The 45,938-nt window shown below is 64.6% G+C and carries 43 protein-coding genes, 1 tRNA gene, 1 pseudogene and 1 riboswitch (1 of these 46 only partly in view); of the genes and pseudogenes, 17 read left to right on the top strand and 28 right to left on the bottom strand.

Annotated elements, in window-relative coordinates; genetic code table 11:
* Window positions 1-311, top strand: a pseudogene (locus EN818_RS15780) (succinate--CoA ligase subunit alpha); the annotation flags it as partial.
* A 111-nt stretch (window positions 312-422) separates the two neighbouring features.
* Here EN818_RS15780 and EN818_RS15775 read toward each other — a convergent pair.
* Both EN818_RS15775 and EN818_RS15770 read right to left on the bottom strand, forming a co-directional pair.
* On the bottom strand, window positions 423-1,406 hold the full coding sequence (locus tag EN818_RS15775; protein ID WP_165350017.1) for an acyltransferase: 984 nt from the start codon (window positions 1,404-1,406) through the stop codon (window positions 423-425).
* Window positions 1,407-1,719: 313 nt separating this feature from the next.
* A tRNA-Leu gene (locus EN818_RS15770) sits at window positions 1,720-1,804 on the bottom strand.
* Window positions 1,805-1,985: 181 nt separating this feature from the next.
* Between EN818_RS15770 and lipB the strand changes: the two genes are divergently transcribed.
* Window positions 1,986-2,729, top strand: coding sequence for a lipoyl(octanoyl) transferase LipB (gene lipB, locus EN818_RS15765; protein ID WP_095809405.1), 744 nt, complete (start codon window positions 1,986-1,988; stop codon window positions 2,727-2,729).
* 12 nt (window positions 2,730-2,741) lie between these two features.
* Here the strand turns inward: lipB and EN818_RS15760 are convergent, their stop codons facing one another.
* The 25 genes from EN818_RS15760 to EN818_RS15640 form a co-directional block, all read right to left on the bottom strand.
* Window positions 2,742-3,992 (bottom strand): site-2 protease family protein, encoded by a 1,251-nt coding sequence (locus EN818_RS15760; RefSeq protein WP_095809461.1) that lies wholly within the window; start codon window positions 3,990-3,992, stop codon window positions 2,742-2,744.
* A 477-nt stretch (window positions 3,993-4,469) separates the two neighbouring features.
* Window positions 4,470-5,153 (bottom strand): ABC transporter ATP-binding protein, encoded by a 684-nt coding sequence (locus EN818_RS15755; RefSeq protein ID WP_176478509.1) that lies wholly within the window; start codon window positions 5,151-5,153, stop codon window positions 4,470-4,472.
* Window positions 5,150-6,433 (bottom strand): lipoprotein-releasing ABC transporter permease subunit, encoded by a 1,284-nt coding sequence (locus tag EN818_RS15750; RefSeq protein WP_095809407.1) that lies wholly within the window; start codon window positions 6,431-6,433, stop codon window positions 5,150-5,152. Before EN818_RS15750 ends, EN818_RS15755 begins: the two co-directional genes overlap by 4 nt.
* A complete protein-coding gene (proS, locus tag EN818_RS15745; protein ID WP_095809462.1) occupies window positions 6,433-7,758 on the bottom strand; it encodes a proline--tRNA ligase in 1,326 nt (441 codons plus the stop codon). The genes EN818_RS15750 and proS overlap by 1 nt, the downstream gene beginning before the upstream one ends.
* Window positions 7,759-8,332: 574 nt before the next feature.
* Window positions 8,333-8,617, bottom strand: a complete 285-nt coding sequence (locus tag EN818_RS15740; protein ID WP_095809408.1) for a DUF1467 family protein — start codon at window positions 8,615-8,617, stop codon at window positions 8,333-8,335.
* Window positions 8,614-9,018: a methylmalonyl-CoA epimerase gene (gene mce, locus EN818_RS15735; RefSeq protein ID WP_095809409.1), complete on the bottom strand. Its 405-nt coding sequence runs from the start codon at window positions 9,016-9,018 to the stop codon at window positions 8,614-8,616. Before mce ends, EN818_RS15740 begins: the two co-directional genes overlap by 4 nt.
* Window positions 9,019-9,146: 128 nt before the next feature.
* Window positions 9,147-10,817 (bottom strand): ribonuclease J, encoded by a 1,671-nt coding sequence (locus EN818_RS15730; protein ID WP_095809410.1) that lies wholly within the window; start codon window positions 10,815-10,817, stop codon window positions 9,147-9,149.
* 94 nt (window positions 10,818-10,911) lie between these two features.
* On the bottom strand, window positions 10,912-11,733 hold the full coding sequence (locus tag EN818_RS15725; RefSeq protein ID WP_095809411.1) for a biotin--[acetyl-CoA-carboxylase] ligase: 822 nt from the start codon (window positions 11,731-11,733) through the stop codon (window positions 10,912-10,914).
* Between the two features lie 4 nt (window positions 11,734-11,737).
* Window positions 11,738-13,180, bottom strand: a complete 1,443-nt coding sequence (gene nuoN / locus EN818_RS15720) for an NADH-quinone oxidoreductase subunit NuoN (protein WP_095809412.1) — start codon at window positions 13,178-13,180, stop codon at window positions 11,738-11,740.
* A 13-nt stretch (window positions 13,181-13,193) separates the two neighbouring features.
* Window positions 13,194-14,699 (bottom strand): NADH-quinone oxidoreductase subunit M, encoded by a 1,506-nt coding sequence (locus EN818_RS15715; RefSeq protein WP_095809413.1) that lies wholly within the window; start codon window positions 14,697-14,699, stop codon window positions 13,194-13,196.
* Window positions 14,699-16,672: an NADH-quinone oxidoreductase subunit L gene (gene nuoL, locus EN818_RS15710; RefSeq protein WP_095809414.1), complete on the bottom strand. Its 1,974-nt coding sequence runs from the start codon at window positions 16,670-16,672 to the stop codon at window positions 14,699-14,701. The genes EN818_RS15715 and nuoL overlap by 1 nt, the downstream gene beginning before the upstream one ends.
* An 11-nt stretch (window positions 16,673-16,683) precedes the next feature.
* On the bottom strand, window positions 16,684-16,992 hold the full coding sequence (gene nuoK, locus EN818_RS15705) for an NADH-quinone oxidoreductase subunit NuoK (protein WP_095809415.1): 309 nt from the start codon (window positions 16,990-16,992) through the stop codon (window positions 16,684-16,686).
* Window position 16,993: 1 nt separating this feature from the next.
* Window positions 16,994-17,614, bottom strand: coding sequence for an NADH-quinone oxidoreductase subunit J (locus tag EN818_RS15700; protein WP_095809416.1), 621 nt, complete (start codon window positions 17,612-17,614; stop codon window positions 16,994-16,996).
* Window positions 17,615-17,745: 131 nt separating this feature from the next.
* Complete coding sequence (gene nuoI / locus EN818_RS15695) at window positions 17,746-18,237, bottom strand: NADH-quinone oxidoreductase subunit NuoI (RefSeq protein WP_095809417.1); 492 nt, start codon at window positions 18,235-18,237, stop codon at window positions 17,746-17,748.
* Window positions 18,237-19,280: an NADH-quinone oxidoreductase subunit NuoH gene (gene nuoH, locus EN818_RS15690; protein WP_095809418.1), complete on the bottom strand. Its 1,044-nt coding sequence runs from the start codon at window positions 19,278-19,280 to the stop codon at window positions 18,237-18,239. Before nuoH ends, nuoI begins: the two co-directional genes overlap by 1 nt.
* A 2-nt stretch (window positions 19,281-19,282) precedes the next feature.
* The gene (nuoG, locus tag EN818_RS15685; RefSeq protein ID WP_095809419.1) at window positions 19,283-21,364 is read right to left on the bottom strand and encodes an NADH-quinone oxidoreductase subunit NuoG; all 2,082 of its coding nucleotides are present in this window, start codon (window positions 21,362-21,364) and stop codon (window positions 19,283-19,285) included.
* A 74-nt stretch (window positions 21,365-21,438) separates the two neighbouring features.
* Window positions 21,439-22,125, bottom strand: a complete 687-nt coding sequence (locus EN818_RS15680; RefSeq protein ID WP_095809420.1) for an NADH-ubiquinone dehydrogenase — start codon at window positions 22,123-22,125, stop codon at window positions 21,439-21,441.
* Window positions 22,126-22,199: 74 nt separating this feature from the next.
* On the bottom strand, window positions 22,200-23,504 hold the full coding sequence (gene nuoF / locus EN818_RS15675) for an NADH-quinone oxidoreductase subunit NuoF (protein WP_095809421.1): 1,305 nt from the start codon (window positions 23,502-23,504) through the stop codon (window positions 22,200-22,202).
* Window positions 23,505-23,514: 10 nt separating this feature from the next.
* Window positions 23,515-24,792, bottom strand: coding sequence for an NADH-quinone oxidoreductase subunit E (locus tag EN818_RS15670; RefSeq protein ID WP_095809422.1), 1,278 nt, complete (start codon window positions 24,790-24,792; stop codon window positions 23,515-23,517).
* A 33-nt stretch (window positions 24,793-24,825) separates the two neighbouring features.
* Window positions 24,826-25,230, bottom strand: coding sequence for a hypothetical protein (locus EN818_RS15665; RefSeq protein WP_095809423.1), 405 nt, complete (start codon window positions 25,228-25,230; stop codon window positions 24,826-24,828).
* A complete protein-coding gene (locus EN818_RS15660) occupies window positions 25,230-26,420 on the bottom strand; it encodes an NADH-quinone oxidoreductase subunit D (protein WP_095809424.1) in 1,191 nt (396 codons plus the stop codon). The genes EN818_RS15665 and EN818_RS15660 overlap by 1 nt, the downstream gene beginning before the upstream one ends.
* A 48-nt stretch (window positions 26,421-26,468) precedes the next feature.
* Window positions 26,469-26,852 (bottom strand): four helix bundle protein, encoded by a 384-nt coding sequence (locus EN818_RS15655; RefSeq protein ID WP_095809425.1) that lies wholly within the window; start codon window positions 26,850-26,852, stop codon window positions 26,469-26,471.
* Between the two features lie 25 nt (window positions 26,853-26,877).
* A complete protein-coding gene (locus EN818_RS15650) occupies window positions 26,878-27,480 on the bottom strand; it encodes an NADH-quinone oxidoreductase subunit C (protein WP_095809426.1) in 603 nt (200 codons plus the stop codon).
* Window positions 27,481-27,484: 4 nt separating this feature from the next.
* Window positions 27,485-28,066: an NADH-quinone oxidoreductase subunit B gene (locus EN818_RS15645; protein WP_095809427.1), complete on the bottom strand. Its 582-nt coding sequence runs from the start codon at window positions 28,064-28,066 to the stop codon at window positions 27,485-27,487.
* A complete protein-coding gene (locus tag EN818_RS15640) occupies window positions 28,057-28,422 on the bottom strand; it encodes an NADH-quinone oxidoreductase subunit A (RefSeq protein ID WP_095809428.1) in 366 nt (121 codons plus the stop codon). The genes EN818_RS15645 and EN818_RS15640 overlap by 10 nt, the downstream gene beginning before the upstream one ends.
* 334 nt (window positions 28,423-28,756) lie before the next feature.
* Here EN818_RS15640 and EN818_RS15635 point away from each other — a divergent pair, with 334 nt between their 5' ends.
* The 8 genes from EN818_RS15635 (at window position 28,757) to EN818_RS15600 (ending at window position 38,912) form a co-directional block, all read left to right on the top strand.
* The gene (locus EN818_RS15635; protein ID WP_095809429.1) at window positions 28,757-29,956 is read left to right on the top strand and encodes a winged helix-turn-helix domain-containing protein; all 1,200 of its coding nucleotides are present in this window, start codon (window positions 28,757-28,759) and stop codon (window positions 29,954-29,956) included.
* A gap of 29 nt (window positions 29,957-29,985) precedes the next feature.
* Window positions 29,986-30,191: riboswitch (cobalamin riboswitch) on the top strand.
* A gap of 39 nt (window positions 30,192-30,230) precedes the next feature.
* A complete protein-coding gene (locus EN818_RS15630; RefSeq protein WP_095809430.1) occupies window positions 30,231-30,659 on the top strand; it encodes a DUF1636 family protein in 429 nt (142 codons plus the stop codon).
* Between the two features lie 3 nt (window positions 30,660-30,662).
* Complete coding sequence (gene cobW, locus EN818_RS15625) at window positions 30,663-31,712, top strand: cobalamin biosynthesis protein CobW (protein WP_095809431.1); 1,050 nt, start codon at window positions 30,663-30,665, stop codon at window positions 31,710-31,712.
* 30 nt (window positions 31,713-31,742) lie between these two features.
* A complete protein-coding gene (cobN, locus tag EN818_RS15620) occupies window positions 31,743-35,270 on the top strand; it encodes a cobaltochelatase subunit CobN (RefSeq protein WP_135904776.1) in 3,528 nt (1,175 codons plus the stop codon).
* Entirely contained in the window at window positions 35,267-36,760 is a 1,494-nt protein-coding gene (gene cobG / locus EN818_RS15615) for a precorrin-3B synthase (RefSeq protein ID WP_095809433.1), read from the top strand. Before cobN ends, cobG begins: the two co-directional genes overlap by 4 nt.
* 3 nt (window positions 36,761-36,763) lie before the next feature.
* The gene (locus EN818_RS15610) at window positions 36,764-37,396 is read left to right on the top strand and encodes a precorrin-8X methylmutase (RefSeq protein ID WP_095809434.1); all 633 of its coding nucleotides are present in this window, start codon (window positions 36,764-36,766) and stop codon (window positions 37,394-37,396) included.
* Window positions 37,393-38,151 (top strand): precorrin-2 C(20)-methyltransferase, encoded by a 759-nt coding sequence (locus EN818_RS15605; protein WP_135904774.1) that lies wholly within the window; start codon window positions 37,393-37,395, stop codon window positions 38,149-38,151. Before EN818_RS15610 ends, EN818_RS15605 begins: the two co-directional genes overlap by 4 nt.
* Window positions 38,148-38,912, top strand: coding sequence for a precorrin-3B C(17)-methyltransferase (locus EN818_RS15600; RefSeq protein WP_095809436.1), 765 nt, complete (start codon window positions 38,148-38,150; stop codon window positions 38,910-38,912). Before EN818_RS15605 ends, EN818_RS15600 begins: the two co-directional genes overlap by 4 nt.
* On the opposite strand, the gene EN818_RS15595 is transcribed toward EN818_RS15600, so the two are convergent.
* A complete protein-coding gene (locus tag EN818_RS15595; RefSeq protein WP_095809463.1) occupies window positions 38,876-39,643 on the bottom strand; it encodes a cobalt-precorrin-6A reductase in 768 nt (255 codons plus the stop codon). The genes EN818_RS15600 and EN818_RS15595 overlap by 37 nt on opposite strands.
* A gap of 1 nt (window position 39,644) precedes the next feature.
* Between EN818_RS15595 and cbiE the strand changes: the two genes are divergently transcribed.
* The 7 genes in view from cbiE to cobT are tightly spaced (at most 24 nt apart) and all read left to right on the top strand, a layout consistent with a single transcriptional unit that may run on beyond the window.
* Window positions 39,645-40,886, top strand: a complete 1,242-nt coding sequence (gene cbiE, locus EN818_RS15590; RefSeq protein ID WP_095809437.1) for a precorrin-6y C5,15-methyltransferase (decarboxylating) subunit CbiE — start codon at window positions 39,645-39,647, stop codon at window positions 40,884-40,886.
* Entirely contained in the window at window positions 40,883-41,269 is a 387-nt protein-coding gene (locus EN818_RS15585) for a cobalamin biosynthesis protein (protein ID WP_095809438.1), read from the top strand. The genes cbiE and EN818_RS15585 overlap by 4 nt, the downstream gene beginning before the upstream one ends.
* Entirely contained in the window at window positions 41,266-42,030 is a 765-nt protein-coding gene (gene cobM / locus EN818_RS15580) for a precorrin-4 C(11)-methyltransferase (protein WP_095809439.1), read from the top strand. The genes EN818_RS15585 and cobM overlap by 4 nt, the downstream gene beginning before the upstream one ends.
* The gene (cobA, locus tag EN818_RS15575) at window positions 42,027-42,842 is read left to right on the top strand and encodes a uroporphyrinogen-III C-methyltransferase (protein WP_095809440.1); all 816 of its coding nucleotides are present in this window, start codon (window positions 42,027-42,029) and stop codon (window positions 42,840-42,842) included. Before cobM ends, cobA begins: the two co-directional genes overlap by 4 nt.
* A complete protein-coding gene (locus EN818_RS15570; protein ID WP_129553877.1) occupies window positions 42,839-44,155 on the top strand; it encodes a cobyrinate a,c-diamide synthase in 1,317 nt (438 codons plus the stop codon). Before cobA ends, EN818_RS15570 begins: the two co-directional genes overlap by 4 nt.
* Window positions 44,152-44,922 (top strand): adenosylcobinamide-GDP ribazoletransferase, encoded by a 771-nt coding sequence (gene cobS, locus EN818_RS15565; protein ID WP_095809442.1) that lies wholly within the window; start codon window positions 44,152-44,154, stop codon window positions 44,920-44,922. The genes EN818_RS15570 and cobS overlap by 4 nt, the downstream gene beginning before the upstream one ends.
* Before the next feature lie 24 nt (window positions 44,923-44,946).
* On the top strand, window positions 44,947-45,938 hold the 5' portion of the coding sequence (gene cobT, locus EN818_RS15560; RefSeq protein WP_095809443.1) for a nicotinate-nucleotide--dimethylbenzimidazole phosphoribosyltransferase. 19 nt of this gene lie beyond the right edge of the window; only the first 992 of its 1,011 coding nucleotides appear in the window; its start codon is at window positions 44,947-44,949; its stop codon lies off the right edge, out of view.

Below are 45,938 nucleotides of genomic sequence, written 5' to 3'. Positions count from 1 at the left end.
AACTGTTCGAGCAGGACGAGGACACCGACGCCGTGGTGATGATCGGCGAGATCGGCGGCCCGCAGGAGGCCGAAGCCGCGCTCTGGGCGCGCGACAACATGCGCAAGCCGCTGATCGCCTACATCGCCGGGCTTTCGGCGCCGAAGGGCCGCCGCATGGGCCACGCCGGCGCGATCATCTCGGCCTTCGGCGAATCGGCGCAGGAAAAGGTCGAGATCCTGAAGGAAGCCGGCGTCGTCATCGTGCCGACCCCTGCCTCCTTCGGCGAGGTCGTGGCCGAGACGCTGGCGCGGTCGAAGAGGGCGGCCTGAAAGACGGTCAGGCGGCGGGCGGGCAACTGCCAAAGTGCAAGGCGGTGGGGGTCGGCTCGTCTGGCCTTCCACCAACGCTTCCCGCTGTCCGGATCTTGCGGTGCCGAAGGATCAACTTGCGACAACGCGCGACTGCATGCGCAGCGTTCTCATCGGCACTTCCACAAGGCTATGGGTCAAGATCGCGAGTACTGCCGACACAATGACCGTTATGAGCAAAGTCGGCACCCACTCGTAGGATTGCCGCAACAGATACGCGATCGGAAAGTGCCAAAGATAAATCGAGTAGGATAGAAGCCCCACGCGGACGAGGACGGGCCGCGACAGGAAGCGATGGATTTCGGTTCGCCTGTCGGTCGCGGCAACCAGCAGCGCGGCCGCGCAAACCTCCACCAGTGGCTGCGCAATCACCAGTGAAGCTGGCGTATATATTTGCGTGCCTGCCATCACCAGCAGGATTGAGCATGCGGCGGCTTTGCCGATGCTGTCCAGCAGGGAGATGTCGTTGACGCTCGGCTTTGCCAAAGCCACGATCGTCCCCGCCAACAAACCCGTCAGACGAGCGTCAGGACGATAGTAAACCCATTCGCTAGGCAAGTTTTGCAGCAGCAAGAATCGCCAGATAGTTGCACCGCAGAAGATCGCGATCACTGCTGCGGTCGGCCGAGGCAGGCGCAGGATGACGACCAACGGCAATGGCCATATCAGGTAGAACTGCTCCTCGACGGCCAATGACCACGTGTGCCGAAGGGCTCCGTACTCAGGTTCATAGGGCGCGAAGAAGTCGGTCAGATAGACAGCCGCGATCAGCGTCTTTCCGGATGTCGCCTGACCAGCAAGCAGGACGGCAGCCAACATCAAATAGAGAGGCGGAGTGAGGCGCACCAGCCGGTTCCAATAGAAGCGGCCGAGATCGATGCTCTTGGTTTCGTCAAGCTCGTTGCGCAGTATGGATGTGATCAGAAAGCCGCTCAGCACAAAGAACAGATCGACCCCAAAAAAACCTCCGGCCAAGAACGGCACCTGACAATGGAACGCCACCACAGCCAGTACGCTGACTGCACGCAATCCGTCCAGCGGAGGATTGTGGATCACCAAAGCCTCCCCCGAGAAGTCGGGCGAAGGTATTACGACATTCTTTAACTTAGGGTTTCCTTGATCAGCGCGATGCACCGCGTGAAACGGACTCAGGCGACGCGTTTCAAGTCTTTGCTTGATCCATCATAGGGCCCCAGACGACGGCGCAGTTCTGGGCGGCAGGCACCACGCGGCAACGCTTCTTTGTGCCGCCGGCATGCTGTGGTTGTGGAACCGGCTCAACTCCATCGGCCCGGGCGCCGGACAGACACAACGCCGATCTGTGCGACCGCCGAGAATCGGCAGCAAGTCTGGATCTCAACGATTGAAATGGTGCGGTCGAGAAGACTCGAACTTCCACGGGTTGCCCCACAGCGACCTCAACGCTGCGCGTCTACCAATTCCGCCACGACCGCACGTGGTAGGAGCCGGAACCGACCGGCCCGGGGCCTGTAGCAAATCGTTTCCGGCGAAACAAGTGCGCCGTGCGGAATATTCGCCGCCGATATGCACAACCCTGCAAGGCCGGGTCGCCAGCCACCGGAACTGGACGTTTTAGCGGATTGCCGCCATATAAGCGCGAGTCGAGATCATGCCATGACAGAACGCAGCCAGATCGCCACGTCGTTCCTGCCCCTCCCCGGTTCGGCGCCGGTCGAATGGGTGATCGAGCCCGGCCTCACCTCCTATCCAGACGCGCTCGCCTTCATGGAGGCACGGGCCGACGCGATCCGCAATGGCGCTGCCGGCGAGATGGTCTGGCTGGTCGAGCATCCGCCGCTCTACACCGCGGGAACCAGCGCCCGCGTCGATGATCTGATCGACCCCGACCGGTTCCCGGTCTTCGCTGCCGGCCGAGGCGGCGAATACACCTATCACGGCCCCGGCCAACGCGTGGCCTATGTGATGCTTGACCTCAAGCGCCGGCGCGAGGACGTCCGCGCCTTCGTCGCCGCGCTCGAGCAATGGATCATCGGCACACTTGCCGCCTTCAACGTGCGCGGCGAGCGGCGTGAGGACCGCGTCGGCGTCTGGGTGGTGCGGCCGGACCGCCCCGCCCCGCCGGACGGTACGCCGGCCGAGGACAAGATCGCGGCCATAGGCATCCGGCTGCGGCGCTGGGTGAGCTTCCATGGCATTGCCATCAATGTCGAGCCGGAGCTCGGCCATTTCAGCGGCATCGTGCCTTGCGGCGTCTCGGATCACGGCGTCACCAGCCTGGTCGACCTTGGCCTGCCCGTCACCATTGCCGATGTCGACCTGGCGCTGAAAGCCGCGTTCGAGGATGTGTTCGGGCCTGCCGCTGCGCCTTTGGCGGAGCCGGAGCGCAAGGCCGGCTGATTTGCCTCAGGCCTACATCAGCCGCGCCAACGCCCACAGCACGCCGTAGCCATGGATGGCAAACACCGCCAGCAGCGCGCCGGCCATGGCAAGCCTGTCGAAGGCATGGATCGGCTTCAGCTCGTGACGCGGCTTCACGCCGCTTCCCATGGTGAGCAGGCTGAGAATCGAGAACACCGCTCCCGCGATCAGCAGGAAACTGGGCGAAAAGCCGACATGCCAGCCGAGAGCAAGCAAAGCCGATAGCAGCAGGAACGACGCCAGCGCCAGCGCGATCGGCCCTGGGCAGATCTGGCGCAGCACCTGGCCGCCGTCGAACTTCCACACCGGCACCAGGTTGGCGATGTTGAACAGCGACGCGCAGCCGGCAAGCGTCGCCAGCAACGCGGCGGCCAGCCGATGGCCCTCGCTACCGGCAAGACCGCTAGCGGCGATCAGCACCGGCACCAGGAAAGCGGAGAAGCCTGCGCCCATCAGCGCCACGAAGGCGACTTCGAAGCGACTGTCATAAGGTCTTCCGCCGATGGCGACGCCGCCGAGCAGCGGAATGAAGATCATGCGCGCACGGCGATGCCCAGTCAGCCGGAACGCCGCCATGTGGCCGAGCTCGTGCAGCGCCACCACCGAGGTCAGGATAGCGGCGAGCGCCAGGCCACCAAGGTTGAGACCGAAGAAAGGCCACAGGATGAAGGCCGAGAGTACGGCAAAGCCGATCTGGCTCAGCGGATGCTCGAACCAGCCGCCCTTGCGATACTCACCGGTTCTTGCCCACACCTGCAGCTTGCCGAGCTCGCGGCGGAGCGCGAAGTAGCGGAAGATTAGGAAGGCAACGCCGCGATAGTGGTCGGTTTGCCTCAGCGTCACCCGCGTCGCATCGCCTTCGGATACGAGTTCGGCGGTCTCTCGATAGTTGGCCCAGAATGAGGGATCGAGCGCCGTGTCCTCAATGATACGCATCGAGAAACGGCTGCCCTCAACGACATCCTCGAACCGAGCCCTGCGCTCGATCGGCTGACCATCGCGGCCTTCCCAGGACAGTCTCAATCGCACAGCCCCTTCGCTATCCATGGCCTCGGCCGAGAGGATCTCGCCGGACCAGCCGGCGTCACGGCCGAGCGGCCACAGCGCCTGCCAGAGACGATGGCGGTCGGCCTGGACCAGGCGGCTGACGCGAACGGTGCACAGTCCCAGCGGCAGGCTCATCAAGAGAAAGATCAGTCCGAGATTTCCGGCCACGAGGATGACCGTCACAATGACCGACACTGCCTTTGCTCCCATGTCTGAAGCAGCAGCCTAGCGGGGGCAGGGCCAAGAAAAACTTAACAATGGGCGGGCTTGCCCGTCCCAAGGGCGGGCCTTTGCCCGCCCGCACAGCGGCGGTAACCGCCCCATCCTCACATGGCGCCGATCCAGAGCGCCATGGAAATGAGGAAGGTGCTCATGCAGACCAGCGAGATGACATCCTGAACCAGATCGGCCATAACTCTCTCCTGTTTGTGTAATGTTCATAATTTGTTCTAATTTTGTTCGAATGTCAACGATCGCCAATGGCGCGCCGGAACGAATCCGGCGATCCGTTCGGGCAAGGTTAAGGAAAGGTTGACGAAGCGTTAGGGCTCTATGGGAACGAGCCGAAGCCAAGTGCAGTCAAGATTGGGATCAGGCCGAGCCGAGGATGAAAGGGTCCGAAGCGCAGGAAACAGCCATACGGAAGCCGGCCGGCCCGAATATCGAACAGCCCTAAAGCGGCACTACCTTGCCGTCGGCCAGCGTCACGCGGCGGTCCATGCGGCCGGCCAGTTCGTGGTTATGGGTTGCGATCAGCGCGGCCAGACCGGACTGCCTTACCAGCGCCTCGAGCGCATCGAAAACGTAGGAGGCGGTGGTCGGATCGAGATTGCCGGTCGGCTCGTCGGCGAGAAGCACCAGCGGCGCATTGGCCACGGCACGCGCGATGGCGACGCGCTGCTGCTCGCCGCCCGAAAGCTCGGACGGCCGATGCTGCGCGCGCTTGCCAATCTGCATGTAGTCGAGAAGCTGGGCCGCCCGCTCGGCGGCGTCCTTGCGGCCGAGCCCTTTGATCAGCTGCGGCATCATGATGTTTTCAAGCGCGGAGAATTCCGGCAGCAGATGATGGAACTGGTAAACGAAGCCGACATCGTTGCGGCGGATCGCCGTGCGCTCCTCGTCCGACAGCCGGCCGCAGGCACGCCCGCTGAGGATCACGTCGCCGGCGTCCGGTCGCTCGAGCAGTCCCGCCGTATGCAGCAGGGTCGACTTGCCGGTTCCGGACGGCGCCACCAGTGCTACCATCTCGCCACGGTTGAGCGAAAAGTCCGCACCGTTGAGGATGGTGAGCTTGCGCGGCCCCTGGACATAGTGGCGCTCGACACCCTTCAGCTCGATTACGGCTTCGGCCATCACTCGTACCTCAAGGCTTCGACCGGATCGAGCCTGGCCGCCCGCCAGGCTGGAAACACCGTTGCCAGGAAGGACAGGCTCAGCGCCATGATGACGACATAGGTCGTCTCGCGCGCGTCCATTTTCGCCGGCAGCTGGCTGAGGAAATAGAGTTCCGGGTTGAACAGGATCCTGCCGGTCATCCAGGAGAAGAACTGCCGGATAGATTCGATGTTGAGGCAGATGACGACGCCGAGCAGCACGCCGGCTATGGTGCCGGTGACGCCGATCGCCGCCCCTGTCATCAGGAAGATGCGCAGGATCGCGCCCCGTGTGGCGCCCATGGTGCGCAGTATGGCGATGTCGTGTCCCTTGTCCTTCACCAGCATGATGAGGCCGGAAATGATGTTGAGCGCCGCCACCAGAACGATCAGCGTCAGGATCATGAACATGACGTTGCGCTCGACCTGCAGTGCCGAGAAGAAGGTCTCGTTGCGCTGGCGCCAGTCGACGAGGTCGATCGGCCGCTGCGCCGCCTGTTCGACCAGCGGCTTCAGCGCATCGACATTGTCGGGGTTGTCGACATAGATCTCGATGGTCTGCGCCCGCCCGTCCATGTTGAAGAAGAGCTGCGCTTCGGAAAACGGCATGTAGACGATCGAGCTGTCATACTCCGACATGCCGACCTCGAAAATCGCAGTGATCTTGTAGCCCTTCATGCGCGGCGTGGTGCCCAGCGGGGTGACGTCGCCGTCTGGCGAGATCAGCGTGATTGTGTCGCCGAGCACGAGGCCCAGATTCTCGGCCATCCGCTTGCCGATCGCCACGCCCTCGCCGGCGTCGAAGCCGTCGAGCGTGCCCTGCTTGATGTTGCCGGCGACAATCTGGATCTTGCCGAGGTCTTCGCCGCGAATGCCGCGCACCAGCGCGCCCACGCCGCCCCCGACATTGCCCTGCGCCAGCACCTGCCCGTCGATCAGCGGGATAGCGTATTTGACGCCGGCAACGCCATTGATGCGGCTCGCCACCTGGGCGTAGTCCTCCAGCGGCGAATCCAGCGGCTGCACGATCAGATGGCCATTGACGCCAAGGATGCGGGTGAGCAGCTCGGCGCGGAACCCATTCATCACCGCCATGACGACGATCAGCGTCGCGACGCCCAGCATGATGCCGAGGAAGGAGATCGAGGCGATGACCGAGATCACCGTCTCCTTGCGCCGCGAACGCAGATAGCGCCACGCCACCATGCGCTCAAAGCCCGAGAAGGCGCCTGCCGGAGATCGGACTGCAGCCGCCTCGCTCATCAGGCGATACCCAGGCGCTTCCCGGCGTCCGCGATCGGCAGCGTCTCGCGCTCACCGGTCCGGCGGTTCTTGATCTCGACTTCGCCGGCGGCCACGCCGCGCGGCCCGACAACCACCTGCCACGGCAGGCCGATAAGATCCGCGGTGGCGAACTTGCCGCCCGGCCGCTGGTCGCTATCGTCGTAGAGCACGTCCTTACCGGCCGCGGTGAGCGCCGCATAGAGTTCTTCGCAGACGCGGTCGCACTCTCCATCGCCCACCTTCATGTTGATCAGGCCGACGTCGAACGGCGCCACCGACTCCGGCCAGATGATGCCGTTCTCGTCGTGACTCGCCTCGATGATCGCCGCGATCAGCCGCGTCGGACCGATGCCGTAGGAGCCGCTCGAAACGAAATGGTCCTTGCCGTCCGGACCGGTCACCTTGGCGCCCATCGGCTTGGAGTATTTCTCGCCGAAATGGAAGATATGGCCGACCTCGATGCCGCGCGCGGAGAGCCGGTCGGCTTCCGGCACCTTCGTCCAGGCCTCCTCGTCATGCATTTCGTCGGTGGCGGCGTACGGGGTCGTCCACTGTTTCACGATGTCGCCGATCTCGGCGTCGTTGGAGAAATCGGTGTTCTCGCCCGGCACCGCAAGCGACAGATACTCGCGATCGCAGAACACCTGGCTTTCGCCGGTCTCGGCCAGGATGATGAACTCATGGCTGAGGTCGCCGCCGATCGGGCCGGTGTCGGCGCGCATCGGAATAGCCTGCAAGCCCATGCGCGTGAACGTCCTGAGATAGGAAACGAACATGCGGTTGTAGGCGGCCTTGGCGCCTTCATAGTCCAGGTCGAAGGAATACGCGTCCTTCATCAGGAATTCGCGACTGCGCATGACGCCGAAACGCGGCCTGACCTCGTCGCGGTATTTCCACTGGATGTGATAGAGGTTGAGCGGCAGGTCCTTGTAGGACTTGACATAGGCGCGGAAGATCTCGGTGACGACTTCCTCGTTGGTCGGCCCGTAGAGCATGTCACGGTCCTGGCGATCCTTGATGCGCAGCATCTCCTTGCCGTAATCGTCATAGCGGCCGCTTTCGCGCCACAGATCCGCCGACTGCACGGTCGGCATCAGAATCTCCAGCGCGCCAGCCCGGTTCTGCTCCTCGCGAACGATCTGGCAGACCTTGTCCAGCACCCGCTTGCCGATCGGCAGCCAGCTGAAGCTGCCCTGCCCCTGCTGGCGGATCATGCCGGCGCGCAGCATCAGCCGATGCGAGACGATCTCGGCCTCACGGGGGTTCTCTTTGAGAATGGGCAGGAAATAGCGCGACAAACGCATGGACTGGTCCGTGAGTGAGAATAGCGGCGCCGGAATCGGCGCAGCCGAGGCTGCTTGCCCGGGCTTCATAGCCATTTCATGACCGAATGGAAACCCGAGCGCCGCAAAGTGTTGCGGCCTTCTGGTACTCGCCGAAAAAGGGCTTCCGGGCCGCAAAATGCCGATTAAGCCAATTTGATCGATTCACAAGCAAGCCATGCCATACTATTGTGCAGTGCAGCACGATATTGCCCATTTGGAGGCAAAATTCTTCGTGACATTTTCACCTGCCTTGGTCTAGTGTGCGCCGATAACCGAGAGGGCGGAGAAAAATCTGCTCTCCTACGCGGTCAAAGTCTTGGGAGGATGCGATCTAGGCGCGGTAACTCGCTGCCGCCGGACACCGGAAACGGATCGGACGCGTTTAAATTGCAAGGCCTCGTGCCTTGCATTTTTTTTGGGCAATCATCTGCTTAGCACGATAAGTCGCCAAACCGCATTGCGCTGCGTCTGTCGCTGAAATCGGAAGCCGGCTTCCGATTCAACCGTCGCGCACGCATGCCGACATATACTTGCGAGAGACTGGCCGAGGCCCTTAATTGGCGTCGCTATGACTGAAGTTCGGCACGATGTGCGGGATGTCGTCGAAGCCCAGGCCGAGCCCTCTCGTCAGACCGTAAAAACCGCCAATGACGATCGCCGTGACGATCGTCGTGCGGATGACTGCGCGCAGCATATGCGGTCCGCGCGGTGCGCTCGAAACCGTGCCCAGCGTCACGTCTTTGTCCTCGTCCTGCGTGCGCAGGCTGAATGGCAGCACCGCGAACAGCACCAGCCACCAGGTGACGAAGAAGAGCGCTGCAAACGAAATCCAGCTCATGCCTGCTCCAGTTCGACCAGCGTGCCGAAGAAGTCCTTCGGGTGCAGGAACAGCACCGGCTTGCCATGCGCGCCGGTCTTCGGATTGCCGTCGCCGAGCACGCGCGCCCCGCTCGCCTTGAGATGGTCCCGCGCGGCCAGAATATCGTCGACCTCGTAGCACACGTGATGCATGCCGCCTGAGGGATTCTTCTGCAGGAAGGCGGCAATCGGTGAAGCGTCCCCGAGCGGCTCCAGCAACTCGATCTTGGTGTTGCCGACATCGACGAACACCACCGTCACGCCATGCTCCGGCAGCGCCTGCGGCTCGCTCAGCCGCGCACCCAGCGCATCGCGATAGACCGCGACCGCCGCAGCCAAATCCGGCACGGCAAGCGCGACGTGGTTAAGGCGTCCGAGCATATAACGCTCCGCGTTAGGGGAGTAAGGGAGTAGGGCAGTAGGGGAGTAGGAAAAAACAAGATTGAAGAACAGCAACTGCTCGCTCTTCCCTATTCCCCTACTGCCTTATTCCCCTATTCCCTTATTCGTCACCGCGTGACGAATACAGTCACCAGTGGCTTCTTGCCCCAGGCTTCATTGGCGGCGCCCCGCACGGCGCGGCGCACCGCCTCCTGCACCAGGTCGAGGTCTTTTCGGCGCTGGCGGGGGATGGAGTCCACCGCGCCGATTGCCGCATCGAGCATCAGGTCTTCCAGCGTCTCGCCGCTGGCATCGGCCTCGGCGACACCGATCGCCACCAGATCGGGATCGCCGGCAAGCTCGTATTTTTCGTCCAGCACGACATTGACTGCGACATGGCCGGCAAACGACAGCTTGCGCCGGTCACGGATGCCCATCGCCTGGTCGGTGCCGATCAGAATGCCGTCCTTGTAGAGGCGGCCGAACGGCACCTGGTCGATGATCGTCGCCGGGCCGGGCCAGAGCCTCAGCATGTCGCCGTCACGCACCTGCGCCACCTGGCCGATGCCCGACATCGACATCAGCGAACCCTGCGCCACCAGATGCGCCGCCTCGCCATGCACCGGCACGCCGATCTGCGGCCGCACCCATTCATACATCTTGCGCAATTCGCTGCGGCGCGGATGGCCGGAGACATGCACCAGCGCATCGCCGTCCTCAATGATCTTCATGCCAAGGTCGATGAGCCGATTCTTGATTTCGAGGATCGCCTTCTCGTTGCCGGGAATGGTGCGCGAGGAAAACACCACCGTGTCGCCGGCCGTAAGCGCCACCGATTTCATCTCGTCGCGCGACAGCTTCGCCAGTGCCGCCAGCGGCTCGCCTTGGCTGCCGGTGCAGATGATCACCAGGTTCTCGCGCGGGATGAAGCCGTAATCCTCCTCCGAGATGAATTCCGGCAATCCGTCCATATAGCCGAGCTCGGTCGCGACATCGATGACGCGCTTCAGCGAACGGCCGAGCACAAGGCACTGCCGGCCGGCATCGCGCGCCGCCCTGGCGATCGAGACGATGCGCCCGACATTGGAAGAGAATGTGGTGACCGCAACACGGCCCTTGGCCTTCTCGATCACCCCCTTCAGGCCTTCGCCTACCGCCACTTCCGAGGGCGACTCCCCTTCCCTCAGCGCATTCGTGGAATCGCAGATCAGCGCCAGCACACCCTTGTCGCCATAAGCGCGGAAGCGTGCCTCGTCCGTCTTCGGTCCGATCGTCGGCGCTGGGTCGATCTTCCAGTCGCCGGTATGGATCACCGTTCCGGCCGGCGTCGTTATCGCCAGCGACATCGGCTCGGGGATGGAGTGCGCCACCGGAATGGCCTCGATCTCGAAAGGACCGATCGTGAACTTCTCGCCGGCCCGATAAATCGTCGCGGGGATCTTCGGCGCGCCCTGCTCGCCTTGCCGCTTGGCTTCGAGCAGCCCGGCGGTGAACGGCGTCATCCAAACCGGGGCTTTGAGCTTCGGCCAGATGTCGAGCAGCGCGCCATAGTGGTCCTCATGCGCGTGGGTGATGACGATGCCGCGCAAGCCGTCCAGGTTCTCCTCGATGAAGCGCGTGTCGGGCAGGATCAGATCGACGCCCGGATGCGCGGTATCGGGGAATGTGACGCCGACGTCGACGACGATCCATTCGCGCGCATCGGCCGGCCCGTAGCCGTAGAGGGCGAAGTTCATGCCGATCTCGCCAACGCCGCCAAGCGGCGCGAAGACGAGTTCGGCGTTTCCGGTATTCGCCATGAATTCTTCCTTCCTGGCCGCTCAAGCCAAGCCGTTGGAGCAATTCCAGGAAAAGTGTGTCACGGTTTTCCGTCCGGAATTGCGCAAAAACAAACTATATCCGCGCCGATGCGACCGCGCCGAAATGCACGTCGCCGGCCGCGATCGTCAGAACAGATCCGTCCTCGTCGCGGATCACGAAACGGCAGTCCTCGTCAATGGTTTCAAAGACGCCGCGCACCACATTGCCGTCAATTCTGACAGCAACCTCACCGCCAAGGCCGGCCGCGCGCGCCAACCAGCGCTTCCTGATGGCCGTGAGTCCACGCCCGTCATCCCACAGCCTGGCATTCTCGCTCCACGCATCCGAAAGCGCCAGGAACAGCGTCTCGGCATCGCAATCGGCACCCAATGCCTGAAGCGATGTCGCCGGATAGGGCAGTCCCTCGGGATAGGCCACGACATTGACGCCGATGCCGACCGCGACCGCGAAACGGCCACCGTCCAGCATCGCCGATTCCAGCAGAATGCCGGCCAGCTTGGCGCCGGAGGCGAGCACGTCATTGGGCCATTTCAGCTCGAAGCGATTGCGTCCTTCGCTGCCGCCGTCGACAGCAACGGCGATCCGGCCTTGCGGGACGACGGCATCGAGCGCATCGGCAAGCGCAAGCCCGGCGACGAAACCGAGCGTCGCGGCGAGCGGCAATTCGCCGCCGGGGACCAGCAGCAATGTCGCCGCCAGATTGCCTTCCGGAGTGGCCCAGGCACGGCCGCGCCGGCCGCGGCCGCTTTCCTGCTTCTTCGATACGACCCAGAGCTTGCCGGGGTCGCCGGCGCGCGCATGTTCCAGCGCCAGCGCGTTGGTCGAGCCGACGCTGTCATGGGCCGCGAGCCGGAACCCCTCCGACGCCGCGGTTGGAGCCAGCCGAAATGCCATCCCGTCAGAAGAATGTCTTTGCGGCGGCTTCGGCCATCCCGCTGATCGAACCCCCGATCCAGGGCAGGATATAGAAAACCATGAAGGCGCCGCTGACGCCGAGCACGAGGCGCAACTCGCTTGCCATCGGCACAAAGCCGCCGACCGGCTCGTCGAACCACATGATCTTGATGATGCGCAGATAATAGTAGGCGCCAACCACCGAAGCCAACACGCCGATGATCGCCAGCGCATAGAGATGGGCGTTGATGGCGGCGAGGAACACGTACCATTTCCCCCAGAAGCCGGCGAGCGGCGGAATGCCGGCCAGCGAGAACATCATGATGGTGAGGATGGTGGCCATGACCGGGTTGGTCGAGATAAGGCCGGCCAGATCGCCGATCTGCTCGACATTGCCTTCCTTGCGCCGCATGGCGAGGATGAAGGCAAAGGTGCCGAGCGTCATCACCAGATAGATCAGCATGTAGATGGCGACGCCGCGCACGCCATCCTGGCTGTTGGCGGCAAGCCCGACCAGCGCATAGCCCATATGGCCGATCGAGGAATAAGCCATCAGCCGCTTGATGTTGGTCTGGCCGATGGCGGCAAAGGCGCCGAGCGCCATCGAAGCGATCGAAATGAAGACCACGATCTGCTGCCAGTCGGCGGCGATCGGCTTGAAGGCTCCCATGGTGACGCGCACGATCAGCGCCATCGCCGCCATCTTCGGCGCCGCCGCCAGGAAAGCAGTGATCGGCGTCGGCGCGCCTTCGTAGACGTCCGGCGTCCACATGTGGAAGGGCACGGCCGAAATCTTGAAGGCGAGGCCTGCGAGCACGAAGACCAGGCCGAAGACGAGGCCGAGCTGGCGCTCGCCGCCGCCCAGTGCTGTCGCGATCTCCTGGAAGCCGGTGTTACCGGTATAGCCGTAGACCAGCGATATGCCGTAGAGCAGCATGCCCGACGACAGCGCGCCGAGGACGAAATACTTCAGGCCCGCCTCGGTCGAGCGGATATTGTCGCGGTTGATCGCTGCCAGCACATAGATCGCCAGCGACTGCAGCTCGAGGCCGAGATAGAGCCCGATCATGCCGTTGGCCGAGATCATCAGCATCATGCCGAGCGTGCAGAGCACGATCAGCACCGGATATTCGAACTTGTCGAAATGCTCCTGCCTGGCGAAGCGCATCGACATGACCAGCGTCACCGCCGAGCCGATCAGCGCCAGCATCTTCATGAAGCGGCTGAAGGAATCCTGGACGAACGCGTTGCCATAGGCGGCCCCCTGGCCAGCGGAGAAGGCCAGCCACAAGCCGGCGACGACAAGCACGGCGACCGCGAGCCCGGTCACCGTCATGGTGTTGTTGGAGCGCGAATAGGCGCCCACCATCAGAAGGGCCAGCGCGCCGATGGCAAGGATCAGTTCCGGGGTCGAGAGCGAAAGGCTGGAGAGAAGGTCCGGCGTCATGGTATTTCCCCAGTCAGTTCGCCGCCGCGGTCTGCGCGGAATTGATGGATGCGGTGACGTTGGTGACGAGCGCTTTTACCGACTGCGTCGTGGCGTCGAACACCGGCGCCGGATAGACGCCGAAAAAGATGACCAGCGCCACCAGCGGGTAGATGATGACCTTCTCGCGCGCCGACAGGTCGAGCAGGTTCTTCAGGCTTTCCTTGGTCAGCGCGCCGAAGATGACGCGGCGGTAGAGCCAGAGCGCATAGGCGGCCGACAGGATGACGCCGGTTGCCGCGAAGAACGCCACCCAGGTGTTGACCCGGAACACGCCGAGCATGGTCAGGAACTCGCCGACGAAGCCGCTGGTGCCCGGCAGGCCGACATTGGCCATGGTGAAGATCATGAACACTGTGGCGTATTTCGGCATGTTGTTGACCAGCCCGCCATAAGCGTCGATTTCGCGCGTGTGCATCCGGTCGTAGATGACGCCGACGCACAGGAACAGCGCGCCGGAGACGAGGCCGTGGCTGAGCATCTGATAGATCGCGCCCTGCACGCCTTCCTGGTTCATCGCGAAGATGCCCATGGTGACGAAGCCCATATGGGCGACCGACGAATAGGCGATCAGCTTCTTCATGTCCTCCTGCATCAGCGCCACCAGCGAAGTGTAGATGATGGCCACCACCGAAAGCGTGAAGATCAGCGGCGCGAACATTTCCGAGGCGATCGGGAACATCGGCAGCGAGAAGCGCAGGAAGCCGTATCCGCCCATTTTCAGGAGGATGGCTGCCAGGATGACCGAGCCCGCCGTCGGCGCCTCCACGTGGGCGTCGGGCAGCCAGGTGTGCACCGGCCACATCGGCATCTTCACCGCGAAGGAGGCGAAGAAGGCGAGCCACAGCCAGGTCTGCATGTTGGCCGGGAAATTGTGCGTGAGCAGCGTGGTGATGTCGGTCGTGCCGGACTGGAAGAACATCGCCATGATGGCGAGCAGCATCAGCACCGAGCCGGCGAGCGTGTAGAGGAAGAACTTGAACGAGGCATAGACTCGCCGCTTGCCGCCCCAGACGCCGATGATGATGAACATCGGGATCAGGCCCGCCTCGAAGAAGACGTAGAACAGCACGATGTCGAGCGCGCAGAACACGCCGATCATCAGCGTCTCGAGGATCAGGAAGGCGATCATGTAAGCCTTCACGCGCTTCTCGATCGCCTCCCAGGAGGCGAGGATGCAGAGCGGCATCAGGAACGTCGTCAGGATCACGAACAGCATCGAGATGCCGTCGACGCCCATATGGTAGGAAATGCCCGAATCCAGCCAGGCGGATTTCTCGACGAACTGGAAGCCGGCCTGCGAATTGTCGAAGCCCTTCCAGATGAACAGCGAGACCACGAAGGTGAATGCCGTCGTGATGAAGGCGATGGCGCGGATGTTGCGGCGCGCGTTTTCACTGTCGTCGCTGATCGGCAGGATAAGCAGAACACCAACCAGCGGCAGGAAGGTGACCAGCGAGAGGATTGGCCAGTCGGTCATCAGAGCATCATCCAGGTGACGAGAGCGGCCACGCCGATCAGCATGGCGAAGGCGTAGTGATAGAGATAGCCGGTCTGCAGCTTGACGACCCGGTTGGTGACGTCGACGACGCGCGCCGAGATGCCGTCGGGGCCGAGCCCGTCGATGACGGCGCCGTCGCCGGTCTTCCACAGGAACCTGCCGAGGCGTTTCGCCGGCCGCACGAACAGGAAGTCGTAGAACTCGTCGAAGTACCACTTGTTGAGCAGGAAGCCGTAGAGCAGGCGGTGGTTGGCGGCGACGCTGCGGGGCAGTTCCGGCGAGCGGATATAGAACTTCCAGGCGATCGCGAAGCCGATGATCATGGCGACAAACGGTGCCAGTTCGACCCACAGCGGCAGTTCGTGCATCTCGTGCAGGATGTGGTTCTCCGGCAGCGTGAACAGCGATGCCTTCCAGAACTCGGCATAGGCCTCCCCGATGAAGGCGCCGTGGAAGATGATGCCGGCAAAGAGCGCGCCGGCCGCCAGTATGAACAGCGGCACCAGCATCACCGGCGGCGATTCATGGACATGGTGCATGACCTCGTGGCTGGCGCGCGGCTCGCCATGGAAGGTCATGAAGATCAGGCGCCACGAATAGAAGCTGGTGAAGCAGGCGGCGATCACCAGCAGCACGAAGGCAAGGCCGGCGACCGCGTTGTGGCTGGCAAAGGAAGCTTCGATGATCGCGTCCTTGGAGAAGAAGCCGGCAGTGCCGATCACCGTCGCCGGGATGCCGACGCCGGTCAGCGCCAGCGTGCCGATCACCATCATCCAGTAGGTTTTCGGGATAAGCGTCCTCAGCCCGCCCATCCTGCGCATGTCCTGCTCGTCGGAGACGGCGTGGATGACCGAACCCGAGCCGAGGAAGAGCAGCGCCTTGAAGAAGGCATGCGTGAACAGGTGGAAGATCGCCGCGCCATAGGCGCCGACGCCGAGCGCCACGAACATGTAGCCGAGCTGCGAGCAGGTCGAATAGGCGATGACGCGCTTGATGTCGTTCTGCACCAGGCCGACGGTCGCCGCGAAGAAGGCCGTGAAGGCGCCGATGAAGGTGACCACGGTCAGCGCCGAATGCGACAGCTCGAACAGCGGCGACAGCCTCGCCAGCATGAACACGCCGGCCGTCACCATGGTCGCGGCATGGATCAGCGCCGAGACCGGTGTCGGGCCCTCCATCGCGTCGGGGAGCCAGGTGTGCAGCGGCACCTGCGCCGACTTGCCCATGGCGCCCATGAACAGCAGCAGGCAGACGACCGTCAGCGCCGTGTGCTTGTCCAGCGCATGGCCGAGGAAGGTGAGCACGGCGGCTCCCTCCGGCGCGCCCTCTGCGGGAAGAAAGGATGCGGCATTGGCAAACACGGTGCCCAGATTGACCGAGCCGAACAGCACGAACACGCCGAAGATGCCGAGCGCGAAGCCGAAATCGCCGACGCGGTTGACGACGAAGGCCTTGATCGCGGCGGCGTTGGCGGAGGGCTTCTTGTACCAGAAGCCGATCAGCAGATAGGAGGCGAGGCCGACGCCTTCCCAGCCGAAGAACATCTGCACCAGATTGTCGGCCGTCACCAGCATCAGCATCGCGAAGGTGAACAGCGACAGATAGGCGAAGAAGCGCGGCCGGTTCGGGTCGTGGTGCATGTAACCGATCGAATAGATATGGACCAGCGCCGACACGGTGTTGACGACGACCAGCATCACCACGGTGAGCGTGTCGATCCTCAGCGCCCAGGCCACGTCGAGCCCGCCGGCCTGGATCCAGCGCAGCACCGGCACGGTGAACACCTCGCCATGGCCGTAGCCGACGGTGAAGAAGGCGATCCACGACAGTACCGCCGAGATCACCAGGAAACCGGAGGTGATGTATTCGGATGCCTTGGCGCCGAGCGAATTGCCGAACAGGCCGACAATCAGGAAGCCGAGCAGCGGAAGGAAGACGATGGCCTGGTACATGGTTGTTCCCGTCAACCCTTCATCTGGTTCACGTCTTCGACCGCGATCGAGCCGCGGTTGCGGAAGAAGACGACAAGAATGGCAAGCCCGATCGCGGCCTCAGCCGCGGCGACGGTCAGCACGAACAGCGCGAACACCTGTCCGACAAGGTCATGCAGCGCTGCCGAGAAAGCGACGAAGTTGATGTTCACCGCAAGCAGGATCAGCTCGACCGACATCAGAATGACGATGATGTTGCGGCGGTTCAAAAAGATGCCGAACACGCCGAGCGTGAATAGGATCGCCGATACGGTGAGATAATGCGCGATGCCGACGACCATCTCAGATGCCCTCGCCCGACTTGACCTTGCGGATTTCCATGCCCGTCGCCGGCGTGCGTCCGACCTGGGCGGCGATCGACTGCCGCTTGACCCCTTCCTTGTGGCGCAGCGTCAGCACGATGGCGCCGATCATGGCGACCAAAAGCACGAGGCCGGCAATCTGGAAGTAATAGAGGTAGTCCGTGTAGAGGATATCGCCGAGCGCCGCCGTGTTGGAGCGCGCCGCGAGATCCGGCGTCTGCTTGGCGACCGTCGAGGCCAGCTGCGGCGCAAAGCTGTAGCCGCCGAGCACGACGATCAGTTCCGCCGCCAGGATCAGTCCGACCATCGCGCCGATCGGTGCATATTGCAGCGCGCCCTGCTTCATCTCTGCGAAGTCGACGTCGAGCATCATGACGACGAACAGGAACAGCACCATCACCGCGCCGACATAGACGACGAGCAGGATCATCGCCAGGAACTCGGCGCCGGTCAGCATGAACAGCCCTGCGGCGTTGAAGAAGGTGAGGATCAGGAACAGCACCGAATGCACGGGGTTGCGCGACGAAATGACCATGAAGGCCGACGCCACGGCGACAAAGGCGAAGAGGTAGAAGAAGGCCGCCTCTAGTCCACTCAGCATGGGTTCCCCCGGGGTTCAAATTCCGATTCCGTTCCGCCTCGGATCCGAAATCGCGTGTTCCTTAGACGGGCGACGTTGCGCCGTCCACTTTTCTTGTTCCTTCTCCCTGTTGACGGGGAGAAGTGCGCCAATCACCGATAGGGCGCATCCAGCGCGATGTTGCGCGCCAGTTCCCGCTCCCAGCGATCGCCGTTCGCGAGCAGCTTTTCCTTGTCATAGTAAAGCTCCTCGCGCGTCTCGGTCGCGAACTCGAAATTCGGACCCTCGACGATGGCGTCGACCGGGCAGGCTTCCTGGCAGAAGCCGCAATAGATGCACTTCACCATGTCGATGTCGTAGCGCACGGTGCGGCGCGTGCCGTCGTTGCGGCGCGGACCGGCCTCGATAGTGATCGCCTGCGCCGGGCAGATCGCTTCGCATAGCTTGCAGGCGATGCAGCGCTCCTCGCCGTTGGGATAGCGGCGCAGCGCATGCTCGCCACGGAATCGCGGGCTGATCGGCCCCTTCTCGTGCGGATAGTTGATCGTCTCCTTCGGCGCGAAGAACTGGCGCATCGACAGGAAGAAGGCGCTGACGAAATCCTTCAGCAGCAGCGCCTTTGCGGCTTGGCCAAGAGCGGACATCAGGCAAACCCCGTGATCTTGAGGAAGGCCGCGGTGGCGACCACCATGAATAGCGACAGCGGCAGGAACACCTTCCAGCCCAGCCGCATCAGCTGGTCGTAGCGGTAGCGCGGCACGAACGCCTTCACCATCGAGAACATGAAGAACATCAGGCAGACCTTGAGCACGAACCAGATCAGCCCCGGCACCCAGGTGAATGGGGCGAAGTCGAACGGCGGCAGCCAGCCGCCCAGGAAGAGGATGGTGGCCAAGGCGCACATCAGCACGACGGCGACGTATTCGCCGAGAAAGAAGAGCAGGAACGGCGTCGACGAATACTCGACCATGTGGCCGGCGACGAGTTCCGATTCCGCCTCCACCAGATCGAACGGCGGCCGGTTCGTCTCGGCCAGCGCCGAAATGAAAAACACGATGAACATCGGGAACAGCGACAGCCAGTGCCAGTCGAGGAAGGTGTTGGGCAGGCCTATCCGCGTTCCCAGACCATCCTGCTGCGACAGCACGATGTCGGAGAGATTGAGCGAGCCGACGCAGAGCAGCACGGTGACGATGACGAAGCCGATCGAGACCTCGTAGGAGACCATCTGCGCCGCCGAGCGCAACGCGCCGAGGAACGGATATTTGGAGTTGGAGGCCCAGCCCCCCATGATCACGCCATAGACCTCGAGCGAGGAGATGGCGAAGACATAGAGGATCCCAACATTGATGTTGGCGATCGCCCAGCCCTGGTTGACCGGAATGACGGCCCAGGCCGAAATCGCCAGCACCGCCGAGACCAGCGGTGCCAAGAGGAACACGCCCTTGTTGGCACCGGACGGGATCACCGGTTCCTTGAACACGAATTTCAACAGGTCGGCGAAGGCCTGCAGCGTGCCCCAGGGCCCGACGACGTTCGGGCCGCGGCGCAACTGCACCGCCGCCCAGATCTTGCGGTCGGCATAAAGTATATAGGCGACGAAGATCAGAAGAACGACGATCAGCACGACTGACTTCAACAGGATCAGCAGCGCCGGCAGCACGTAGAAGGAGAAGAAGGTGTCCATGCTTATTCCGCCGCCTGCTTGAAGCCGCTCTTGGCCAGCGCCGAGCATTCGGCCATCACGGCCGATGCCCGCGCGATCGGGTTGGTCAGATAGAAGTCCTTCACCGACGAGGTGAAGCTGCCCTTGTTCAATCGGCCGCCGAGCTTCGCCACCCTGGCGACGTCCTCCCCGCTGCCGGCAAGCACCTGGTCGATGCGGGCGAGATGGGGGTATTCGCCATAGAGCTTGGCGCGTAGCTGCGCCAGCGAATCGAACGGCAGCTTCTTGCCGAGCACGTCCGACAGTGCTCGCAAGATCGCCCAATCCTCGCGCGCTTCGCCGGGCGCGAAGCCGGCGCGGTTGGTCTGCTGCACGCGGCCCTCGGTATTGACGTAGGTGCCGGACTTTTCGGTGTAGGCAGCCGCCGGCAGGATGACATTGGCGCGGTGCGCGCCGGCATCGCCGTGCGTGCCGATATAGACGACGAACGCCCCGCCGGTCTTGGCCATGTCGATCTCGTCGGCGCCAAGCAGGAACAAAAGGTCGGTCTCGCCGAGCATGCCCGCGACGCCTTTGCCGCCCTCGCCCGGCACGAAGCCGACATCGAGTGCGCCGACGCGAGCGGCTGCGTTGTGCAGCACCGCAAAGCCGTTCCAGTCGGCGGTGACGGCATTGACGGCTGCAGCGAGCTTTGCCGCCTGGCCGAGCACGGCCGCCCCGTCCGCACGCGCCAACGCGCCCTGACCGACGATGATCAGCGGATGCGCCGCCTGGTTCAGCACCTCGAAGAACTTACCGTTACCGGCGGCCAGATCCTTCAGCGACTCCGGACCGGCGCCGATAAGCTCATAGTCGTAGCGTGTGTCGCCGACCTCGCCGATGACGCCGACCGGCAGATTGCCGACGCGCCAGCGCTTGCGGATGCGGGCATTGAGCACCGAAGCCTCGAAGCGCGGATTGGCGCCGATGATCAGCACCGCGTCGGCCTGCTCGATGCCCTCGATCGTCGGATTGAAGATGTAGCTGGCGCGGCCGAGCGACGGATCGAGCGCGGCGCCGTCCTGGCGGCAATCGATGTTCCTCGAGCCGAGAGAGCCCATCAGAAGCTTGAGCGCGTAGATTTCCTCGACCGCCGCGAGATCGCCGGCAATGGCGCCGATCCGCTCCGGCGCCGTCTTCGACACCTCGTCCTTGACCGCCGCGAAGGCTTCCGCCCAGCTTGCCGGCACCAGCTTGCCGTTCTTGCGCACATAGGGACGGTCGAGGCGCTGCGTGCGCAGGCCGTCCCAGATGAAGCGGGTCTTGTCGGAAATCCACTCCTCATTCACCGCTTCGTTGACGCGCGGCAGGATGCGCATCACCTCGCGGCCCCTGGAATCGACGCGGATGGCGGAGCCGACGGCATCCATGACGTCGATCGATTCCGTCTTGGTCAGTTCCCACGGCCGCGCCTGGAAGGCGAACGGCTTGGAGGTCAGCGCGCCGACCGGGCAGAGGTCGATGACGTTGCCCTGCAGCTCCGACGTCATCGCCTGCTCGAGGTAGGTGGTGATCTCGGCGTCCTCGCCACGGCCGATCAGGCCGAGCTCGGAAATGCCGGCGACCTCGGTGGTGAAGCGGACGCAGCGCGTGCAGTGGATGCAGCGGTTCATCACCGTCTTCACCAGCGGGCCGATATACTTGTCTTCGACCGCGCGCTTGTTCTCGTGGTAGCGCGAGGAGTCGACGCCGAAGGCCATCGCCTGGTCCTGCAGGTCGCACTCGCCGCCCTGGTCGCAGATCGGGCAATCCAGCGGATGGTTGATCAGCAGGAATTCCATCACGCCTTCGCGGGCCTTCTTGACCATCGGCGTGTTGGTGAAGATTTCCGGCAGTTCGCCGTTGGGGCCGGGACGCAGGTCGCGCACGCCCATGGCGCAGGAGGCCTGCGGCTTGGGCGGACCGCCCTTCACCTCGATCAGGCACATGCGGCAGTTGCCGGCGATCGACAGCCGCTCGTGGAAGCAGAAGCGCGGCACTTCCGCGCCGGCGTCCTCGGCCGCCTGCAGCAGCGTGTAATGGTCGGGTACCGTTATCTCTTTCCCGTCGACCTTGAGCTTTGCCATTCGCCTCAAACCCTCGCGGATTTCCCGCAATCTCTCTTTCCGGACGCGACCGATGCCGCGCCCGGCATTTCATCTCACTGCTTCGCGGCCAGAGCCGCAGCTTGGCCAGTCCAGTCGTCGCGGCCAACGCGGCCGGCGAGCGACAGGTAGTCCTCGACCCAGGCGATCTCTGCCGCCGTCCAGGCGGCGATCTGGCCATAAGTCCAGATGCCGAGGCCGTTCAGCACCTTTTCCAGCTTTGGCCCGATGCCCGAGATCGCCTTCAGGTCAGAAGGCGTGGTGGGCTTCTCGATCGCGTTGGGCTGCTTGAAATCTTCCGGCATCAGGCCGGTCGCCGCCGCTTCCGCAACCGTGTCCGCGCCTGTCGCATCGAGCACCTTCTCGGTGGTGGTGCTTGCCACGATATCGGTCACGTCCCTGGCGAAAGTCTGCGCTTCTGCGATCAGCGTTTCGGTCGCCTTGCGTGCCTTGGACGAATGGGCGGCGGCTTCGCTCTGTGCCTTCAGATCGTCGAGGAACGGCTGCAGCATGCGCTGCGAGGCCTCGACCGCGCCGGAGACCGCGCCCATCCACATGCCGAAGGCGTGATTGGCCAGGCCGACGCCGAGTGCCGACACCGCTGCGGCGCCTGCAACGGGATGCGCGAAGAGATTGACGGCGCTCGCCATCTCCTTCGGCATCATTCTGGTCAGATCCTGGTTCATCTTCTCGAACTGGTTCAAATCGGGCATCAGTGAATAGGGTATCGAATAGGGCACCATAGACATCTCCTGGTCGTTTCCTCGTATGCCCCGTCCCTGCTTTCCGTCTCGGGCGATGCCCGTATTGCAAACTTCTACTCCGCCGCCACCATCACCGGCTCGACCCGGTGCGCGTTGCGTGAAAACTCGTCGATGCGGCGTTCCACTTCGCCGCGGAAATGCCGCATCAGGCCCTGGATCGGCCAGGCGGCCGCGTCGCCGAGAGCACAGATCGTGTGACCCTCGACCTGCTTGGTGACGTCGAGCAGCATGTCGATCTCGCGCTTCTGCGCTTCGCCGCGCACCAGCCGCTCCATCACCCGCCACATCCAGCCGGTGCCTTCGCGGCACGGCGTGCACTGCCCGCAGCTCTCATGCTTGTAGAAGTAGGAAAGCCTGGCGATCGCCTTCACGACGTCCGTCGATTTGTCCATGACGATGACGGCCGCGGTGCCGAGGCCGGACTTCAGGTCGCGCAGCGCGTCGAAATCCATCGGCGCGTCGATGATCTGCTCCGCCGGCACCAGCGGCACCGAAGCGCCGCCCGGAATGACCGCGAGCAGATTGTCCCAGCCGCCGCGGATACCGCCGCAATGCGTCTCGATCAGCTCGCGGAACGGGATCGACATCGCCTCTTCGAAAGTGCACGGATTGTTGACGTGGCCGGAGACGCAGAACAGCTTGGTACCGGAATTGTTCGGCCGGCCGAAGGACGAAAACCACGCCGCGCCGCGGCGCAGGATGGTCGGCGCGACGGCGATGGATTCGACATTGTTGACCGTTGTCGGGCAGCCATAGAGGCCGACATTGGCCGGGAACGGTGGCTTCAGCCGTGGCTGGCCCTTCTTGCCTTCGAGGCTTTCCAGCAGCGCCGTCTCCTCGCCGCAGATATAGGCGCCGGCGCCGTGATGCATGTAGACGTCGAAATCGTAGCCCGAGGTGTTGTTCTTGCCGATGAGCTTCGCCTCATAGGCCTCGTCGATGGCGCGTTGCAGCGCCTCACGCTCGCGGATGAACTCGCCGCGCACATAGATGTAGCAGGCGACCGCGCCCATGGCGAAACCGGCGACCAGCGCGCCCTCGACCAGCGTGTGGGGATCGTTGCGCAGAATGTCGCGGTCCTTGCAGGTGCCCGGCTCGGACTCGTCGGCATTGATGACGAGATAGCTCGGGCGCCCGTCGCTCTGCTTGGGCATGAACGACCATTTCAGGCCTGTCGGGAAGCCTGCACCGCCGCGGCCGCGCAAGCCGCTCGCCTTCATCTCGTTGATGATCCAGTCGCGCCCCTTGGCGATGAGTCCGGGCGTGTCGTCCCAGTGGCCGCGCGCCTGCGCTCCGGCCAACGACTTGTCGAACAGGCCGTAGATATTGGTGAAGATTCGGTCTTTGTCCTGGAGCATTGTTCGTCCCTCAGACCGGCTTTTTGCCGAAGACACGGATGTATTCGGCGACGCCGCCCTTGGCGAGCGCCTTGGCCTGCTTCACCCAATCGTCGCGCTCGATGCGGCCGCGGATATTGAGATAGCCGTCGACCCATTCGCGCTCGGCCTTTTTCCACGCAGCGACCTGAGCGAAAGTGTAGATGCCCACCGAATGCAGGACGCCCTCGATCTTCGGCCCGACGCCGGAGATCAGCTTGAGGTCGTCGACCGTTGCCGGCCGCGCGATGCCGGCGGGGCGATTCTTGTCGTCGAGCGACGGCTTTGCCGGCGCGGGCTGCTTGGCTTCCGGCGACTTGAACGCAGCAACCGGCTCTGCCTTGTTCTTCGGCCCGCTGCGCGGCTTCGAAACCGCCTCGACTTCCGGAGAAGCCTGGTTGGCATTGGCGGCGGAATGGCGCGGGGCCCTGACGCTCGCCGCCTTCTCCTCGGCCGGCGCGACCTTGACCGGCGACGGCGTGTTCAGCGCCGGGCTGGTTTCAGGCGCGTCTGTCTTCGGCTTGCCGGATTTCGATGGAGCGACCGGAGCCGCAGGGGCCTGTGAGATCACGGCCGCAGGCGCAATGGCAGGAGCTGCGGCTTTGGCTGCCTTTGCCGCAGCCTTCGATTCCTTCTCGCGGGTCGACTTCAGGATCGCCTTCTCGTTCTTCAGCGTCGTCAGGCCCGAGGCCGGTTCCGAGCCGGTGCGGCCGTTCTGCGGGCCAGGCGTGACCGAAGCGCCCTTGCCGCTTTCGTAGAGATCGATGATCTCGGCCAGCCGTTCCGGCGTCAGGTCCTCGAAGGTATCCTTGAAGATCATCACCATCGGCGCGTTGACGCAGGCGCCCAGGCATTCGACCTCCTCCCACGACAGCGTGCCCTTGTCGTTGGTGTGGAACTGGTCATGATGAATTTTCGACCGGCAGACATCCATCAGCGCTTCCGAGCCGCGCAGCATGCAGGGCGTGGTGCCGCAGACCTGGATATGGGCGCGGGTGCCGACCGGATTGAGCTGGTACTGCGTGTAAAAGGTCGCGACCTCGAGGCCGCGGATGCGCGGCATGCCGAGCATGTCGGAGATCGTCTCGATCGCCGCCTTCGTCACCCAGCCTTCCTGCTCCTGCGCGATCATCAGCAGCGGGATGATGGCCGACTGCTCGCGTCCCTTCGGATATTTGGCGATCCACTGCTGGGCCGCCGCCGCATTCGCCTCGTTGAAGGCAAAGGACGCTGGCTGGAGGCTGGCTTCTGCGAGACGGCGGACTGACATGATCTTCGCTTTATTGTTTCTGACTGATCCGAGTTAGTTGTAGGCGCGGTAGCATCGTTCAGACGGACTCAAAACGCACACGAACTCTTCCGGCCCGCGCTTCAAACGGACGTATTCATCATAGCGGTCGTATATCCAAGCGATCGGCTTGCAACGATAATAATCGGCATAAATCGAGGCGATGAGATTGTCATAGACGGCGCAGTTGTCTGCCGTAGGCGCCGTTCCGCCCACTAGAATACCCTCATCCATAAGCGGAACCTGCGTCTTCATGGCCCGCACTGTAAGCAAATCGCCTTCGGCAACTAGCTTGAAACCTTCATTGAGAAGATCAGCTGACGTGAGGCCACTTTCGGGCCCAGCAAGCGACGCGTCGGCCGAAACAGCAAAAAATGCTGCAGCCAGAAACGCCTTGGGTGCCCGAGTTGCCCCCACCATCACCGATCGACCTCACCAAACACGATGTCGAGGGATCCAAGCACGGCGGTGACGTCGGCCAGCATGTGGCCGCGGCACAGAAAATCCATGGCCTGCAAATGCGCGAAGCCGGGCGCGCGCAGCTTGCAGCGATAGGGTTTGTTGGTGCCGTCGGAGACGAGATAGACGCCGAACTCGCCCTTCGGCGCTTCGACCGCCGCATAGACCTCGCCGGCCGGCACGCGGTAACCCTCGGTGTAGAGCTTGAAGTGATGGATCAGCGCTTCCATGGAGCGCTTCATCGCCGCGCGCTTCGGCGGCACCACCTTGCCGTCGAGATTGGACACGGGGCCAGTGCTTTCCTTGCCGAGCAGCAGATCGATGCACTGGCGCATGATCTTCGCCGACTGGCGCATCTCTTCCATGCGCACGAGGTAGCGGTCGTAGCAATCGCCGTTCTTGCCGATCGGGATGTCGAAATCCATCTCGGAATAGCATTCATAGGGCTGTGACTTGCGCAGGTCCCAGGCCGCGCCCGAGCCGCGCACCATCACGCCCGAGAAACCCCAGGCCCAGGCATCCGCCAGCGAGACCGTGCCGATATCGACATTGCGCTGCTTGAAGATGCGGTTGGGCGTGAGCAGCGCGTCGAGGTCATCGATCGACTTCAGGAACGGGTCGATCCACTTGCCGATGTCCTCGATCAGCTGCGGCGGCAGATCCTGGTGAACGCCGCCCGGCCGGAAATAGGCCGCATGCATGCGCGAACCGGAGGCGCGCTCGTAGAAGACCATCAGCTTCTCGCGCTCGACGAAGCCCCACAGCGGCGGAGTCAGCGCGCCGACGTCCATCGCCTGCGTCGTCACATTGAGGATGTGCGACATGATGCGGCCGATTTCGGAATAGAGAACGCGGATCAACTGCCCGCGCTTCGGCACCTCGATACCGAGCAGTCGCTCGGCGGCGAGCGCGAAGGCGTGCTCCTGGTTCATCGGCGCGCAATAATCAAGCCGGTCGAGGTAAGGCACGGCCTGCAGATAGGTCTTGGCCTCGATCAGCTTCTCGGTGCCGCGATGCAATAGCCCGATATGCGGATCGACGCGATCGACCACCTCGCCGTCCAGTTCCAGCACTAGGCGCAAAACGCCATGTGCCGCAGGATGCTGCGGACCGAAGTTGATGTTGAAGTTGCGGACGGAGGTTTCAGCCATGGATCGCCCTTGGCGAATAGTGAATGGTGAATGGTGAATGGTGAACGGTCATTCGCGCTCTCCATCGAGCGACCGCACGAACGAGACCAAGCGTTTGCCGAGTCTGGTATATCCCGGCTCCATAGTTGCGACCTGCTCCTTGGACAACAGTCCAACGCGTCCGCAGAGCATGGTATGCGTTTCCAGTTCCTTCAACGAGCCTTGCGCTATGCGAAGGAATTGGATGAATGGCCGGCGCTGTGCGCGACCGAAACCTTCCGCAATGTTCGCCGGAATAGAAGCTGCACATCGCCGCATCTGGGCCGCTAATCCGAACATTTCCTCGCGCGGAAACCCACGCGTCAATGCGTAAACGGACTCGGCGATATCCATCGCCTCCTGCCAGACGATGAGATCGCGATAGTCGCGTATCTTTTCCGGCGTCTCGTCCATTCACCATTCACTATTCACCATTTACTCACTGTTTCGCCTTCTCATCGCCCGGAAGAACGTAATCCGTTCCCTCCCATGGGCTCAAAAAGTCGAAGTTTCTAAATTCCTGCTTCAATTCCACCGGCTCGTAGATGACCCGCTTGGCTTCGTCGTCGTAGCGCACCTCGACGAAGCCGGTCAGCGGGAAATCCTTGCGTAGCGGGTGACCCTCGAACCCGTAATCGGTGAGGATGCGGCGCAGGTCCGGATGGCCGGAGAAGAGTACGCCGTAGAGGTCGTAGGTCTCGCGCTCAAACCAGTCGGCGCCGGGATAGACGGCGGTCAGTGACGGCACCAACGTCTCCTCGTCGGCCTGCACCTTGAGACGAATGCGGACATTCTGCTTCGGCGACAACAGGTGATAGACGACGTCGAAGCGCCTGTCCCGCGACGGATAATCGGCGCCGCTGATGTCGATGAACGAGACGAACTGGCAGCGCGGATCGTCGCGCAGGAAGGTCGCAACCTCGATCAGATTGCCGGGCTCGACGGAAACGGTCAGCTCGCCATAGGCTAGCACCGCATCGCCGATGCGGCCGGTGAGCTTCTCGCCGAGATAGGTGGAGAGTTCGTTCAACGCCAGGGTCATCGGCTCACCGTTCGATCGTGCCGGTGCGGCGGATCTTCTTCTGCAGCAGAAGAATGCCGTAAAGCAGCGCCTCCGCGCTCGGCGGGCAGCCGGGCACATAGATGTCGACCGGCACGATGCGGTCGCAGCCTCGCACCACCGAATAGGAATAATGGTAGTAGCCGCCGCCATTGGCGCAGGAGCCCATCGAGATGACGTAGCGCGGCTCCGGCATCTGGTCGTAGACCTTGCGCAGCGCCGGCGCCATCTTGTTAGTCAGCGTGCCGGCGACGATCATGATGTCGGACTGGCGCGGGGACGCGCGCGGCGCGACGCCGAACCTCTCCGAGTCATAGCGCGGCATCGAGGTGTGGATCATCTCGACCGCGCAGCAGGCGAGACCGAAGGTCATGAACATCAGCGAGCCGCTGCGCGCCCAGGTGATCAGCGCCTCGGTGGAGGTGACGAGAAAACCCTTGTCGGCCAGCTCATTGTTGATTTCGAGGAAGAAGGGATCGTCCTCCCCCACCGGCCTGCCGGTGTTGGGATCGATGATGCCCTTGGGCTTCGGCGCGACGAGGGTGCCTGAACTCTCGTTCAATCCCATTCCAGCGCTCCTTTTTTCCATTCATAGGCAAAGCCGATGGTGAGCACCACCAGGAACACCATCATCGACCAGAAGCCGAGCATGCCGAGCTTGGCGAAGGACACCGCCCAGGGGAACAGGAAGGCCACCTCGAGATCGAAGATGATGAACAGGATCGACACCAGGTAGAAGCGGATGTCGAATTTCATGCGGGCATCGTCGAACGAGTTGAACCCGCACTCATAGGCGGAAAGCTTTTCCGGATCGGGATTGCGGTAGGCCACCAGAAACGGCGCGATGATCAGCGCCAGCCCAACGACCAGCGCCACGCCGATGAACAGCACAATAGGAAGATATGAACTTAGAAGTGCGCTCATGAGCGGATTTCCGTTGGCGGGCAATTCACTTGATTACAGCAACACACCCTATTGCGGAAGCGTGACAGATTAACCGCTGAACCGTTTTAGGGGGCCCTTGCTGCAACGCGGCGAGGGTTAGCGCAGCGTATCCGGCGAAGCAAGTCAAACCTTGCTCAAAACGCGGCCCTTGGCGCCATATCGGAAGAAACTGAACCGATCGGCTCCTGTTTGATTTCCTTCGTTTTTTACTCCACTTTTCTCTCCTGACACATCTGCCGCCATTTGGCTGCTAGCATGGTAGGAATCACCGGCCGGAAATCCGGGTAGAAGGGATCAGGGGCAAGGCACCTGGATGAAGGAACAAGTCTCGCTCGCCACGGCCAGGCGCGTCGCGCTCAGCGCCCAGGGCTTCAACGATGCGCGACCGGCCGGCACGCCGGATCGCCGGCACCTCGCCCGCGTGCTTTCCCGGACCGGCCTGCTCCAGATCGATTCCGTCAGCGCCGTTGTCCGAGCCCACTATATGCCGCTCTATTCGCGCCTCGGTCCCTATCCGCTTTCGCTGCTCGACAACGCTGCGCTCAATCGCAGGCGCACCGTTTTCGAATATTGGGCGCATGAAGCGTCCTTCCTGCCGGTCGAGACTTATCCGCTGATGCGCTGGCGCATGCAGCGTGCCGAGCGCGGCGAGGAAATGTATCTCGGCCTTGCCAAATGGGGTCGTGAGCGCAAGCAGATGATCGACGAGATCTACAGGCAGGTCGCCGACCGAGGACCGATCGCCGCCTCCGACATCGAGGGCCACAAGGGCAATGGCGGCTGGTGGGGATGGAGCGAGGCCAAGCACGCCTTCGAATGGCTGTTCTGGGCCGGCCGCATCACCACCGCCTACCGGCGCGGCTTCGAACGCTATTACGACCTGCCGGAGCGTGTTCTGCCGCAGGCTGTCCTCGACCTGCCTGTGCCTTCGGTTGAGGACGCCCATCGCGAATTGCTGCGCATTTCCGCCCGCGCCCATGGCATCGCCACCTATGGCGATCTGCGCGATTATTTCCGCCTGGCGCCGGGCGACACGAAGGACCGCATCGAGGAACTGGTCGAGATGGGCGAACTGCTGCCGATGAAAGTGGAAGGATGGGACAAGACCGCCTATCTCCACAAAGACGCCCGCTTTCCGCGCCGCATCGACGCGCGCGCCCTGCTTGCGCCCTTCGACCCCGTCGTCTTCGAACGCACGCGCACCGAAAAGCTGTTCGGCTTTCGCTACCGCATCGAGATCTACACGCCGGCCGAAAAGCGCCAGTACGGCTACTACGTGCTGCCCTTCCTGCTCGGCGACCGCATCGTGGCGCGTGTCGATCTGAGAGCCGACCGTCCGGCCGGCGTCTTGCGCGTCCACGCTGCTTATGCCGAACCCGGCGCACCGCCCGAGACGGCCGCCCAGCTCTTCGACGAGTTGAAGCAGATGCAGGGCTGGCTTGGCCTCGACAGCATCGAAATAACGCCGGCCGGTGACCTCGGCCCGGCGCTGGCCGACATCGCGGTGTCGTAGCCGCGCGTTGACAGGCCGGTACCTCTAAGCCTAAATCCGCCGCAGACGGTCTTCTCCCGGCAAAGGGAGGAGCCAAGAGGGAATGCGGTGCGGGCTTACAAAATCCCAAATCCGCGGCTGTCCCCGCAACTGTAAGCGACGAGCCTCGGCCGAACACCACTGGGCATTCCCGGGAAGGCGGCATCGAGGCGATGACACGCGAGCCAGGAGACCTGCCGTCTGAGACTTTACGTATCCGAACGCCCGGCGGGTTTTCCGGGCAAGGAGCCTGGTTTTGGATCGCAACGGCAGTTTTCCGGCCAATATCGCGGACTTTGCGTCCGAACCTGACGACGCCTTGGCAGGCGTCACCGTCATCGTCTGCTCGTCCTGCCGCGACGAGACCGGATCGGATGCGCATCCGCGCGCCGGCGCCCAGTTGGCCGAAGACGCGCGCCGTGCCGCATCGGGCGAAAGAGTCCGCATTCGAACGGTCGAATGCCTCGGCAACTGCAAGCGCCGTCTGAGCGCAGCACTTTTGCGCGACGGTTGCTGGAGCTACGTCTTCGGCGACCTCGACACGACCAGCGGCACCGATCTCGTCACCGGAGCAAAACTTTTCGCCACCTCGACCGATGGCCTCATCCCGTGGCGCGGCAGGCCCGATTCCCTCAAGCGCGGTCTGGTTGCCCGCCTCCCTCCCCTCGACCTCCTGAAGGACTGACCTATGGACGCCCCTAATTCGCCCAATCTTTCCCGTGTTCCCTGCACCGTCGTCACCGGCTTTCTCGGCGCCGGCAAGACGACGCTGATCCGCAACCTGCTTGAAAATGCCAAGGGCAAGCGGCTGGCGATCATCGTCAACGAGTTCGGCGATGTCGGCATCGACGGCGAGATCCTGAAAGGCTGCGGCGTCGATACCTGCCCGGAGGAAAACATCGTCGAACTGGCCAATGGCTGCATTTGCTGCACCGTCGCCGACGACTTCGTGCCGGCGCTCGACCAGATCCTGTCGCGCACGCCGAAGGTCGACCACATCCTGATTGAGACCTCCGGCCTGGCCTTGCCGAAGCCGCTGGTCCAGGCTTTTCAGTGGCCGAGCGTGAAGAGCCGCGTCACCGTCGACGGCGTCGTAGCCGTGGTCGACGGTCCGGCGCTGGCCGACGGCCGCGTCGCTTCCGACATGGATGCCCTGCAGGCGCAACGTGCCGCCGACGATTCGCTCGACCATGATGATCCGGTCGAGGAGGTGTTCGAGGACCAGATCGCCTGCGCCGACCTGATCATCCTGTCGAAGAGCGATTTGATGGACGCGGCCGGCTCGGAGCGCGCCAACGCGGTCATCGGCGAGCACGTGGCGCGCGCGGTCAAGGTCGTTCCGACCGCACAGGGCAAGGTCGACCCGTCGGTGCTGCTCGGCCTTGGCCTCGCCGTCGAAGACGACATCGAGAACCGCAAGACGCATCACGATGACGAGCTCGATCACGAGCACGACGATTTCGATTCCTTCGTCATCGATATCCCGTCGATCGCCAATCCGGATGAGCTTGCAAAGCGCGTCGCCGTTGCCGCCGAGCAGGAAAACGTGCTGCGCGTCAAAGGTTTCGTCGAGGTCGGCGGCAAGCCGATGCGGCTGCTGCTGCAGGCCGTTGGCCCGCGCGTCAACCATTATTACGACCGCGCCTGGACGGCGGAAGACGACCGCCGTTCGCGGCTGGTCGTCATCGGCCTCAAGGGGCTGAACCGCCCGGCGATCGAGCGTATCCTCGCCGGCTGAGGCCGATACGAAAGCCCGACACGACAAGCAATGCATATCCTCATCACGACATCCGCTTCGCTCGACGACCTCGCCGAGCCGATCGACCTCAGGCAGACGCCTGCGGATGTCGTGGCGCTGTCCTTCACCGACAGCGACCTCGCCGGTCTGGCTGCCGCCTGGAAGGGGAATGCGGAACACCTTCCGTCGATGCGGCTCGCGGCTTTGCGCGACCTCCGCCATCCAATGTCAGTCGATTTGTGGATCGACAGCGTCGCGCGTCATGCCAAGGTCGTTCTCGTCCGCATCGTCGGCGGCTATGACTGGTGGCGTTACGGCTGTGACCAGCTTGCGGCGGTGGCGCGCGACCGCGGCATAAAACTGGCGCTGCTGCCCGGCGAAAGCCATGACGAGGACCTGCGGCTGATCGAAGGCTCGACCTTGCCGCGTGCCGAACTCGACGCCCTGCTCGGCTATTTCCGCGAAGGCGGCCCGGCCAATATGGCGACGCTGGTTCAGAGATTGGCGCGGCTTGCCGGATCGGATGCGGCGGTTGCTGAGCCGGTCAGCGTGCCGAAGGCTGGATTTTACGAGCCGGAACGCGGCGTGGTCCCCCTCCCCCTTGAGAGGGAGGGAAATGCTGCCCCGATCATCCCCATCCTCTTCTACCGCTCGATGCTGCTTGCGGCCGACGTCGCGCCGATCGACGCGTTGGCCGAAGCTTTGCGGGCGCAAGGCATGACGCCCGTACCGATCTTTGTATCCAGCCTCAAGGATCCGACGTCTTTGGGCTTCGTCGAAACCGCCCTCGCCTCGCTGAACCCCGCAGCCATGGTCACTGCCACCGCCTTCGCCTCCGGCGCCGAGCCCGGTGCCGAAACCCTGTTCGACCGCGCCGCCGTGCCGGTGTTCCAGGTCATCGTCGCCACGACCAAGCGCGAGGTGTGGGAGCAAAACCAGCGCGGCCTGGCGCCCGCCGATCTCGCCATGCATGTCGTGCTGCCCGAGTTGGACGGCCGCATCCTGGCCGGCGCGATCTCGTTCAAGGGCGAGATCGAAGCCGACCCGGCGCTCGCCTTTCGAGCTTTCGCCAACCGGCCGGAAACGGATCGCGTGGCGCAGGTCGCGGCTCGCATCGGCGCCTTTGTCCGACTGCAGCGGACCGCGCGGGCGAGGCGCAAACTGGCCATCCTGATTCCGGATTATCCAAGCGCGCCAGGACGCACGGGGTACGCCGTCGGCTTGGATGTTCCGTCGAGCGTGCTCGCCATGCTGCATGACCTGAAGGAACAGGGCTATACGGTTGACAGGATTCCGCAATCGCCGCGTGGGTTGGTGGATGCGCTGAGGGTTGGTGGGCAGGGTCTTGCCTTGGAGGATTACCTCGCTCTGTCGGCAGAGCTTCCCGAAGCTTCGCGCGATGCGGTTGAGGCAGCTTGGGGAGGAGCTAAGCACGAAGCTCACGTCAATGCGCCCCCCTCTGTCCTGCCGGACATCTCACCCTCAAGGGGGGAGATTGAGCTGTCATCACAGCTTTCGCCAATCATCAGCGCTGCTGGGATCGCGCAGACGACAGAACTGCCAATCTCCCCCCTTGAGGGGGAGATGTCCGGCAGGACAGAGGGGGGTGTTCAAGCGCCGACCTCGACACACTTCCCCTTCCGCGCCGCGATCTTCGGCAACATCACGGTGGCGCTCGCCCCCGACCGCGGCCGCTCGGCCGACCGCCGCGCCGACTACCACGACCCAACTCTCCCCCCGCGTCATGACCTGATCGCTTTCGGCCTTTGGCTGCAAAAATCGCTCGGCGTGCACGCCATCATCCATGTCGGCGCGCATGGCACGCTCGAATGGCTGCCGGGCAAGACGGTCGCCCTCTCCGGCACCTGCTTCCCCGAGATCGTCACCGGGTCGCTGCCGGTCATCTATCCCTTCATCGTCTCCAATCCCGGCGAGGCGGCGCAGGCCAAGCGCCGGATTTCGGCCATCACGCTCGGCCATCTGCCACCGCCGCTGACCGGCGCCGGTCTCGACGAGGCGCAGCAGCGGCTCGAGCGGCTGGTCGACGAATACGCCCAGGCCGACGGACTCGACCGCCGCCGCCGCGATCGGCTGGCCAGGCTTATCGTCGAGACCGCGCAAAAATCCGGTCTGGCCGCCGAAGCGGGCGTTGGCGGCACCGATGCGCCGGACGAAGCGCTGCGCCGCATCGACGCCTGGCTCTGCGACCTCAAGGATTTCGCCATCAAGGACGGGCTGCACATCTATGGCCGCGCGCCGGAGGATGAACCCGATACCCTGCGGAGGCAAAGCGCGGAGGCCGAAAAGGCAGCCCTGCTCGCCGCGCTCGACGGCCGCCACATCAAGGCAGGGCCGGCCGGCGCGCCGGCGCGCGGCCGCTCCGACGTGCTGCCCACCGGCCGCAACCTCTTCACCGCCGACCCGCGCACCATGCCGACGCCGACCGCCTATGACCTCGGACAGGCGGCGGCGGAGGAAGTCGTGCGCAGCTACATGCAGAGCCATGGCGACTGGCCGCGCGCGCTGGTCATCGACCTCTGGGGCTCGGCCTCGCTGCGCACCGGCGGCGAGGAGATCGCCCAAGGCCTGGCTTTGATGGGCTGCCGGCCGCAATGGGATGCCGCCACCGGCCGCGTCACCGGCATCGAAGTGCTGCCGCCGGCGGCACTTGGCCGCCCGCGCATCGACGTCACCTGGCGCATTTCGGGCCTCTTCCGCGACATGTTCCCGACCCAGATCGCGCTGATCGACGCCGCCGCCCATGCGGTTGCCGGCCGCGATGAAGACGATTCCGAAAATCCCCTCGCCGCCGCGGCGCGCGCCGAGGGGAAAGTCAGCCCGCGCATTTTCGGCACCTCGCCCGGCACCTATGGCGCCGGTATCGAGGATCTGCTGTCGCGCGGCGAATGGGGTGCGCGCGAGGAGATCGGCCGCGCCTATCTTGAGGCCACATCGCACGCCTATGGCGGCGCTGACGGGGAAGCGATTTCCGCGCCCGGCGCCTTCGAGGGCCGCATTGCCGAAGCCGACCTTCTCGTCCACACCGGCGACGACCCGGGCCGCGATATCCTCGAAGGCTCGGCCGATGTCGCGTTCATCGGCGGGTTTTCTGCAGCACTGGCCGCGCTCGGCCGCAATGCCGACGTCATCGTGCTCGACACCACCGATCCGAAGAAGCCGAAACCGCGTTCGGTTGGCGAAGCGGTATCCCGCGTGGTGCGGGCGCGTGCCGTCAATCCGCGCTTCATTGCCGGCCAGATGCGTCACGGCCCGCGCGGAGCCTCGGAATTCGCTGAGACCGTCGATCGTCTCGTCGGCTTTGCCGAGACCACACATGCCATTTCCGCTGCGTTGATCGAAGCGGTGCATGACGCTTATGTGGGTGACCCGGAGGTTCGCGCCTTCCTCCTGCGCGAGAACCCGGCCGCCGCGAAAGTCATCGCGGAGCGGTTCCTGGCCGCGCGGCGGCGCGGCCTCTGGCATCCGCTCCGCAACTCCATCGACGACGATCTCGCCGCCTTGATCGCAGAGGCCCAGGCAAGCGGGGTGGCGGCATGAACGCCTTCTCGCGCCGCGGCGCCTGCCCTGCCTTGAGCGCGCCCATGCGAACCGGCGACGGATTGCTGGTGCGGCTCAATCCGGTCGCTGGAGGACTTGCCCTCAAGGCACTGATCGGACTCTGCGAATCCGCCCTGCGCCATGGCAACGGCATCATGGAGGTGACCGCGCGCGGCAGCCTGCAGATCCGCGGTCTGACGGCGGACAGCGCGCAGCTGCTGGCGGCCGAAGTGGATGCGCTGGGGATCGAGGTGCGGAGCGGCGTGCCGGTGGAGATCGGGCCGTTGGCCGGCATCGACCCGCAGGAGATCGCGGACCCGCGTCCGCTGGCGGATCGGATCAGGATTGCCATCCAAGAGGCCGGGCTGACGGCACGGCTGGGGCCGAAGGTGTCGGTGGTTGTCGACGGCGGTGGGCAGTTGGCCATGGATGCGGTGACTGCCGACGTAAGGCTGACTGCGGTGCGGACTGCAAGCGGCACCCAATGGAGCATGTCGGTTGCCGGCGACGCGCGCAGCGCAAGGCCGCTCACGATGGTCGATACGGACGGTGCACGCGATATCACCGTTGCGGCACTTCGGATGGTCGCTGAAAGAGGCCGCGAGGCGCATACGCGGGATTTGACGGAGCGGCAGTTGGCCTCCCTCGCAGGCTGGCATTCCTTCGCGCCCCCCTCTGTCCTGCCGGACATCTCCCCCACATGGGGGGAGATTGAGCTGTCGCCGCCGGTTTCGCTAATCGCAAACGCTGCGTCAACTTCGGACAAAAGAGGAGTGCCGGCGGCAGAGCTGCCAATCTCCCCCCTTGCGGGGGAGATGTCCGGGAGGACAGAGGGGGGTGTGAAGGAGCGCCAGCCTATAAGACGCCCCATTGGCACCTTCGATCTTGCGGATAGCCACGCCCTCGGCTTCGGCCTGCCCTTCGGCAGCATGCCGGCGCAAAATCTCATGGATCTCGCCGTTCAGGCTTCGGATCTCGGCACCACCGAAATCCGCTTTGCCCCAGGCCGCGCTCTGCTTTTCCTCGGCCTCACCGCATCCGCCTGCCCTGCCCTGCAAGCCTCAGCCGCCGCCCTCGGCTTCGTCACCAAGGCCGCCGATCCGCGCACCCGCATCGCCGCCTGCCCCGGAGCGCCCGCCTGCACTTCCGGCCGCATCGCCACCCGCGCCATCGCTGAAACGATCGCAACGGAGAGCCCCGACCTCTTCGATGCCTCGCTCACCCTTCACATTTCCGGCTGCGCCAAGGGCTGCGCCCATCCCGGCCCGGCAGTGCTGGCCCTGGTCGGCGACGAAAACGGAGCCGGACTTGTCGTGGACGGGACGGCAAAGGCCCTTCCTGCCGGATACAGGCCGGGCTATGACGCCGCGCGCGGGATCGCCGGCATTGCGGCGGCAACCCGTGGCGAACGACATCAAGGCGAGACCACCGCTGCCTGCCTGAGAAGGCTTGGCGCGGCCGGGGTCGCCGAACTCTATCGACGGAACTGAAGAATGGCCGCTTACGACTATATCCATGACGGGATGGCGATCTATGAGCGCTCTTTCGCCATTATCCGCGCCGAGGCCGACCTGTCGCGCTTCTCCGAGGCCGAAGCCGATGTCGCGATCCGCATGATCCATGCCTGCGGCCAGGTCGAGGCCGCCAGCCATTTCGTCTTTTCCAGCGATTTCGTCGCTTCTGCCCGGGCCGCGCTAGCGGCCGGCGCGCCGATCTTCTGCGACGCCGAGATGGTCGCACATGGCGTCACCCGTGCCCGGCTGCCGGCCGGCAATGAGGTGATCTGCACGCTGCGCGACCCACGCACCAGCGAAATCGCCAAGGAAATCAGCAATACCCGATCGGCCGCTGCAATCGACCTCTGGGGCGATCGCATGGCCGGCTCGGTGGTCGCCATCGGCAACGCGCCGACCGCGCTGTTCTATCTACTCGAAAAACTTCGCGACGGCGCGCCGAAGCCGGCCGCGATCATCGGCATGCCGGTCGGCTTCGTCGGCGCTGCCGAATCCAAGGATGCGCTGGCTGAGAACTCCTATGGCGTGCCTTACGCCATCGTGCGCGGCAGGCTTGGTGGCAGCGCCATGACGGCGGCGGCGCTGAATTCGTTGGCGAGGCCGGGCCTGTGAACGCTATATCCAAAGGACGCCTGATTGGCGTCGGCACCGGTCCCGGCGATCCGGAATTGTTGACGCTGAAGGCAGCGCGCGCGCTGGCCGAGGCCGACGTCGTCGCCTATTTCGCCAAGGGCGGCAACAACAGCAATGCGCGTGCCATCGTCGAGGCGCGCTTCCGGCCGGACATGATCGAGCTCCCGCTGCTCTATCCGGTGACGACCGAGATCGACAAGGACCACGACGACTACCGCTCGCAGATCACCGACTTCTACGAGCAGTCGGCCGAACAGGTCGCCGAGCATCTTGGCGCCGGCAGGATGGTTGCGGTGCTGTCCGAAGGCGACCCGCTGTTTTACGGCTCCTATATGCACCTGCACGTCCGGCTGGCGCATCGCTTTCCGACCGAAGTCATCCCCGGCATCACCGCCATGTCCGGCTGCTGGTCGGCGACCGGCCTGCCGATCGTCCAGGGCAACGACGTGCTGACCGTTCTGCCGGGCACGATGAGCGAGTTCGAGCTGACGCGCCGGCTGGCCGACACCGATGCCGCTGTCATCATGAAGGTCGGCCGCAACCTGCCCAAAATCCGCCGCGCGCTGGAAGCGACCGGCAAGTTGGCGAAGGCTGTTTATGTCGAACGCGGCACCATGCCCGGCAGCGTCTCGATGCGGCTCGCCGACAAGCCGGATGACAAGGCCCCCTATTTCGCCATCGTGCTGGTTGCCGGCTGGTCCGCCCGCCCTGGCGCTGCCGGAGCCAAGCCATGAGCGGCCGCCTCACCGTCATCGGTCTCGGGCCGGGCAATGCCGACCAGGTCACGCCGGAGGCAAGCCGCGCCGTGTCGGAAGCCTCCTTCTTCTTCGGCTACAAGCCTTATGTCGAGCGGCTGGAGTTGCGCCCGGACCAGATCCGTGTCGCCTCGGACAATCGCGAGGAGCTCGCCCGCTCCAACGAAGCGCTGGCCAAGGCCGCCGAAGGCCATAACGTCGCCGTCGTGTCCGGGGGCGATCCGGGCGTCTTTGCCATGGCGGCAGCCGTCTGTGAGGCGATCGAAGCCGGGCCGGCCGAATGGCGAGCGATCGACCTCGCGGTCGTTCCCGGCGTCACCGCCATGCTCGCCGTCGCCGCCCGCATCGGCGCGCCGCTGGGCCACGATTTCTGCGCCATCTCGCTCTCCGACAATCTGAAACCGTGGGACCTGATCGAGCTGCGCCTGCTCGCGGCGGCCGGCGCCGGCTTCGTCATTGCGCTCTACAATCCGATCAGCAAGGCCCGGCCCTGGCAGCTTGGCCGGGCTTTCGAATGCCTGAAGGCGATCCTGCCCGGCACCACGCCGGTGATCTTCGGCCGCGCCGCCGGTCGGCCCGACGAGCGCATCGAGGTGTTCCTGCTTGCTGATGCCGATGCGGAAAAAGCCGACATGGCGACCTGCATCATCATCGGCTCGCCCGAGACCCGCATCATCAAGCGCGGCGAACGCCCCGCGCTGGTCTACACGCCGCGCTCGGCAACGGGTTCGAAAAGATGATCGACGATTGCGGCCAGTTGATCGACCGTCTCGGCCGAACGAACGTCCGGCAGCGGCGGGCGACGCACCATGATGACCTCGATGCCGAGCGCCTGCGCCGCGGCGATCTTGCCATAGGTGGCCTCGCCTCCGCTGTTCTTCGATATGATGGCGTCAATGCCGTGTTTTTCGAGCAGCGCCCGCTCGTCGGCCTCTGGAAACGGTCCGCGCGCCAGGAGGTAGAGCGCGTCGGGCACCGCCAGCTTCGGCTCGACCGGGTCGACGCTGCGGATCAGATAGCGGTGTTGCGGAGCGGCCTCGAAGGCGGCCGCCTCCTGCCGGCCGATCGCCAGGAACACCTGTCGAGGCTTCGTGCCAAGCGCCTGCGCCGCTTCAGCAACGCTGTCCACCAGGGTCCAGCGATCGCCGGCAACTGGCTCCCAGCCCGAGCGCCTCAAGGCCAATATGGGAACGCCGGTTCGCCTGGACGCCTCGGCGGCATTGGCCGAAATGCGCGCCGCATAAGGGTGCGTTGCGTCGATCAGCAGGTCGACATGGTCCTGGCCGAGATAGGCGGCCATTCCTTCCGCGCCACCGAATCCACCGACGCGCACCGGCACGCCTTGGGCGACGGGGCTTTCCGTGCGGCCGGCCAGAGACAGCGTGACCGAGAAATCCTCCCGACGCACCAGCTTTCCCGCCAACTGCCGGGCTTCGGTGGTTCCGCCGAGGATCAGGATACGGTGGGTCATCATGCCTGCTAAGGGTCCGCGCGGCGCCAAGCTCACCTCAAAATGGCTAACGGTGGTCGGCCTCGGCGAGGACGGTGTAGCGGGTCTTGGCGATCCGGCCAAGCAGCGTATCGCGCAGGCCGACGTCGTTTTTGGCGGCAAACGGCACCTGGCGCTCGTTGCATCCTTGGCCAAGGGTGAAGCTCGCCCGTGGCCAACCCCCTTCGATGCCGAGATGCGCGATGTGCTGGCATTGAAAGGCAAGAATGTCTGCGTGCTCGCCTCCGGCGACCCGTTCTTCCATGGCGTCGGTGTCACGCTGGCGCGCAAGGTAAAGCCGGATGAGATGCTGGTCCTGCCGTCGCCGTCCTCCTTGTCGTTGGCCGCGTCCCGCCTCGGCTGGGCGCTGCAGGATGTCGAGACCATCTCGCTGCATGGCCGTCCGATCGATCTGATCCGTCCCTTGCTCCATGCCGGGGCGCGCATCCTTGCGCTGACATCGGACGGCGATGCCCCGGCGGCCATCTCGCGGTTACTCGAGGAGAATGGCTTCGGGCCCTCGCGGCTGACGGTCCTGGAAGCGGTGGGCGGTCCCGATGAGACGCGCCGCACCGCGCGCGCTGACGCTTTCGATCTCAAGAAGATCAATCCACTCAACGTGCTGGCGCTGGAAATTGAATCGACGCCGGATGCGCGCATCCTGCCCTTGACCGTCGGTCTTGCCGATCATCTGTTCGAGCATGACGGCCAGATCACTAAGCGCGAGATCCGCGCAATCACACTCTCGGCATTGGCGCCCCGCCGCGGCGAACTGTTGTGGGACATTGGCGCAGGCTCCGGTTCGGTCGGCATCGAATGGATGCTGGCGCATCCTTCGATGCGGGCCATCGCCGTCGAGGCCGACAAGGAGCGCGCCGCTCGTATTCACCGCAATGCCTCTCATTGCGGTGTGCCGGGTCTGGTCGTGATTGAAGGCTCGGCGCCCAAGGCGTTCTTCAAGCTGGAGACGCCGGATGCGATCTTCATCGGCGGCGGCGGCAGCGACGCCGGGGTGCTGGAGAAGGCGATCAAGGCCCTTCGTCCCGGCGGCCGGCTGGTCGCCAATGCGGTGACGCTGGAGCTGGAAGCGCTGCTGCTCGGCCAGCACACCAGGCGCGGCGGCGATCTCACCCGCATCGCGCTCTCGCGCGCAGCTCCGGTCGGCTCCATGCAGGCCTGGCGCCCGGCGATGCCGGTCATGCAGTGGAGTTGGGTCAAGCCATGATGGTCGCGGGCATCGGCAGCCGGAAAGGTGTGACGGCAAGCGACGTGCGCGCGGCGGTCGAGACCGCGCTCGAAGCGCATGGGCTGGCAATGACCGCGCTCTCCGCGCTGGCTACAGGCGAAACCAAACGCCAGGAGGAAGCCATTTTCCTGGCCGGGCGCGACCTCGCTCTCCCGGTGATCGTCGTTACCGACGACGCCTTGCAGGCCGCCTCCGCCGGCACGATCAGCCGATCCGAAACATCGCAGGCCCACGCTGGCACGCCGTCGCTATCGGAAGCCTCGGCTCTGGCGGCGGCCGGAAAAGGTGCAAGACTGCTAGGGGCCCGCACGGTGCTTGGCCCGGTCACCTGCGCCATCGCTCTTGGCGGAGGTGCCGCATGACCGTCCACTTCATTGGCGCAGGTCCTGGTGCTCCGGATCTCATCACCTTGCGCGGCAGCCGTCTGCTGGCGTCCTGCCCGATCTGCCTCTATGCCGGCTCGATCGTCGCGCCGGAACTGCTCGAGCATTGCGCGCCCGGCACCAAGCTGATCGACACCGCGCCAATGTCGCTCGACGAGATCGAGGCCGAATATGTTGTCGCCCACAGAGCCGGCCAGGATGTCGCGCGTCTTCATTCCGGCGATCTTTCGGTGTGGAGCGCGGTCGCTGAGCAGATCCGGCGGCTGGATAAGAACAGCATCCCCTACACCTTGACGCCCGGCGTCCCCTCCTTTGCCGCCGCGGCGGCGGCGTTGCGGCGCGAGCTCACCATTCCCGAACTTGCGCAAAGCCTGGTGCTTACCCGTGTCTCAGGCCGCGCCTCGAAGATGCCGCCGGGCGAGACGCTTGCCGGCTTCGGCCGCACCGGCGCCACGCTCGCCATTCACCTTGCCATCCATGCCATCGACCGCGTCGTTGCAGAGCTGACGCCGCTCTATGGCGCCGAGTGCCCGGTTGCGGTCGTCTTCCGCGCCTCTTGGCCGGACGAGCGCATCCTTACCGGCACGTTGGGCACCATCGAGGCGCAGCTGGCGGAAAATCCAATGGAACGCACGGCGATCATCTTCGTCGGCAGCGCGCTCGCGGCGCAGGATTTCGGCGAGAGCTCACTTTATGACGCCCACTACCAGCGGCGTTTTCGTGGACGGGACGGATTGTGAACGACAGCGCCTCGAACAGGATCGGACGGACGGTGGAGCAGGCGCTGGCGCGGCTAAACTTCAAGCCGCGCGAGCTGGAGCCCGGTCATGTCTGGCTGGCCGGCGCCGGCCCAGGCGATCCTGGCTGCCTGACGCTGGAGGTGCTCGCGGCGCTCGGGCAATGCGATGCGCTGGTCTATGACGCGCTGGTCTCGACCGATGTCGTCGCAGTCGCTGAAGGGGCCGAGCTTTTCTACGCGGGAAAGCGCGGCGGCCAGCCCTCGATGAAGCAGGACGATATCAACGCCCTGCTCGTCCGGCTGGCGGGCCAGGGCCGCCGCGTCGTGCGCCTGAAAGGCGGAGACCCCTATATTTTCGGGCGAGGCGGCGAAGAAGCGCTGGCCCTGGCACGAAAAAACATCCCGTTCCGGGTGCTGTCCGGCCTGACCTCGGGTCTCAGCGCGCTGGCCGCCACCAGCATTCCCGCCACCATGCGCGGCATCAACAAGGCCGTCATCCTCGCCACCGGCCATGCCGCCGGCACCGATGACGACATCGACTGGGCCGCAATTGCCCGCACCGGCCAGCCTGTCGTCGTCTATATGGGCATGGCCAATCTCCCGATCATCGCCGCCGCCCTGCTCAAGGGCGGCCTCGATCCCTCGACGCCGGCTGCAGTGATCGTCGCCGCGACCACGCCGCAGGAGCGGATTGTCGTCGCCACGCTCGCCACGATCGCCGAGAAAGCCGCCGCCGCCGGGCTTGCCTCGCCCGCGCTGATCGTCATCGGCGACATCGTCGCCATGCGCGCGACACTGGCGGGTGAGCGGTGACCGCCCGCGCGATCATCATCGGCGCGCCGCGCTCCGGCTCGGGCAAGACCAGCGTCACCATCGGCCTTTTGCGCGCGCTCGCCCGGCGCGGGCTGAAGGTGCGCGGGGCGAAGTCCGGACCGGACTATATCGACCCCGGCTTCCACGCAGCCGCGACAGGCCTGTCGGGCGTCAATCTCGACAGCTGGGCGATGTCGCCTTCCCTGCTCAACGCGCTGGCCGCGCAGGCAGCGGAGGACACAGAATACGTCATCCTCGAAAGCGCCATGGGCCTGTTCGACGGCATTCCCGCGCCGGAAGGGCGGACGGGCTCGGCAGCCGATCTCGCCCGGCTCTACGGTCTGCCGGTGCTTCTGGTGCTCGATGTTTCCGGCCAATCGACCACGGCGGCGGCTGTCGCCAAGGGTTTTGCCACTTACGATCCGGACGTGCGCATGGCCGGCGTCGTGCTCAATCGCCTGGGCAGCGAGCGCCATCGCCGGCTGTCGGGCGACGCCATCGAGGCGATCGGCCTGCCGGTGGTCGGCGCCATCATGCGCGACCCTACGCTCAATCTGCCGGAACGGCATCTCGGCCTCGTCCAGGCCGGCGAGTACGAAAACCTGATGGCGCATCTCGACCGCCTGGCCGACATGGTCGAGAAGTCGCTCGACATCGAAGCCATCCTGGCGCTGGCGACGCCGCTTGAGCCGGCACCCGGCAATTTCGGCGATGCATTGCAGCCGCCTGGACAACGCATCGCGCTCGCCGAGGATGCCGCCTTCACCTTCCTCTACCCGCATGTTGCCAGGCACTGGCGCAAAGCCGGCGCCGAGCTCGTTCCCTTCTCCCCGCTGGCCGACGAGGGGCCGGCGCAAGACTGCGATGTCTGCTGGCTGCCCGGCGGCTATCCCGAATTGCACGCCGGCAAATTGGCGGCCGCCGCCAAATTCCGGGCGGACACGACGCGTTTTGCCGCGACGAAGCCCGTGCACGGCGAGTGCGGCGGCTTCATGGTCCTGGGCGAGACGCTGGAGGACGCCGAGGGACAAAGCCACACCATGCTCGGCCTGCTTGGACATTCGACCAGCTTCGCCAAACGCAAGATGAACCTCGGCTACCGCGAGGCCCGCCTGCGTGCCGCCTGCCCGCTCGGGAGCGAAGGCACGCTCATCCGCGGCCACGAGTTCCATTACGCGCAGATGACTGCCACCGGCAATGACGAGCCGTTGGCCGATCTCGCTGATGGGCAGGGCAATCCGCTGGGTCCGTCGGGCTACCGGCGCGGCCAGGTCAGCGGCACCTTCTTCCACGCCATCGCGAGGGCCGCATGAGCGGCCTCTCCGAGCCCCGGCAATTGCTTGACGACATCTGCCTCAACATTGTCTTCTTCACGCGGCTGAGGCTGCCGTCGAGCGATTTCGGCGGCCGGAGCCTCGCCGATGCCATCTGGGCCGCCCCCTTTGCCGGCCTTGCAGTCGCCGTCATCGGCGCGCTCGCCTATGCGATCGCTGCCCAGCTCGGTGTTGCCCCCGGTCCGGCTTCGGCGCTCGCACTTGCCGCCACGATGCTCGCCACCGGCTGCCTGCACGAGGACGGGCTTTCCGACATCGCCGACGGCTTCGGCGGCGGCAGGACGCGCGAGAAGAAGCTGGAGATCATGCGCGACAGCCGCATTGGCGCCTATGGCGCCACCGCACTTGGCATTTCCCTGCTCATCCGCTGGAGCGCATTGTCCGAGTTGACCAACTCTGGGGAAGTTTTTCTGGCACTGCTTGCCGCGCATGCCGCCTCGCGCGGACTCTTCGGCGCCTTCATGCACCTTCTGCCGCCCGCCCGCGCCGACGGCCTGTCCGCCAATGCCGGCTCCGTGTCCGCCGAAACCGCCGTCATCGGAGCAGCCCTTGGCGCCGCCGTGGCCCTGCTGGCGCTCGGCCCCGGCGGCGCCATCGCCGCGCTGATCCTGCTCGGCCTGCTGTTCGCCGCCTTGCGTGCGCTTTGCCTCAGCCAGATCGGCGGCCAGACCGGCGACACGATCGGTGCGCTGCAGCAGCTCGGCGAGATCGCGGTCCTGCTCGTCGCTTCCGTTTGCCTTTCCTGATTCTGTTTCGGAGACCTTGCCCTGATGTCCTTCAAATCACTCGAAGACCTTCGCGCTGCCTGCCTCGATTTGCCGGCCGGAAGCGACGCCGCCGCCTCTGCCGTCGCCGGCCGCCAGGACACCCTCACCAAGCCGCAGGGCAGCCTCGGCCGGCTCGAATCGATCGCCGCCTGGTTGGGGCGCTGGCAGGGCCGCGACATGCCCAAATTAGACGAAGTGAAGGTCTTCGTCTTTGCCGGCAACCATGGCGTCACCGCGCAGGGCGTCTCGGCCTATCCGTCGGAAGTCACCGTGCAGATGGTGGCGAATTTCGCCGGCGGCGGTGCTGCCATCAACCAGCTTGCCCGCATTGCGGGCGCCAAGCTCGACGTCATTCCGCTCGATCTCGATCATCCGACCGGCGATTTCACGCAGGTGCCGGCGATGGACGAACAGGCGTTTCTCGCCGCTGTGTCGGCCGGTTACGACGCAGTGAGCAAGGACCTCGATCTCGTCTGCTTCGGCGAGATGGGCATCGGCAACACCACGCCGGCGGCGGCGATCTCGGCCGCCCTGTTCGGCGGCGGCGCGGAGAAATGGACGGGACGTGGCACCGGCGTCGACGATGCCGGCCTGATCCGCAAGATCACTGCGATCGATGCCGGCCTCGCCCGCCACGCAGGTTCACTGTCCGACCCGCTGAAGATCGCAGCCGCCCTTGGCGGACGCGAGCTTGCCGCGATTTTCGGCGCCACGCTTGCCGCGCGCCACAACAACGTGCCGGTGCTGCTCGACGGCTTTGTCTGCACCGCCGCCGTTGCGCCGTTGGCACGGCTGCATCCGACCGGCCTGGCCCACACCATTGCCGCCCATGTCTCGGCCGAATCGGGCCACCGCCGCCTGCTCGAAGCGCTCGGCCTGCCGCCGCTGCTCGACCTCGGCATGCGGCTCGGCGAAGGCTCCGGCGCCTGTCTCGCCGTCAACCTCGTGCGCTCGGCGCTGGAATGCCACGCCAGGATGGCGAGTTTCGCCGAGGC

It is taken from the genome of Mesorhizobium sp. M3A.F.Ca.ET.175.01.1.1, assembly GCF_004791945.1.
In the GTDB taxonomy this organism is placed as follows: domain Bacteria; phylum Pseudomonadota; class Alphaproteobacteria; order Rhizobiales; family Rhizobiaceae; genus Mesorhizobium.
Note: the sequence above shows the minus strand (reverse complement) of the source record. Positions and strands in the feature narration are given on the sequence as shown.

What these genes read in the sequence shown, in the direction of transcription:
- lipB (WP_095809405.1), top strand. Translation starts at nt 1,986, where the DNA reads ATGACAGAACGCAGCCAGATCGCCACGTCGTTCCTGCCCCTCCCCGGT.
- EN818_RS15750 (WP_095809407.1), bottom strand. Translation starts at nt 6,433, where the DNA reads ATGAGCGAGGCGGCTGCAGTCCGATCTCCGGCAGGCGCCTTCTCGGGC.
- proS (WP_095809462.1), bottom strand. Translation starts at nt 7,758, where the DNA reads ATGCGTTTGTCGCGCTATTTCCTGCCCATTCTCAAAGAGAACCCCCGT.
- EN818_RS15740 (WP_095809408.1), bottom strand. Translation starts at nt 8,617, where the DNA reads ATGAGCTGGATTTCGTTTGCAGCGCTCTTCTTCGTCACCTGGTGGCTG.
- mce (WP_095809409.1), bottom strand. Translation starts at nt 9,018, where the DNA reads ATGCTCGGACGCCTTAACCACGTCGCGCTTGCCGTGCCGGATTTGGCT.
- EN818_RS15730 (WP_095809410.1), bottom strand. Translation starts at nt 10,817, where the DNA reads ATGGCGAATACCGGAAACGCCGAACTCGTCTTCGCGCCGCTTGGCGGC.
- EN818_RS15725 (WP_095809411.1), bottom strand. Translation starts at nt 11,733, where the DNA reads ATGGCATTTCGGCTGGCTCCAACCGCGGCGTCGGAGGGGTTCCGGCTC.
- nuoN (WP_095809412.1), bottom strand. Translation starts at nt 13,180, where the DNA reads ATGACGCCGGACCTTCTCTCCAGCCTTTCGCTCTCGACCCCGGAACTG.
- EN818_RS15715 (WP_095809413.1), bottom strand. Translation starts at nt 14,699, where the DNA reads ATGACCGACTGGCCAATCCTCTCGCTGGTCACCTTCCTGCCGCTGGTT.
- nuoL (WP_095809414.1), bottom strand. Translation starts at nt 16,672, where the DNA reads ATGTACCAGGCCATCGTCTTCCTTCCGCTGCTCGGCTTCCTGATTGTC.
- nuoK (WP_095809415.1), bottom strand. Translation starts at nt 16,992, where the DNA reads ATGGTCGTCGGCATCGCGCATTATCTCACCGTATCGGCGATCCTATTC.
- EN818_RS15700 (WP_095809416.1), bottom strand. Translation starts at nt 17,614, where the DNA reads ATGCTGAGTGGACTAGAGGCGGCCTTCTTCTACCTCTTCGCCTTTGTC.
- nuoI (WP_095809417.1), bottom strand. Translation starts at nt 18,237, where the DNA reads ATGTCCGCTCTTGGCCAAGCCGCAAAGGCGCTGCTGCTGAAGGATTTC.
- nuoH (WP_095809418.1), bottom strand. Translation starts at nt 19,280, where the DNA reads ATGGACACCTTCTTCTCCTTCTACGTGCTGCCGGCGCTGCTGATCCTG.
- nuoG (WP_095809419.1), bottom strand. Translation starts at nt 21,364, where the DNA reads ATGGCAAAGCTCAAGGTCGACGGGAAAGAGATAACGGTACCCGACCAT.
- EN818_RS15680 (WP_095809420.1), bottom strand. Translation starts at nt 22,125, where the DNA reads ATGGTGCCCTATTCGATACCCTATTCACTGATGCCCGATTTGAACCAG.
- nuoF (WP_095809421.1), bottom strand. Translation starts at nt 23,504, where the DNA reads ATGCTCCAGGACAAAGACCGAATCTTCACCAATATCTACGGCCTGTTC.
- EN818_RS15670 (WP_095809422.1), bottom strand. Translation starts at nt 24,792, where the DNA reads ATGTCAGTCCGCCGTCTCGCAGAAGCCAGCCTCCAGCCAGCGTCCTTT.
- EN818_RS15665 (WP_095809423.1), bottom strand. Translation starts at nt 25,230, where the DNA reads ATGGTGGGGGCAACTCGGGCACCCAAGGCGTTTCTGGCTGCAGCATTT.
- EN818_RS15660 (WP_095809424.1), bottom strand. Translation starts at nt 26,420, where the DNA reads ATGGCTGAAACCTCCGTCCGCAACTTCAACATCAACTTCGGTCCGCAG.
- EN818_RS15655 (WP_095809425.1), bottom strand. Translation starts at nt 26,852, where the DNA reads ATGGACGAGACGCCGGAAAAGATACGCGACTATCGCGATCTCATCGTC.
- EN818_RS15650 (WP_095809426.1), bottom strand. Translation starts at nt 27,480, where the DNA reads ATGACCCTGGCGTTGAACGAACTCTCCACCTATCTCGGCGAGAAGCTC.
- EN818_RS15645 (WP_095809427.1), bottom strand. Translation starts at nt 28,066, where the DNA reads ATGGGATTGAACGAGAGTTCAGGCACCCTCGTCGCGCCGAAGCCCAAG.
- EN818_RS15640 (WP_095809428.1), bottom strand. Translation starts at nt 28,422, where the DNA reads ATGAGCGCACTTCTAAGTTCATATCTTCCTATTGTGCTGTTCATCGGC.
- EN818_RS15635 (WP_095809429.1), top strand. Translation starts at nt 28,757, where the DNA reads ATGAAGGAACAAGTCTCGCTCGCCACGGCCAGGCGCGTCGCGCTCAGC.
- cobW (WP_095809431.1), top strand. Translation starts at nt 30,663, where the DNA reads ATGGACGCCCCTAATTCGCCCAATCTTTCCCGTGTTCCCTGCACCGTC.
- cobN (WP_135904776.1), top strand. Translation starts at nt 31,743, where the DNA reads ATGCATATCCTCATCACGACATCCGCTTCGCTCGACGACCTCGCCGAG.
- cobG (WP_095809433.1), top strand. Translation starts at nt 35,267, where the DNA reads ATGAACGCCTTCTCGCGCCGCGGCGCCTGCCCTGCCTTGAGCGCGCCC.
- EN818_RS15610 (WP_095809434.1), top strand. Translation starts at nt 36,764, where the DNA reads ATGGCCGCTTACGACTATATCCATGACGGGATGGCGATCTATGAGCGC.
- EN818_RS15600 (WP_095809436.1), top strand. Translation starts at nt 38,148, where the DNA reads ATGAGCGGCCGCCTCACCGTCATCGGTCTCGGGCCGGGCAATGCCGAC.
- EN818_RS15595 (WP_095809463.1), bottom strand. Translation starts at nt 39,643, where the DNA reads ATGACCCACCGTATCCTGATCCTCGGCGGAACCACCGAAGCCCGGCAG.
- cbiE (WP_095809437.1), top strand. Translation starts at nt 39,645, where the DNA reads ATGCCTGCTAAGGGTCCGCGCGGCGCCAAGCTCACCTCAAAATGGCTA.
- EN818_RS15585 (WP_095809438.1), top strand. Translation starts at nt 40,883, where the DNA reads ATGATGGTCGCGGGCATCGGCAGCCGGAAAGGTGTGACGGCAAGCGAC.
- cobM (WP_095809439.1), top strand. Translation starts at nt 41,266, where the DNA reads ATGACCGTCCACTTCATTGGCGCAGGTCCTGGTGCTCCGGATCTCATC.
- cobS (WP_095809442.1), top strand. Translation starts at nt 44,152, where the DNA reads ATGAGCGGCCTCTCCGAGCCCCGGCAATTGCTTGACGACATCTGCCTC.